The organism is Nostoc sp. DedQUE04 (assembly GCF_034530995.1).
Classification (GTDB): domain Bacteria; phylum Cyanobacteriota; class Cyanobacteriia; order Cyanobacteriales; family Nostocaceae; genus Nostoc.
The window spans coordinates 1-57,671 of record NZ_JAVRCA010000036.1; the positions used below are offsets into that span (position 1 = coordinate 1).

General features: G+C 40.7%; 46 protein-coding genes and 1 pseudogene (1 of these 47 running past the window's edge). 25 read left to right on the forward strand and 22 right to left on the reverse strand.

Annotated features, from left to right (window positions below):
* The 7 genes and pseudogenes from RM049_RS22545 to RM049_RS22575 form a co-directional block, all read left to right on the forward strand.
* Positions 1-86, forward strand: a pseudogene (locus RM049_RS22545) (photosystem II protein D2); the annotation flags it as partial.
* 777 nt (positions 87-863) lie between these two features.
* A complete protein-coding gene (locus tag RM049_RS22550) occupies positions 864-1,145 on the forward strand; it encodes a 4a-hydroxytetrahydrobiopterin dehydratase (protein WP_322674022.1) in 282 nt (93 codons plus the stop codon).
* 488 nt (positions 1,146-1,633) lie between these two features.
* A complete protein-coding gene (locus RM049_RS22555) occupies positions 1,634-3,364 on the forward strand; it encodes an iron uptake porin (RefSeq protein WP_322705751.1) in 1,731 nt (576 codons plus the stop codon).
* A gap of 312 nt (positions 3,365-3,676) precedes the next feature.
* Positions 3,677-4,114 (forward strand): Rrf2 family transcriptional regulator, encoded by a 438-nt coding sequence (locus RM049_RS22560; protein WP_322685871.1) that lies wholly within the window; start codon positions 3,677-3,679, stop codon positions 4,112-4,114.
* A gap of 84 nt (positions 4,115-4,198) precedes the next feature.
* On the forward strand, positions 4,199-5,161 hold the full coding sequence (cysK, locus tag RM049_RS22565) for a cysteine synthase A (RefSeq protein WP_322705752.1): 963 nt from the start codon (positions 4,199-4,201) through the stop codon (positions 5,159-5,161).
* Between the two features lie 15 nt (positions 5,162-5,176).
* Positions 5,177-5,878: a J domain-containing protein gene (locus RM049_RS22570; protein WP_322705753.1), complete on the forward strand. Its 702-nt coding sequence runs from the start codon at positions 5,177-5,179 to the stop codon at positions 5,876-5,878.
* 163 nt (positions 5,879-6,041) lie between these two features.
* Entirely contained in the window at positions 6,042-6,914 is an 873-nt protein-coding gene (locus RM049_RS22575; RefSeq protein WP_322705754.1) for a 6-carboxytetrahydropterin synthase, read from the forward strand.
* A gap of 104 nt (positions 6,915-7,018) precedes the next feature.
* On the opposite strand, the gene RM049_RS22580 is transcribed toward RM049_RS22575, so the two are convergent.
* Genes RM049_RS22580 through RM049_RS22590 form a run of 3 tightly spaced genes read right to left on the reverse strand, consistent with a single transcriptional unit; the run spans position 7,019 to position 9,493 of the window.
* Positions 7,019-7,576 carry a Uma2 family endonuclease gene (locus tag RM049_RS22580; protein ID WP_322705755.1) on the reverse strand — a complete coding sequence of 186 codons (558 nt, stop codon included), beginning with the start codon at positions 7,574-7,576 and terminating at the stop codon, positions 7,019-7,021.
* A gap of 32 nt (positions 7,577-7,608) precedes the next feature.
* A complete protein-coding gene (locus tag RM049_RS22585) occupies positions 7,609-8,577 on the reverse strand; it encodes a PrsW family intramembrane metalloprotease (protein WP_322705756.1) in 969 nt (322 codons plus the stop codon).
* Entirely contained in the window at positions 8,570-9,493 is a 924-nt protein-coding gene (locus tag RM049_RS22590) for a class I SAM-dependent methyltransferase (RefSeq protein WP_322685866.1), read from the reverse strand. Before RM049_RS22590 ends, RM049_RS22585 begins: the two co-directional genes overlap by 8 nt.
* 328 nt (positions 9,494-9,821) lie before the next feature.
* Between RM049_RS22590 and mscL the strand changes: the two genes are divergently transcribed.
* A complete protein-coding gene (mscL, locus tag RM049_RS22595) occupies positions 9,822-10,253 on the forward strand; it encodes a large conductance mechanosensitive channel protein MscL (protein WP_322705757.1) in 432 nt (143 codons plus the stop codon).
* Positions 10,254-10,346: 93 nt separating this feature from the next.
* Here mscL and RM049_RS22600 read toward each other — a convergent pair whose 3' ends face one another.
* Complete coding sequence (locus RM049_RS22600) at positions 10,347-12,023, reverse strand: DUF3352 domain-containing protein (protein ID WP_322705758.1); 1,677 nt, start codon at positions 12,021-12,023, stop codon at positions 10,347-10,349.
* 378 nt (positions 12,024-12,401) lie between these two features.
* Here RM049_RS22600 and RM049_RS22605 point away from each other — a divergent pair, with 378 nt between their 5' ends.
* From RM049_RS22605 to RM049_RS22620, 4 genes are all read left to right on the forward strand, one after another.
* The gene (locus tag RM049_RS22605; protein ID WP_322691238.1) at positions 12,402-12,695 is read left to right on the forward strand and encodes a hypothetical protein; all 294 of its coding nucleotides are present in this window, start codon (positions 12,402-12,404) and stop codon (positions 12,693-12,695) included.
* A gap of 412 nt (positions 12,696-13,107) precedes the next feature.
* The gene (locus RM049_RS22610) at positions 13,108-15,750 is read left to right on the forward strand and encodes a M1 family metallopeptidase (protein WP_322705759.1); all 2,643 of its coding nucleotides are present in this window, start codon (positions 13,108-13,110) and stop codon (positions 15,748-15,750) included.
* Between the two features lie 476 nt (positions 15,751-16,226).
* Positions 16,227-17,951, forward strand: a complete 1,725-nt coding sequence (locus tag RM049_RS22615; RefSeq protein ID WP_322705760.1) for an AarF/ABC1/UbiB kinase family protein — start codon at positions 16,227-16,229, stop codon at positions 17,949-17,951.
* Between the two features lie 29 nt (positions 17,952-17,980).
* Complete coding sequence (locus tag RM049_RS22620; protein WP_322674009.1) at positions 17,981-18,355, forward strand: hypothetical protein; 375 nt, start codon at positions 17,981-17,983, stop codon at positions 18,353-18,355.
* A gap of 224 nt (positions 18,356-18,579) precedes the next feature.
* On the opposite strand, the gene RM049_RS22625 is transcribed toward RM049_RS22620, so the two are convergent.
* The 8 genes from RM049_RS22625 to RM049_RS22660 form a co-directional block, all read right to left on the reverse strand.
* Complete coding sequence (locus RM049_RS22625) at positions 18,580-19,614, reverse strand: Npun_R2821/Npun_R2822 family protein (protein ID WP_322705761.1); 1,035 nt, start codon at positions 19,612-19,614, stop codon at positions 18,580-18,582.
* A 16-nt stretch (positions 19,615-19,630) separates the two neighbouring features.
* On the reverse strand, positions 19,631-20,521 hold the full coding sequence (locus tag RM049_RS22630; protein WP_322705762.1) for an Npun_R2821/Npun_R2822 family protein: 891 nt from the start codon (positions 20,519-20,521) through the stop codon (positions 19,631-19,633).
* Between the two features lie 3 nt (positions 20,522-20,524).
* Entirely contained in the window at positions 20,525-21,505 is a 981-nt protein-coding gene (locus RM049_RS22635; RefSeq protein ID WP_322705763.1) for an Npun_R2821/Npun_R2822 family protein, read from the reverse strand.
* Positions 21,506-21,508: 3 nt separating this feature from the next.
* Positions 21,509-22,468 carry a glycosyltransferase family 10 domain-containing protein gene (locus RM049_RS22640; protein ID WP_322674005.1) on the reverse strand — a complete coding sequence of 320 codons (960 nt, stop codon included), beginning with the start codon at positions 22,466-22,468 and terminating at the stop codon, positions 21,509-21,511.
* A 31-nt stretch (positions 22,469-22,499) separates the two neighbouring features.
* Complete coding sequence (locus RM049_RS22645; protein ID WP_322705764.1) at positions 22,500-23,717, reverse strand: glycosyltransferase; 1,218 nt, start codon at positions 23,715-23,717, stop codon at positions 22,500-22,502.
* Between the two features lie 68 nt (positions 23,718-23,785).
* Positions 23,786-26,026: an ATP-binding cassette domain-containing protein gene (locus tag RM049_RS22650; protein WP_322705765.1), complete on the reverse strand. Its 2,241-nt coding sequence runs from the start codon at positions 26,024-26,026 to the stop codon at positions 23,786-23,788.
* A gap of 41 nt (positions 26,027-26,067) precedes the next feature.
* Positions 26,068-27,231 (reverse strand): glycosyltransferase family 4 protein, encoded by a 1,164-nt coding sequence (locus RM049_RS22655; RefSeq protein WP_322705766.1) that lies wholly within the window; start codon positions 27,229-27,231, stop codon positions 26,068-26,070.
* 122 nt (positions 27,232-27,353) lie between these two features.
* Positions 27,354-28,718: a glycosyltransferase gene (locus tag RM049_RS22660; RefSeq protein ID WP_322705767.1), complete on the reverse strand. Its 1,365-nt coding sequence runs from the start codon at positions 28,716-28,718 to the stop codon at positions 27,354-27,356.
* 432 nt (positions 28,719-29,150) lie between these two features.
* On the opposite strand from RM049_RS22660, the gene gloB reads away from it, so the two are divergent.
* The 4 genes from gloB (at position 29,151) to RM049_RS22680 (ending at position 34,092) form a co-directional block, all read left to right on the forward strand.
* Positions 29,151-29,924: a hydroxyacylglutathione hydrolase gene (gloB, locus tag RM049_RS22665; RefSeq protein ID WP_322705794.1), complete on the forward strand. Its 774-nt coding sequence runs from the start codon at positions 29,151-29,153 to the stop codon at positions 29,922-29,924.
* 406 nt (positions 29,925-30,330) lie between these two features.
* Positions 30,331-30,789 (forward strand): 50S ribosomal protein L9, encoded by a 459-nt coding sequence (gene rplI, locus RM049_RS22670; protein WP_322674026.1) that lies wholly within the window; start codon positions 30,331-30,333, stop codon positions 30,787-30,789.
* Between the two features lie 144 nt (positions 30,790-30,933).
* Positions 30,934-33,549, forward strand: coding sequence for a replicative DNA helicase (gene dnaB / locus RM049_RS22675; RefSeq protein ID WP_322705768.1), 2,616 nt, complete (start codon positions 30,934-30,936; stop codon positions 33,547-33,549).
* Positions 33,550-33,573: 24 nt separating this feature from the next.
* Positions 33,574-34,092, forward strand: coding sequence for an alpha-ketoglutarate-dependent dioxygenase AlkB (locus RM049_RS22680; protein ID WP_322705769.1), 519 nt, complete (start codon positions 33,574-33,576; stop codon positions 34,090-34,092).
* A gap of 185 nt (positions 34,093-34,277) precedes the next feature.
* Here the strand turns inward: RM049_RS22680 and RM049_RS22685 are convergent, their stop codons facing one another.
* From RM049_RS22685 to RM049_RS22695, 3 genes are all read right to left on the reverse strand, one after another.
* The gene (locus RM049_RS22685; RefSeq protein WP_322673998.1) at positions 34,278-34,799 is read right to left on the reverse strand and encodes an FKBP-type peptidyl-prolyl cis-trans isomerase; all 522 of its coding nucleotides are present in this window, start codon (positions 34,797-34,799) and stop codon (positions 34,278-34,280) included.
* Positions 34,800-34,877: 78 nt separating this feature from the next.
* Positions 34,878-35,204: a phasin family protein gene (locus RM049_RS22690; protein WP_190941652.1), complete on the reverse strand. Its 327-nt coding sequence runs from the start codon at positions 35,202-35,204 to the stop codon at positions 34,878-34,880.
* A gap of 340 nt (positions 35,205-35,544) precedes the next feature.
* Complete coding sequence (locus RM049_RS22695) at positions 35,545-35,955, reverse strand: 2TM domain-containing protein (RefSeq protein ID WP_322705770.1); 411 nt, start codon at positions 35,953-35,955, stop codon at positions 35,545-35,547.
* 538 nt (positions 35,956-36,493) lie between these two features.
* On the opposite strand from RM049_RS22695, the gene RM049_RS22700 reads away from it, so the two are divergent.
* Both RM049_RS22700 and RM049_RS22705 read left to right on the forward strand, forming a co-directional pair.
* The gene (locus tag RM049_RS22700) at positions 36,494-37,378 is read left to right on the forward strand and encodes a ParA family protein (protein WP_322673996.1); all 885 of its coding nucleotides are present in this window, start codon (positions 36,494-36,496) and stop codon (positions 37,376-37,378) included.
* 421 nt (positions 37,379-37,799) lie between these two features.
* Positions 37,800-41,183 carry an EAL domain-containing protein gene (locus RM049_RS22705; protein ID WP_322705771.1) on the forward strand — a complete coding sequence of 1,128 codons (3,384 nt, stop codon included), beginning with the start codon at positions 37,800-37,802 and terminating at the stop codon, positions 41,181-41,183.
* 74 nt (positions 41,184-41,257) lie between these two features.
* On the opposite strand, the gene RM049_RS22710 is transcribed toward RM049_RS22705, so the two are convergent.
* The gene (locus tag RM049_RS22710) at positions 41,258-42,409 is read right to left on the reverse strand and encodes a histidine decarboxylase (protein ID WP_322705772.1); all 1,152 of its coding nucleotides are present in this window, start codon (positions 42,407-42,409) and stop codon (positions 41,258-41,260) included.
* Between the two features lie 785 nt (positions 42,410-43,194).
* On the reverse strand, positions 43,195-46,125 hold the full coding sequence (ileS, locus tag RM049_RS22715; protein WP_322705773.1) for an isoleucine--tRNA ligase: 2,931 nt from the start codon (positions 46,123-46,125) through the stop codon (positions 43,195-43,197).
* Positions 46,126-46,766: 641 nt separating this feature from the next.
* Here ileS and RM049_RS22720 point away from each other — a divergent pair.
* The 4 genes from RM049_RS22720 to RM049_RS22735 all read left to right on the forward strand — a co-directional run bounded on the left by RM049_RS22720 (position 46,767) and on the right by RM049_RS22735 (position 49,778).
* Positions 46,767-47,132: a Lin0512 family protein gene (locus RM049_RS22720; protein ID WP_322685873.1), complete on the forward strand. Its 366-nt coding sequence runs from the start codon at positions 46,767-46,769 to the stop codon at positions 47,130-47,132.
* 319 nt (positions 47,133-47,451) lie between these two features.
* Entirely contained in the window at positions 47,452-48,042 is a 591-nt protein-coding gene (locus RM049_RS22725) for a hypothetical protein (RefSeq protein WP_322705774.1), read from the forward strand.
* 460 nt (positions 48,043-48,502) lie between these two features.
* Positions 48,503-48,841, forward strand: a complete 339-nt coding sequence (locus RM049_RS22730) for a hypothetical protein (RefSeq protein ID WP_322705775.1) — start codon at positions 48,503-48,505, stop codon at positions 48,839-48,841.
* A 214-nt stretch (positions 48,842-49,055) separates the two neighbouring features.
* Positions 49,056-49,778: a hypothetical protein gene (locus RM049_RS22735; protein WP_322705776.1), complete on the forward strand. Its 723-nt coding sequence runs from the start codon at positions 49,056-49,058 to the stop codon at positions 49,776-49,778.
* Between the two features lie 70 nt (positions 49,779-49,848).
* Here RM049_RS22735 and RM049_RS22740 read toward each other — a convergent pair whose 3' ends face one another.
* The 3 genes from RM049_RS22740 to psbA form a co-directional block, all read right to left on the reverse strand.
* Entirely contained in the window at positions 49,849-50,736 is an 888-nt protein-coding gene (locus RM049_RS22740; protein WP_322673989.1) for a hypothetical protein, read from the reverse strand.
* A 48-nt stretch (positions 50,737-50,784) separates the two neighbouring features.
* Positions 50,785-51,294 (reverse strand): hypothetical protein, encoded by a 510-nt coding sequence (locus tag RM049_RS22745; RefSeq protein WP_322685842.1) that lies wholly within the window; start codon positions 51,292-51,294, stop codon positions 50,785-50,787.
* Positions 51,295-51,577: 283 nt separating this feature from the next.
* Positions 51,578-52,660, reverse strand: a complete 1,083-nt coding sequence (psbA, locus tag RM049_RS22750) for a photosystem II q(b) protein (RefSeq protein ID WP_322674025.1) — start codon at positions 52,658-52,660, stop codon at positions 51,578-51,580.
* 310 nt (positions 52,661-52,970) lie between these two features.
* On the opposite strand from psbA, the gene RM049_RS22755 reads away from it, so the two are divergent.
* Positions 52,971-53,336 (forward strand): VOC family protein, encoded by a 366-nt coding sequence (locus tag RM049_RS22755; protein ID WP_322705777.1) that lies wholly within the window; start codon positions 52,971-52,973, stop codon positions 53,334-53,336.
* Between the two features lie 192 nt (positions 53,337-53,528).
* On the opposite strand, the gene RM049_RS22760 is transcribed toward RM049_RS22755, so the two are convergent.
* Together RM049_RS22760 and murG are read right to left on the reverse strand one after the other, a co-directional pair.
* On the reverse strand, positions 53,529-54,803 hold the full coding sequence (locus RM049_RS22760; protein ID WP_322705778.1) for a hypothetical protein: 1,275 nt from the start codon (positions 54,801-54,803) through the stop codon (positions 53,529-53,531).
* A gap of 25 nt (positions 54,804-54,828) precedes the next feature.
* Positions 54,829-55,902 (reverse strand): undecaprenyldiphospho-muramoylpentapeptide beta-N-acetylglucosaminyltransferase, encoded by a 1,074-nt coding sequence (gene murG / locus RM049_RS22765; RefSeq protein ID WP_322705779.1) that lies wholly within the window; start codon positions 55,900-55,902, stop codon positions 54,829-54,831.
* 84 nt (positions 55,903-55,986) lie between these two features.
* On the opposite strand from murG, the gene RM049_RS22770 reads away from it, so the two are divergent.
* Both RM049_RS22770 and RM049_RS22775 read left to right on the forward strand, forming a co-directional pair.
* A complete protein-coding gene (locus RM049_RS22770) occupies positions 55,987-56,826 on the forward strand; it encodes a nuclear transport factor 2 family protein (protein WP_322705780.1) in 840 nt (279 codons plus the stop codon).
* Between the two features lie 152 nt (positions 56,827-56,978).
* Positions 56,979-57,671: the 5' portion of an SDR family oxidoreductase gene (locus RM049_RS22775; RefSeq protein WP_322685425.1), read on the forward strand. Its footprint extends 81 nt past the window's final position; 693 of the gene's 774 nt are visible here — the first part of the coding sequence; its start codon is at positions 56,979-56,981; its stop codon lies off the right edge, out of view.

A 57,671-nucleotide genomic window follows, 5' to 3' on the forward strand; every position in this document is an offset into this window, starting at 1 on the left:
TCCGCGCTTGGATGGCTCCTCAAGATCAACCCCACGAACAATTTGTATTCCCTGAAGAAGTTCTACCTCGCGGTAACGCTCTCTAAGAATTCAAATTTGACCATGACCTCAGTTAGGGTTGTGGTTGGCGAAAATTGGCACACCCAGATAAAATAATCTCCTTGTAATCAACCAATAAAGTGTCAATTTTCACTATCTCTAGTAATCTCCCATCAAAAAGGTGGGAGATTTTTTATATATTGGTTAATATCTCTAAATTTATGTGTTATGTTAGATGAAGGTTATAAACCCAGAGTAAATTCTCTGCCCTTTTGAAACTAAGACCGCTTAGGCAACAAGGAGGTGATGCCCATGATAGAAAGTAGTATACGCATGGGTCATCAGGTTGCAGTTAGCCGGCTGCGCGCCGGGGCTGTTCTCTAAAAGTTAGCCTTAGTTATCTTTGAGATACTAAGTTAGCTCAAGTAGCTAGGCAAGCTCGGAGTTCCTTCCGGCAGTCTGGTTGCAACCTGAAGACCCGCTAGACCGCTCTGACTTAGATCATCCGATCTAAATCAGGGCGGATAGTTTTTTATAAGTGATTTTTGTTTTATCAATGCTTACTTTTAAAAGAGAGATAGGGATGGCTGCCACGAACAAAGCCAACCTATTTAAGTTTTCTTAAAAAGCATAAATATCTTGGTTAAACCTTGGAGTTTGACCAAATATGAGAAATAGCGTCTATCTGCCAAGTCTGATTGAAATCTAGACACACGAATTCTGACTGAATTTATTCTCCCATATTTTCTGTGTGGAGAATAAAGGAGTTTGTCTTTGTCAGATCCAAAATGTTGTAACAAATATAAAAGTAGGAATTTCTTGATATGGCACAACTACTCACCGAAGCCCAAATTCAAGAACAGGCAAAGATTTTGTCAGATTGGACTATTCAAGATTCCAAGTTGCAGATTACCCGTACATTTAAAGATTTTATTGAAGCAATGGAGTTTGTCAATAAACTAGTTGAACCGGCTGAGTCAGCCCGACATCATCCAGATATAGAGATTTCCTACAATAAAGTAAAGATTACACTTACAACACATGATGTAGGCGGATTGACGCAGCCAGACTTTGATGTAGCACGGGTGATTTCCCAGATTAACTAAGTGATTTCTTTTAATATCTTGTACCAAACTATAAGAAGTCACTACAATATACGGTTTATATAGCCGAGCCAGTATGTTTTAACTGGGGTGAGATTTCTACTAGGAGCGAGTGGAAGAAGCGATTTTCGCTCGCAAACTCTAAGTGTCTAAAACTTCAGTAATTTAGCTTGTGTAGAGAGCGAATGACCCAAACTCTACTCCCTGCTTAGATATTTAGATAAGCATGTGTGACAGTTATTAAGGCGATCGCTCCAATATTGCCATCTAGATCGGATGTTTTATAATGTTATGATATAAAGATATGTTTTTGCATAAGTTAATCACATCAGTTTTTAACCCAAAGTTAATCGTTTATTAGCTTTGCAAAAACTAGAATTGTAGTAGAGACAACTATGCCTCATCCATAGGTTTCAATGAGATGTCGCATTTTCGAGAATTAGGTGTAACGAAACCAATTATCTAAACAAGGTGTGAGGAGTAAAGGAAAAATGTCTAATCTATTATGGAAATCCTTAGTGGTTAGCCCAGCAGTTTTGGGAGCAACATTGTTAGTTTCGGCAACAGCAATGGCGGCCCCAAGCAAAACCACAGAAGTATCACCAGCCAAGCAACTAGGTGTAACTGAAGTTGCCCAACAGCCAGAAATACTAGCTCAAACAACCATAGATCAAGTTAATCGCTACAGCAACGAAGGTAATCAAGGCGATTCTCAGTCTCAAGTAACATCGGTTTCTCAATTTTCCGATGTACAACCTACTGACTGGGCATTCCAAGCATTGCAGTCCTTGGTTGAGCGCTATGGTTGTATTGCAGGTTATCCGAATTCCACATATCGCGGTAATCGTGCTTTGACCCGTTATGAATTTGCTGCTGGTTTGAATGCCTGTTTGGATCGGGTTAACGAATTGATTGCCACAGCAACAGCTGACTTGGTGACAAAACAAGATTTAGCTACCTTACAACGGTTACAAGAAGAATTTTCCGCAGAATTGGCAACCCTACGCGGTCGCGTAGATTCTCTAGAAGCGCGGACTGCTGAATTGGAAGCTAATCAGTTTTCCACTACCACAAAACTAGTCGGTGAAGCCGTTTTCGCCGTTAGTGATGTATTTGGAGGTAACACTGGTGACGCTAACAATACTGTCTTCCAAGATCGGGTACGTTTAGACTTGCAAACCAGCTTCACTGGTAGAGATGTTTTGCATACACGTCTGGCAGCAGGTAATGCACAAGCCTTTTCAATAAGGGATGACGTTAATAATCCGATCGGTACTGCTGAAGGCACACAAACATATCAAGTTGGTATAGGCAATGGTAACAACAGTGTCAGAATTGACCGCTTGACTTATGAAGCTCCCATAGGCCCAGCCCAAGTTTACCTCGCAGCTAGTGGCGGTCGTCATAGCCAGTATGCTGCTGTCAACAATCCTTACTTTTTTGACAACACTGACGACGGTGGTAACGGCGCTTTATCTACCTTTGCTTCTGAAAGTCCCATCTATCGGATTGGTGGCGGTGCTGGTATAGCACTCAATGTACCCCTTGGTAAAGGTGGCGGTATCCTGGGAAATAGCTCAATCACTGCGGGTTACTTGGCATCACAAGCTAATAATCCTGGTCTTAGTACAGGCCTGACCAACGGTGACTATGCAGCTCTCGGACAGTTGAACTTTAGTGTTGGCGATCGCTTGGCTTTAGCTGCTACCTACGTCCACGCATATAGTGCCAGTGGTGCTTTATTTGACTCTGGTACAGACGGAACAACTGGAGCTTTTGATGTAGGTACTGGACAAGCTAACTTTTTAGGTAATGCAGCAGGTGTAACCCGATCTAACAGCAACTCCTACGGTGTGTCGGCTGCGTTTAGACCTAGCGACAAACTGTCCGTTAGTGGATTCGTCTCTTACCATGATGTTACAGGTGCAGGTGCAGGTGATGATTATCAAGCTTGGAGCTACGGTTTAGGGGTAGCGTTACCTGATTTCGGTAAAAAAGGTAACGTTTTAGGTGTTTTTGCTGGTGCAGAACCCTATTCCTTTAACCGCCCAGGTTTTGGTGGCAACAATGATATACCCTACCACTTTGAAGGCTTCTACAAGTATCGTGTGTCGGATAACATCTCTGTAACCCCTGGTGTAATCTGGTTGACCTCTCCTGGTCAAAATAGCGATAACGATGATGCTATTATCGGTACGCTCAGAACAACTTTCACCTTCTAGAGTGTTGATTATCTGCTGACAAATTTGAACTCTATTTATCCCCGCCATTAGGCGGGGTTTTTTGTTTTCGGTAATAATAATGGATAAACCCCAGTAATTAACCGGAGTATAATAGAAAAGTTAGGAGTTAGAAGTTATGAGTTATGGCGGGTTTGATATGAATAGACCAGAGTAATCCCCACTCTACAAGTGACCGAAGAGGCAAAGGGGCAGGGGGCAGGGGGAGCAATCCCTGCGCCGAAGCCGTGAAGCAAAGCGGAACATGCGTCTAACTTCTAACTTCTAATTTTTACCCCTAACTTATTGCTGCTTGTGGAACTATCCTGTAAATCAGAATACGCAATTCTCGCCTTATTAGAGATGGCCGCTCATTACGAAAGCGGCGAACCGCTGCAAATTCGACAAATTGCAGCACAACAAAACATACCCGATCGCTATCTCGAACAGCTACTAGCAACCTTGAGGCGTGGCGGTATAGTTAAAAGTCAGCGTGGGTCAAAAGGTGGCTATCTGTTAACGCGAGAACCCCGAAAAATCATCCTTTTTGAGATTTTGGAATGTTTAGAAGGCTTAGAGGCGCGGGCTGGTGAAGAAAACGTTAATTCCAAAAGCATAGACAGTTCAGTTATAGAAGAAATTTGGCAAGAAGCAAGTCGCGCGGCAAATTCAGTCTTGCAAAAATATACGCTCCAGGATCTTTGTGAAAAACGAGATTCGCGGCAGCAATTAGATATCATGTACTACATTTAGTCAAGAGTCATTTGTCATTAGTCATTGGTCATTTGTTGATGACTAATGACCAATAACAAATAATTAATAATCAAGGACTAATTTATGCGAATAGCTCGTAACATTACAGAACTTGTCGGTCGTACACCCCTAGTGCAGTTGAACCGGATTCCTCAAACAGAAGGATGTGTTGCAGAAATTGTGGTGAAACTGGAAAGTATGAACCCATCGGCATCAGTTAAAGACCGGATTGGGGTAAGTATGATTAACGCTGCCCAAGAGGAGGGGCTAATTGCTCCTGGGAAGACAGTATTGGTAGAACCCACTTCTGGAAACACCGGTATTGCCCTAGCAATGGCAGCAGCAGCAAAGGGTTATCGATTAATTTTGACAATGCCAGAGACCATGAGTGGAGAGCGTCGGGCAATGTTGCGAGCTTATGGAGCAGAACTGGAACTAACACCAGGAATGGAAGGTATGAGTGGGGCAATTCAACGAGCGCAGCAAATAGTTAATACTACACCAAATACCTATATGTTGCAGCAGTTCCGCAATCCAGCTAATGCAAAAGTGCATCGGGAAACTACGGCGCTTGAAATCTGGGAAGATACCGATGGACAAGTCGATATCATTGTGGCAGGAGTGGGTACAGGTGGTACGATCACTGGTGTAGCAGAAGTGATTAAAGCACGTAAGCCTAATTCTAAGGCGATCGCAGTTGAACCAGCCAATAGCCCAGTTTTATCTGGGGGACGACCAGGCCCCCACAAAATTCAGGGAATTGGTGCTGGGTTTATTCCCCAAGTACTCAAGATAAAATTAATTGATGAAGTGATTACCGTCACCGATGAAGATGCGATCGCCTACAGTTGGCGTTTGGCAAAAGAAGAAGGGCTACTATCTGGTATTTCCAGTGGAGCAGCTTTATGTGCAGCAATTCGCGTTGCTCAACGTCAAGAAAATCAGGGACGTTTAATTGTAATGATTCAGCCCAGTTTTGGTGAGAGGTATTTGAGTACACCGTTGTTCCAAGACCTAGAGGCAAGATTGGCCGCTAGCGTAAGTTAACGATACATTGAATCAATGGTCAATTATAACCGCGTTTCTAACCATTACGAAACTCTCAAAGTTAGTCCAAGTGCAAGCCTTGCGGAGATTAAGCAAGCTTATCGCCGCTTGGTTAAGTTGTTTCATCCTGACAGTAATCAGGAAAGTGCCGATCGCGAGCAAATTATCCGCATCAATGCAGCTTATGAAGTCTTAGGCGACAACCAAAATCGCCGCAATTATGACCAAGAACTGCAAAATGACTCCCAAAAATTAAATAGCGATCGCCAACAGCGTACAGCATCAGCCCAAAAGCATTACCAGACAACACGAAAAACTGGACGCGATGTTGACGAGCAAGTTGAAGAATGGCTGCGCCAAGTTTATCAACCAGTAAATCGCTTGCTTTGTACGATTCTTTATTCGTTAGAAGAACAAATGGAGCAATTAGCTGCCGATCCCTTTGATGATGAGTTGTTAGATGAATTTCAGGAATACTTAAAAACTTGTCGAGATGACCTCAAGCAGGCACAAACTACTTTTCGCTCCCTGCCAAATCCCCCTAGTTTAGCAAGAACAGCGGCTCACCTCTACTACAGCCTCGATCAAGTAGGAGATGGACTTGATGAATTAGGTTACTTTCCTTTGAACTACGATGAGCGTTATTTACACACAGGTCATGAACTATTCCGCATAGCTTCGAGATTACACTGTGAAGCACAAGCTTCTGTTACATAATTATTGGGCACTGGGCATTGGGCATTAGGTATAAGTCAATATCGCTAGATGTCAAAGGACAGATGACAAATGACTAATGACTAATGACATATAACTTAGGAATTAGTTTATGCTGGAAACAGAAAAAGATTAAGAAATTTTAAATTCTGCTGATAGTGTACTCATGCAATGCATTGTTAATCGCCGCGCCCAGTTTGCAGCAAGTCATCGTTATTGGTTGCCAGAACTGAGTGAAGCCGAGAATATTGAGAAATTTGGTGCTGGTACTAGATTTCCAGGACACGGGCATAATTATGTCTTATTCATCTCCCTAGCCGGGGAATTAGATGAATATGGTATGGTGCTGAACTTGTCTGATGTGAAACACGTAATTAAACGGGAAGTTACCAGTCAATTGGACTTCTCTTATCTCAATGATGTGTGGGCAGAATTTCAACAAACTCTGCCTACCACTGAGAATATTGCACGGATTATCTGGCAACGGCTAGCACCTCATTTGCCTCTAGTCCGCGTGCAGTTATCTGAACATCCTGAACTTTGGGCAGATTATATGGGAAACGCAATGGAAGCCTACCTCACCATCAGTACTCACTTTAGCGCCGCCCATCGGCTAGCTCATCCTAAACTCAGTAACGAAGAAAACACGCTTGTTTATGGTAAGTGCGCTCGTCCCAACGGTCACGGACACAACTACCATCTAGAAGTTACCGTCAAAGGGGAAATTGATCCACGTACTGGCATGATTATTGATTTAGGTGCCCTGAATCAAGTGGTAGAAGATTATGTGGTAGAGCCATTCGATCACACCTTTTTAAACAAAGATATTCCCTACTTTGCCGAAGTTGTGCCGACTGCTGAAAATATCGCACTTTACATTAGTAATTTACTGCGATCGCCTATTCAAGAATTGGGAGCTAAACTTTACAAAGTGAAACTGATTGAAAGTCCCAATAACTCCTGCGAAATCTACTGTACTGAATCTGAATCAAATTCAGTCAGCGCAGCCGCGAGTCAGCCAGTATTAGCAAGCGTTTAGGTAATTGAAAATTTAGTTAGGCATAGGACATAGGGAACTGATATCATCCCAATGCCCAATGCCCAATACTTCGACTACGCTCAGTACAAGTGCCCAATGCCCACTTAAAAAAGTTTACTTACTAAGCAGTTAAAACCAGGTAGCAAAGGACTTGTCAATTCATCTTGATTAAATAAAGTAGCTGCTAACTTTAATACAGCCTGTTCGCGTCGATAAACCTCAACTTTTTTCTGTATAGAATCGCAAATCCAATATTCCTGAACTCCTTGCACCGAGTACAGCTTTAGCTTTGTTTCCTTGTCGCGTTTCTCGTTTTTTTCGCCGGGAGATAAAACTTCTACTACTAACTCTGGTGCGCCCGTGAGATGTCCAGCTTCATCTAGTAAGTTTTTTAAGCGTTCATGACTTGCCCATACCACATCAGGGATCACATTGTCCGAATCTGAGAAAATAATTCCAGGTGCGATCGCAGGTTTACCCAGACCAGTTTCATCTGACCAATTGTTAAGATCTGTAACAATATTGCCACAACTTGATTGATGATCCCAACTAGGTGATTTGGTCACAAAGAGTTCTCCATCTATAATCTCATAGCGATTTCTGCGATCGCTAGCAAATAGCTCTAGGTCAGCAGTCGTCCAACGCACTGGAGTTGTTTGCATAGAAACCCCCTAGCCTTTTCCTAAATCATATTTTAAAAATACCGACGGCGGGCGGAATGTCGCAAATAGCGATAAATGCCCCAAGCTAAAACTCCAAAAAAGAGATTTAGTAAAAAGCGACTAAATATAAACCACAAAATATCAGTGTCAAAAAGCTTTGACGGACTCAAAGGACTAATTTTCCTGACTAAGAGAAACACCCCAAAAATAGCATTTCCACCCAGCACGAGGGCAAACAGCACTAAACTCCTCTGCCAGTAACGGCGCTGGATTGTACGATCTGAAATTAGGGTAATTACAGGTTTACCTTGCACTTTTCGCAGTAATTGTTCCAGCCGCCAAAACATCCACAACAGAAACGGAAATAAACCATAGCTTAGGAAACGTAGGGGTAATGAGTAACCCCAAGCAGTAGATAAGACATTTACTAGGGCATGACAGTTGACAGAATTTAGCCAAGCCCTAAAAATAAACTTTTTGTCGCGATTTAACCGATTTTTAGAGGAAATATAGGTTCCTAATGCATATCCCCAAGGTGCAGAGAACATAGCATGGACTGGCGTGCCGATAGTACGTTCAAAAACTGATGCTGTACCGTGGAAAAAGTAAATCCAGTTCTCTTCAGCAGTGAATCCCAAGGAAACGGCGATCGCGAAGAGGAAAACTGTAGAGTTAAATAATCGATACTTGCGTTGCAGATAGGAGATTGGGATAACAACCGCAGCCAACTTGCAGCCTTCTTCAATTGGGCCTATTTCCACAAGCTGCCGCAAGGCTGTACCAGGAAGCCAACGTTCCATCTGCTGCCAGTCTACAAACCAGTTGGCTATAATTTCAAAAACCCATTCGAGGCTAAGGGCTAAAAAACCAGATATTGCCCCAATGATAAAGAACATGAGTAACTTTAACAGAGGTGGGGCAAATGGCACTCGACAGTAGTAGTAGCCAAGCAGCAGTAAGGGTGGTATTGCTGCCCACAACAATAGAGATAAATCAACCACTCACCTGAGCAATTACTGTACGGTGACGGTGGGTATTGTTGGTAATAGTGGGAGCTTGGAAACCCGCCTCAACAATAGCTTGCTCAATGTCCAAAGCAAAATATTCATCTAAATACGGTTCAGTACTTTTGAGCAAAGTCAAAATGTAGGCTGGCATTTTCTTGTAAACTTCAGATTTGGGATTCATATCCATAATTGCCAAGTAGCCACCCGGACGCAACACACGCCGCATTTCAGTTAAAATCTGTCGGGTTGCTGATTGGGGTAATTCGTGGCACATCAGGAAAATGGAAACTAAATCAAACGAGGCATCAGGTAGCCCGGTAGATTCAGCTTGGGCATGAAGCCAGTTAATTTTAGCTTGACGTTGCCCAGCCCGGTAATTGGCAACGGCTAAAAAGTAGGGAGATAAGTCTAAGCCTGTAATTTTGGTATGGGGATAAATTTCTTGTAGGGCAAAACTACTCAAGCCCACACTACATCCTACATCTAAGATGTCTTGCGGCTCATTGGGGATTTGACTTTTCAGGATATTGTGGTAACTTTGGCGCAGCATTGGATCGCCTTGCGCTTCTTCAGCACTCTGCCAAATCTTAGCGTGGACAGCGTAAGCAGCAGGTTCTACCTCAAAAGCCGCTTGCCAACTGAGATTTCCGGTTTCGTAGGCATGGAATGAGGTGACGTAGTAATCGGGGTAGGAAAGCTGAGGATTTTGTACTTGAGCGAGATCGTTCTTCCAATCACGCGCTTGTAGTGTTTCGACTTCTTGCGTCCAAGGCACACCAATTCTCTCGGCACGTTTAATCATCATTTGTCTAGCTTGATGCTTGGCTAAGTTAGCTAAAGGCTGAATTGCCAGTATGCCATTCACCAAGCGGGAAGCTAAACCAGGATTAGTGTTTACAGCAGCAGTCATAAATTAGTTTGGATTTAACAGCCTTTTCTACTTATGACATACTTGCTAGACAGCAGTCTAGAAATGAATTGAATTGTATAACGGTAGTCTTCCTCCTTTGGCTTGCCCCAAGCAACAAATATTATAGAAAGTTTACATTTGGAGAACAGCAAAGTTCCGAGAAACTGTGAATTACGCCAGTTTAGAATTTATATTTTTATTCAGAGAATTTTATTCAAGACTGGTAAAATTTTGATTCTTAGCAACATCTGTCTCAACAGAGATGGCAAAAAACTGAGTGGCATTTATGAAGAAAATTACAAAAATTTCAGCTTATTGAGAGTCAAGTATGGCCAGAGCAAGAAGAAGAGCAAGTGGCTTTTTAAAAGATTTTCAAGAATTTGCCCTTAAAGGCAATGTAGTTGACTTGGCGATCGCTGTGATCGTTGGTGGTGCTTTTGGCAAGATTGTCACTTCCTTTGTTGAAGATGTAATCATGCCATTGATTAATCCCTTGGTTAGTTTTGCTGGCACAGACTGGAGAACAATCGCCATTGGCCCGGGAATCAAGATTGGTCACTTTCTTGGCGCAATAGTTGACTTTGTAATCATTGCCTTAGTCTTATTTGTAGCAATTCGAGCCTTACAAAAATTCAAGAGACAAGAAGAAGTCGCCGATGAACCCCTAGCAGACCCTAACCTTGTAGCCCAAGAAAGATTGACTGGCGCGTTGGATAGACTCAACCAAACCTTGGAAACTCGGAATAATCAAGTTTTGTAGTGGGGAGTGGGAGAGCAGGGGAGCAGGAAAGAATAATCAATACGCAATACCCAATGCCCAATGCCCCATGCCCAATGCCCCATACCCAATGCCCTACTTTGCAGCAGGCTTAAGAGCTAATAACATTTCTAATTCACTAGTAGATTTATCAGGGCTAATAGCGGTAAAACCAACACCGCGAATGGAATTCAAAATGGTGATGGTATCGGCGTTAGATGATACCAAACTATTGATCAGGGGCACAGTTTTAGTTTTGTCCATATCTAGGTAGAAATAGCCACCGTTGGGCTTTTGCAAAGAACCAGTCACGGCTTTGAAAGCGTCGCTAGTGTCAAGAGATGGATTTTTGCGATCGCTAACTGCGTCAGCAATGGGGCCACCAAGAGCTACAAATACAGTATCTTGGTCTAGCCAACCATGTGCTAATAAAGCTCCTTGTCGGGGAATTTGCCACTCAGTTACGTCTTTACCACCAATATTTCTATTGGCGACGTTGATTTGTTGGGTTTTGGCAAGGGTATCCAATTTTGTTAAAGTGGCTTCGGCAGTTTTGCGATCGCTAGTATCAAATACTAAAGCACCTCCAAAACCAACACTCGCTAATACTCCTTGATTTGATGGAATCGCACCAAAGGCGAATTCCCCATTCATCCAACCAAAAACATCCTTATCCAGGTCTATATTGACAGTTTTCAACTGTCCTCGCGCTTGTTCCAGAGCTTGCTTCATTTCTGGATAATCTTTTGACTGCTCTACTAGCACTTCCCAACCACGGCTGATGCCATTTCCGCTAATCAGAGCAAAGGTATCGGCAGGAAATTGCCCGACTATATTCCCAGGACTTGATTGATACTGAAATTTATTTAATTGTGGATCTAAATTAGCGATCGCTTTTACCCGCACTCCCGCATCATCAACTCCAACACCCGCTACCACAGATTTTATCTGCTTCAGTTGTGTCAGGGTTTGTGGCGGTAACTGCTTTGCCTGCGGATTTCCAGCAGTTAATTGCTGTATCATCTCGGCATAGTCTGGTACATAAATTTGGGCGAGGCTGTTTTTAACATCCACTCCTTTAAGAATGCTGCTAGCACCTTCTTTACTGGCAAAAGAAGACTGTCCCTTAAAGGTGTCAATTGCTTTTTCTACAGCTTGCTTTTCAGGGGCTAATACCAACTGACTATCATTTAAAACTACGCTATACGTCGGCTTGCCATTTTGTGTAGTTTCGACAATTTTTTGACCTTGATAGTCAGATTCCTGTAATTTCACTCCTTTTTGTGACTTCAATTTGTTAGCAAAATTCAAGGCGCTGAGTTTGTCCTTGATTCCCACCACTATCAGGATATTTGATTCCTGCTGTAAATTTGTTGGTACATTAGGTGCCCCAGAGGGTACCTTTAACTGTGCTGGTTTGACGGGATTTGGTGGCAATACAGCAATCATCACACCACCAGCCCAAGGCTTTATGTCTTGTTCATAAGAAACGTTACTGTCACTGAACATTTGCTTATTGAAATCTTCCAGACCTTTTGCCACTAACTTTTGTGCTTCTGGAGTGCCAAACTGCTGTAATTTTGCCCAGGCTTGAGAGTCAGTAGTAATATAAGTTGCCATCAGTGCTGTTGAAGGTACTACTTTAGCACTGCCTAGAGCGTCTGATGTACCTACTGGTGAGCCTTTAAAGTACGTATAAGCCGCTATACTTCCTACGACAACGACGGCAGCACCAACAGCAGGAATGAGAAATTTTGATTTACTTTCAGGCATTTTGTTATCCTCTTTTGCTCAGATTGTCACCGAGATTTATACAAGTGTCACTGTAGAGTTTTCGGATTTATAATAATTTCCGCTAATCCATCGCTAGACTAACCCATGACAAAAGGATTCAGCAGCACGCTGATTGACAAGCTGCACATCTATCTCCTACTTGCAGACAATTATTGCTTTTGACATCCATTATTAATCGGATATTAATTATAAAGATTCTCAGTTAAACGTGACGTCTCAATCAGCAAACATCCAACTTAAAAGTGATTTTTCACTACAAATGGGTTTTTGCAAATTAAATACATAGCAATCCTATCTGATTTGTAAAAATTGCAAGGGTAAGATTCCCGACAACTCTTATGAAGTTGAGAATCTCAATTGTTTACGAATGATTTCAGATTGCGATCGCACTTGGATCTCACAGTTCATCTATGCAGCAAACAAGCTAGCGATGTCTACGACGGGCTATTCGGCGTCGCCAATTTGTTAAAGAGGTTAACAGGATTTGGGAAGCGCAACGTCAATCTACAAGCGTTCTCTCTGAGCGACTTTTACGGGCACTCGCCAATACAAGAGTTTTTACGGAGACAGAAATCGGTTATTGTACTCTCGCACAACTGGTATCCTGCATTTATGGTATTTACTGATAAAATTAGTAATCCTACAAATTAGCGGTCTAAAATTACTCTCAAAAATACTTCAACCAGATGAGGAGCGAATCTGCAAATGATATGCTGTTCATTTTAAACAAAATAGCGTGTTTAGCAGCAAGCTATCCTAAAGTTATAAAAATAATTAGGAGTATTTGTACTTAATGAGAATCTATCGAGGTGCAAGAGACTCTTGACTCAATACCAAATGCAGAACATCAGCAAAAGTAAATGCGGCAGGGATATGGAAAAAATTCCACGATCGGTTGCCGATCTTTGGAAATTCGGGTGAGATTAATTTCAATCTTCCAATCCCAAGGTGAGAAGTCACCTCCATAATGCCCTGTTGAGGGAAATACATCAGATACCGCTATTTTACTTAACTACATCCAACCAAGCCAGACTTTTCAGGATTACAAGGTCAGTAAGCATCAATGTCGCAGTCTTATTTTGATACAGATAATAACGGACACAAACCTTTTGAGTTACCGGGAGCAAGACCACACTACAACCCCGATCGCCCCGGACAGGTAGAGCATATTTTTCTCGATCTCAGCCTGGATATCCCCAAGCAAAGCTATCAGGGCAGTTGTAGCATTCGCCTCTTGCCAATCCGTAATGGTATTGATCGTTTGACATTGGATGCTGTCAATCTAAATATCGAGTCTGTGCAGGTGGACGAAGTGCCACAAAATTTTGACCATGACGGGGAACAGCTTTCTATTCAACTTTCTCAGGCAACCCAAATTGGTCAAGGCTTGCTGATTGCGATCGCTTACTCGGTGACAAAACCGCAACGCGGTATTTATTTTATTCAACCAGATAAGCACTACCCTAACAAACCTACTCAAGTGTGGACTCAAGGGGAAGACGAAGACTCTCGCTTTTGGTTCCCCTGCTTTGACTATCCAGGACAACTGTCTACTTCGGAAATTCGTGTCCGCGTTCCCAACCCTCTCGTGGCGATTTCCAACGGCGAATTGATTAACACCACAGAAGATGGCGATCATAAAATCTACCATTGGTTACAGCAACAAGTTCATCCTACCTACTTGATGACTTTAGCAGTAGGTGATTTTGCTGAAATTCGAGATGAGTGGAACGGTAAAGCTGTCACCTACTATGTAGAAAAGGGACGGGAGGAAGATGCTAAACGCAGCATGGAAAAAACTCCCCGAATGATCGAATTTTTGAGCCAAAAGTATGGTTATCCATATCCTTTTCCGAAATACGCCCAAGTTTGCGTTGACGACTTCATCTTTGGCGGCATGGAAAACACTTCCACAACACTGTTAACAGACAGATGTTTGCTAGATGAACGTGCCGCCTTAGATAACCGCAACACTGAAAGTTTAGTCGTCCACGAACTCGCGCACCAGTGGTTTGGCGATCTGGTGGTGATTAAGCATTGGTCTCATGCTTGGATTAAAGAAGGGATGGCTTCTTACTCTGAGGTGATGTGGACAGAACAGGAATATAGTTTAGAAGAAGCAGCTTACTATCGTTTATTGGAAGCTCGTCGTTACTTAAGCGAAGATAGCAGTCGTTATCGCCGTCCAATGGTAACGCACGTTTACCGAGAAGCTATTGAACTTTACGATCGCCACATCTACGAAAAAGGATCTTGTGTCTATCACATGATTCGGGCCCAATTGGGAGATGAGTTGTTTTGGCAGGCAATTCAAACATTTGTCCGAGATAATGCCCACAAAACTGTAGAAACAGTAGACTTACTTAGGGCGATTGAAAAGGCAACCGGACGTAATCTTTTGTTTCTGTTTGACCAATACGTTTATCGTGGTGGTCATCCTGATTTTAAAGTAGCTTACTCTTGGGATGGAGATGCTCATTTAGCAAAAATTACAGTCACTCAAACCCAAGCTGATGAAGGTAAAAATGGCAGTAAGGATTTATTTGATTTAAAAATACCTATTGGTTTTGGCTATACCCAACAAGAAAAAGTGAGGAGTGAGGAGTTAGGAGTTAAAAATAATTCCAAACTCATAACTCCTAACTCACAACTCAAAATTTTTACTGTCCGGGTGAATGAACGCGAACAAAGCTTCTACTTTCCTCTAGAAAATAAGCCCCAATTTATCAGCTTTGATGTTGGAAATAATTACCTAAAAACAGTAGCTTTGGAATATCCAATCGCGGAGTTAAAAGCACAGTTAGAATTCGATCCCGACTCAATTTCGCGTAGTTATGCAGCAGCAGCTTTGGCAAAAAAAGGTGGGTTAGAAGCGATCGTTGCACTGTCTGCATCGCTAAAAAATGACCCATTGTGGGGTGTGCGCGTGGAAGTGGCGAAACAACTAGCCCAAATCAATTTAGATCAAGCCTTTGATGGTTTAATTCCTGGGTTAAAAGATAAAAATGCTTACGTGCGACGAGCTGTAGTGGAAGCACTTACTCAATTCAAAACTGCTGAAAGCTATAAAGTTGTTAGAGGGTTAGTGCAAAAGGGCGATCCCAGTTATTACGTGGAAGCAGCAGCTTCTCGTGTTATCGGGGCGATCGCCTCATCAAACTTGGAAGAAAAACCCAAGGAAGACAAGGTGTTAAAGCTGCTGAAAGGCATTTTAGAAGAAAAGGCGGGTTGGAATGAAGTCGTGCGGAGTGGGGCGATCGCTGGTTTAGCTGAATTCAAAACTTCGGAAGCAGCTTTAAATCTGCTGCTAGAATACACCAAACTCGGTGTGCCACAACCCCTACGTTTAGCTGCAATTCGCGCTTTAGGAAAGATTTCTGTAGGTCAAAGTCCGGTTAATTTGGAACGGATTTTAGAAAAATTAACAGAACTAGCCAAAGAAAGCTTCTTCTTAACGCAAGTGTCGGTAGCAGCAGCATTAGGACAAATGGAAACACCTAAAGCAGCGGGGATTTTGCGATCGCTAGCTGAACAAACAGCTGATGGGCGTGTACGTCGCTCTGCTGAGGAAGAAATTTCCAAGGTGCAAAAGAACATTGGTTCAGAAAAAACCCTGCGTCAACTGCGTGAAGATTTCGACCAACTCAAACAACAAAATCAGGAATTGAGGAGCCGTTTAGAAAACTTGGAGGCCAAATCTAAATAGCATTACATGATAATTAAAAGTCGGTAATTGGTAATTGTGGCAAAACTACTACCAATTACCAATGTTTTAGTTGATGCTGTAATTTTATTTTCCACTTAAATCATAGGTATAAATAAACATAGTACTAAGATCCCCGACTTATGTTAAAAGTCGGGGATCTTTATATTGTAAGCGGTTACTGAGTTTCAATTTGCATATATAGGTACATATTTATATTTATATAAATTAAAGTTAAGAAAAGATAAAATCATCTCAAACTTGGATAAGTAGTTGTAGTTTTATAAAGTATAATTAAGAAAAAGATAAACAAATCTAGGCAGTAACAGATGCTAAAATCGCCTCGATCGCTACCCCAAAGGGTAGAGTTCTAGTTATTTTAGACAGAAGACTACCGCTATCCTGAACTTACAACTAACTTGTAAGTCAGGAGAAAAACAATAATTGTAAATTTTTCAGTTGAAGAGGCAAAAAAAGGCGTGGGTCAGTATCAACCTGCTCAACTAAAACTCTATAATCCAGATGCGATCGCTCGCTACTATAGCTCCCGTCCTTGGCTAGCCTGGGGGCGACTGCTGAGAATTATCTCCTCTTTTGCAGGATTTATATTCAATCTGAAGTGGGACGAGTGGCAAGATAAAGTTGAGCAAAACAAGGGTAAACGAGCTATCCAGTTGCGAGAACTGCTCACCCGCCTCGGCCCGACTTTTATTAAAGTTGGTCAAGCCCTCTCTACCAGACCTGACCTGATACGCAAAGACTTCTTAGAAGAACTGATCAAGTTACAAGACCAGTTACCACCTTTCGATAATGCGATCGCTTACCAGATTATCGAAACAGAACTAGGTCGTCCAATTCACGAAAGTTTTAGCGAACTGTCACCTCACCCAGTCGCTGCTGCTAGCTTGGGTCAGGTGTACCGGGGTCGTCTGGTTAGTGGCGAAGAAGTCGCCGTAAAGGTGCAACGCCCTAACTTACATCCGGTAATTACACGCGACCTATATCTAATGCGTTGGGCAGCAGGTTGGCTAGCTCCTTGGTTGCCTTTAAATCTCGGTCACGACCTAACTTTAATTGTGGATGAGTTTGGCACAAAGTTATTTGAGGAAATTGACTATATTAATGAAGGCCGCAACGCCGAAAAATTTGCTAGCAACTTCCACAATGACCCACAAGTAAAAGTTCCAGGAATTTATTGGCGTTATACTAATACCCACGTTTTAACCTTGGAATGGATTAACGGCTTCAAGCTAACGGATACTCAACACATCCGCGAAGCAGGTTTAGACCCAGAAGCAATCATCCAAATTGGCGTTACATCAGGATTGCAACAGCTTTTAGAATATGGCTTCTTCCATGCTGACCCTCATCCTGGCAATTTATTTGCTGTACCCGATGGTCGTATGGCTTATATTGACTTCGGCATGATGGATCAGTTGGAAGAAAGCACCAAAGAAACGCTGGTCGATGCACTAGTGCATTTGGTTAATAAAGACTATACCGACTTAGCCGAAGACTTTGTAAAATTAGGGTTTCTGACTCCAGACACGAATATTTGCCCGATAGTGCCAGCATTAGAAGCGGTGCTAGGAAACGCTATTGGTAAAAATGTCAAGGATTTTAACTTTAAAACTATTACTGATGAATTTTCGGAACTGATGTACGAATATCCTTTCCGAGTTCCGGCAAAGTTTGCTTTGATTATTCGTTCTCTAGTTACCCAAGAAGGTATTGCCCTTAGCCTTAACCCCGATTTCAAAATTGTGGAAGTGGGTTATCCCTATATAGCGCGGCGGTTGCTGACAGGGGAATCGCCGGAATTACGACGACGATTATTGAATGTGTTGTTCAAAGATGGTAAATTTCAGTGGCAGCGGTTAGAGAATTTAATTGCGATCGCTCGTACCGATAACAACTTTGATGTATTGCCCACAGCGCAGATGGGGTTCCAATACTTAATGTCGGCAGAAGGCAAGTTTCTAAGGCGACAGTTGGTGCTTGCTCTCACCGAAGATGACCGCCTCCATACCGAAGATGTCCAACGCCTGTGGAATCTGGTTAAAGATGACTTAAAACCGGATCGTTTATTAAATGTAGCGATCGGGATTTTAACAGAATTATCCAGAGAAGGTGCAGCCGCTATTCTGCCAAAAGCGACATTACTTGGGTCTTTTGCTGAGAACCAGTCAACAAATAAAAAGTAAAAAGTCTTTAATATAAATTAGGAGTTTTCATGTATTATTTTCCTGAGCAACCGCCTTACTTTCTCTTAGTTGTTGGCTTTTTGATAGCATTAACATCTGGTTTGGCATTATCTGGCACTTTGAAAGTAATTGTGCAGAACTGGCCAAGCGAACGAGCAGAAAATACTCAGCCACGTTCCTCACTGAAACAATTACTTGTACCATTTATCGGCATAACAGGCGGTACTTGTCTATTTATGTCTTCAGGTTTAGAAATATTTGGCTTTCCCTCATCCTTGGCTTTAGGAGTCGGTTTACCAATTAGTCTATTTACTTGTTTGCTAGTTTGGTTGCAGTTGGGAAGTATGATGACCTTCATACAACGCGAAGGGATGCAATCTTTAGATTTAGATTCTTTTTCTTAGAAGAGGGTTAAATAGTAGGAAGCCTCACAAATATCTAAATTACCGTAAATACTCACCGCCAGCAATGATGCTCTACTAAAAATGAGATCGTTAACTAGTGGTGAATAATTATTTTTTACTGAAATTTCATCATTCCAATATTTAATTGCGTTAAAATTACCTTCCTAATTAGTGAGCAATAGATAAGCTAGAAAATAAAAAACATTTTGTCCACTTTTGCTTAATTAGTTAGTCATTTTATCCTTTAAATTACGATAATTAAGCTTAATATTGTTGACTTTTCGATTGAAAAAACTTGTAGTAGTCTTTTGCAAACGCATTAGCGGACTCTCACGCCTAAAGCTTTTGGGTCTTTGTTCTGGTGAGTTTAAATATCTATAATGCAAAAATATATCTCGATATGGAATATCGATATCTTCACCAGCGCAAAGTTGAGTAAAGTGTGGTGAACTTATACTCATATAGTGCAGATATGTCAGCCGCCGTCCTTGGTCGTAAAGGATGTTATCTACCACATCAAATTGAGAACTCCAATGGTTGCCAGTTGCCTGTTCGCAGTCATGAAAAGCAAAATTATAATAGGAAATTCCACTTCTCAATACCATGTAGTTAAATAAAGATTGGTCAGGGCCTCCAAGAGCCATGACATCAGCTTCACTAACCTGTAATTTGTCGAGTAGGTTTGCTAATGTAGCTTGAGAAAAAATATGTTTTTTAGTGGCAAACCAACCTGCACAAAATATATAAGAATGCAATTTTTCTTGGTCAAAAATTTGCTGTATAAGTTCTGGTGAACCATCAAAAATATATTTCAATTCAGATTTATATTGAAAATCATTTGTTACCCAATCATATTTATCTAATTTTTCATATATATAGTCTATAGGCCCCATAAGGAGCGTATCTGCATCAAAATAAATAAATTTATCAAAGGGACCATCTAAACCACAAAGCTTACGATGCATTGGTAGACGATAAAGTTCTGGAAGCCCCCATTTTCGCCAAGTTTTTTGTGCCCTTGAGTGATTTTGCCAGACCTGGGTTGCAAAGTTATCCCAATAAGCTATAGAATCAGAATCTTCAAATAAAGTAACATTATCTCTAGATGCAATCTCTGCCTTTACTTTGTCTAACTGCTCATTATATGGAATTATACAAATAGGAATTTTCCTACCAGCATTAGCTTCCATACTATTGAGTAACGCCACTAATTGGTCATAGACAACATCATTGGCTAGGATATAAATACCATCAATCATTGGGATACTCCTAATATTAAGTACGCGCAGAAACAAAGGGAAATAAACGGCGAGTCAGTTTGGGAATGAAGGCAAATTTACCCTCATGCAGATAACGATAGTGTTCCCACAATTGCCAATAGGGACTACCAGTTTTCATCCGCGTACCAGCCCAGTGAAGATATTTGAGTCGTTGTCCTCGGTCATACAAGGCGTAATCTTGCTGTTGGAAATTTCGCGAACCAGCCCAACTACCAGGCCCTCCCCCAGGAATTTTTACGAGATTTCCACGTTTGGAAATTAATTTAAGAACAAGATAATTTAAAATTGGTTGGTCTGTAACTCCTTCAGAAAAATCGAAATATTCACGATGTGCGGCACACTCGCGCAAAGCTTCATCCATTTGTTGTTCGGTAATAGCTCCTTTTCTCGAAGCCCAAAAACCGCTATTGAAAACATCTTGAAGTTGGGCATCGGAAAAAATTTGCTGCTCTTTCACAAATGGGGAAAAAATATTTCGCAGCTTTTCATTAGCATGATGGTAATCACAGCAGAAGAAATCGACTTCTGAAAGTTTGTCTAAATTGTCGGCAATTTTTTCAAAAACGACAATATCCGTATCAATATAAATAAATTCATCTAAAGGCCCAAACCACGCCACCAATTTACGCATTTTGTTGGGTAAGGCAAGGAAATCTCGGTCAAAAATTTCGCCGATGCGTTTGGTAAATGTATCAATAAGTTCTAAATCTGGGAAAATTTGGACGTTGTGTAAGGTAGCAAGCTGTTCTGCTACCTTGTGATAATTGTCATTAAAAGGTATGAGATAAATGGTAACTTCTGGGTCAGAGTAACGAATGCTATTGAGTAAAGCAATAGCATTATCGATAACGCGGTCATTGGCAACTATATAAATGCCCCTACTCATAAATTATCCTTGTTTAATTAACTTAAATTTTTGCAAAGCTCTGGTAAGTAAATTTGGTACTGGAGCGTCATTATAATTTTTAGGTGGACTGGTAAATACTGGACGCTTTTCTGGTTCGTGTAAGTAACGATAATAGAGAAATAACTCTCGATAGGGAAACTCAATATTTTCTCCCGCACAGACTGCTTGATTAATATTAGGAGGAATCCCAATGTAATGGAGATAAGTTAGTTGATTAGCGCGATCGTAAAGAATATGTTCTCGTTCCTCGAAGTGTTTGGAGCTAGCAGAGCATCCTGTTTTTTCATTATCTGGCAATTGGCGAGCAAAGTTATAAATAGAAAGATTAGACCTCATTACCATGTAGTTGATTAATGGTTGTTCGCCAGCACCACCATACAAAATTTCTGACTCGCCATTTTGTAAATGTGATATTAGCCAATCTCTTTTTTCTGAGTCAAATAGCCCTTGTTTTGCACCATAAAAGCCTGAGCAAAATATTTCGGAATCAATGCGTTTTTGCTCAAAAACTTTTAGTAATTTGGGAGAATTAACATTATATATTTTACTAACGTCTGTAAATTGGAAATCGTAGACGACAAAATCATAACTATCTAGCTTTTCAAACACTGCTGCAAGTGACTTCATTACCAATGTGTCTGCATCTAAATAGATAAACTTCTCAAATGGCCCATCAAAAGCGCAGAAACGACGATGAGCGCCATAAAGACGGGATTTACTTCGATTCAATCGTTCTGGGGCTGCTGCGAGCATAAATTGATCCCAGCGGTTGATTGATTCTCGGTCGTCGTAAAGAAATACATTGGGGCGTTTCGCTATTTCATCAGCAATTCGTTGTGTCCGATCGTCAAAAGGATAGATACAAACAGGAGTTTCTGGGCCTAAGATAACATCAATACTGTTGAGCAAAGCCACCAGTTGATCGAAAACATAATCATTGCCAAGGGTACAAATACCATTCATAATTTATGAGTGTTGATCGACAAAGTTTGATAACCAGTTAAGCAGGTTTAACTTGTGTAAAATGATTTGACGCGCTTCTGCGATCGCATCCTTGGCAGCATACCAAGCATCAGGTGTAGCTGTCACTTCTTGGATGTAGGCAATGCCTTTTTCATCTAAACTGGGCAACCGCAAAAAACTACCAGGCGGCAATAACTTATCAGCAGCCGGGCCGCCATAGTAAATTGGTAAACACCAAGCAAGTAAACTATCCCAAAGTTTCTCACTCACATACCAATTATTATCAGCATAATTTTCAATTGCCAGATTGTAATAGTATGGTGCCATGCCATACCATTTGTTACCTAGTTCTCCCGAACTGTTCGCCCATTCTGGTAAGTTACGCCCATACAAATCAAATTTCATGCCACTAGATTGCAAAGATTGTAAAAAATCTAAACGCTGGCGATGATTGGCTGTGCGGCTAATTCCCGAAGTAATCCAACTACATGGGGCAACTTTTGGGGGCGGCGGCATTTCATTTAAATCTTGAAATGAATTTGAGTGATACCAAATAGCAGGCATATAGTCAGGAATGGGAGCAAAATCATCGGGGCCAGAAACGTAGCCACAATACTTCTGGGCTTCTTGATAATTATGATTAGTTATTTTTAGAACTTCATCTAAAGGCGGTTCTCTAAGCAAATAAATAATCCGCTCTTTGTTAACGCCACGCAGTAGAGATTCAACATTTACTACTGGTTTTTGCTGCTGTTTGCGAAAACTATCTAACCAAGATTTTTGTGGCGGTGCTTGAGGAAAATCAAATTGATATAGCAGCATAAAGTCTGGCTTTTCTGCCATTTTCAACATTTGAATATTGTTCCAAACACCAAAGTAGTGCGGAGTTTGTTGCCATAACCAATCTTTATTTTTAGCAAGGCCTGAATAGCTGCTAATCATGCCAACAGTTTTAATAGTCATAAATCGTATTTATTCAGTTATTTTTGTACCGTTACCCTAAAATTGGTGGACGTTGATCCTCTTCTACATAGCTTAATATTTTGGTAATTCTATTCTCCCAAGAAAATTGCTGGGCAAAATCTATACTAGCTGCATAACCCTCTATTTTTCTGGGATAAGTTTCTAAAGTATGTTGAATGGATTGGGCAAGTTTTTGCGGGTTATCTGGTGTACACCAACTGGCAATCAAAGGTGATGTTTTGAATTCCATTAAAGGTGGAATTTCAGTTGCAACTATAGGAGTGCCAGCAGCCATGTACTGAAAAAACTTAACTGGATTCGTGAAATCTGCTGATTTTCCAGCGCAGTGAGGATGAACCAAAATATCAGCTGCTTGAAACAAGCTGACTAATCGTTCTCGTGGAAGTATCCAGCCTAAGAATTTAACGTTTTCGACATTTTTATCTCTGGCTATTTGTTGATATGCTTGTACTTGTGCTTCTGTTCCTCCTGTGATGACAAACTGAATTTCTGGTAATTCTTTGGCGGAATCAATTAAGAGATCGACTCCTTTGAAAGGATACAAAGCGCCTGAATAGACAACTAAATGCTTACGTCCATTTATAAGCAATTCTTGCCGCCACCTTTCGGCTGATTCGGGCTGTCTGATCGAAAATGATTGATTGAATCCGTTATGTAGCCAAACTACTTTTTCCGGTGGCATTCCATTTTCTATTAGGCTTTGCCGGATGGGTTCTGACTGAGTTATAGCTATTTTAAAATAGGGACTGTGAACAATTTCTTGCTCAAATTTTCGGTCTTGAAAGTAGTGACGTTCATAAATTGTCGGAACTTTATTTTTGACTGCGGCTTTGACAAAGTTCCAATCTCGCGTGTGGACAACTTTAGTATGAGGTAGGATATGAACTGGTAAATAATATTTAGTTACGACTGTACTAGAATTAGTAAATTTACCACCGATTCGATCGATAGGCCAAGGCATTGGCAATGCTGCAATTTTGAGTTTTTCTTGAACATCGTAAAATTCGATAAATTCTTTTCCGGGTCTTTTGGGCTTATAAGGATAAATTAACGATAGTAGATTAACATAAGAATTTTTTTTATCTTGATAAATTAAAACTGACGAGTAGCCTAAGTTAGCTGCGGCGTTGGCACAAAGAACATCATGAATTTCGTGTGCTGTGTCCGGCTTGAATGATAGCTCTCCGGTGTAGAAAATATATTGATTTTTCTTGGAAGAATTTACCATTTTTTTTGGGGATGATAAGTTTTTTAAGATTGGGGTATAAGTACTTTTGTTCCTGACATTAATTAAAATTAAACTTTATTTTCAAAAAGCTTTAATACATCTAATAGGTAAATAGCAGATTGATAAGATTCTGCAATTAATAAATTTTGTTTTTGGGGTTCGGATTCTAATTTATCGGCTAGCAAGTGCAGAGAGCTAATTAGAGGATAGAGACGCGTGCGAAACTCATCCGAGATATGACTAAAGTTTTGATATTGGTTATGTTCATCTTGATTTTGGTCTATATCTGACGATGACTGCCAGTTAATTTTCAGGTTAACTACATCGCTGAAAAGATCGATAGCGTTGAGAACTCTTAAGGCTGAGTTGTATGATTGGTCAATTAATTCCTGGCGTTCTTGAGAATTGTCTACTAGATCGTCAACTAATAGTCCGAGGAAACCAATCATTGAGTTAAGCCTTGTACGCAGTTCGTGAGAAACGCGATTAAAGCTGGGATTAGTTTTGGTGGAAATTTCAGTCTGATCGGCAAATTGCATTGAGTAGAGGCGTGAGTAGTAACCCCCTTTTTGTAAAAGTGTTTCATGGGTTCCTACTTCTACCACCTGTCCTCGATCTAAAACGGCAATTTGATCGGCTTTTTGGACTGTGGAAAGGCGGTGAGCAATGACAAGGGTTGTCCGATCGCGACTTAAGTCGTCGAGTGCAGCTTGTACTAAGCGTTCGGAAACGGTATCTAAAGCGCTGGTGGCTTCATCTAAAATCAAAATTTCTGGATTTTGCAGGAGGGCGCGAGCGATCGCTAATCTTTGCCTTTGTCCACCAGACAACATCACACCGCGATCGCCAATTTGACTGTCAAATCCTTGAGGTAATTTATCAATAAATTCATAAGCATTTGCTCGTTTGGCTGCTGAGATAATTTCATCTTCAGTAGCTTCCGGTCTTCCATAAGCAATGTTATTTCGCACCGAGTCATTAAAGAGAAATGTATCTTGACTGACAATTCCCATGTGCGATCTGAGAGATTTAATATCAAAATCACGCAGGTCTGTGCCATCGATAGAGATACTGCCAGATGTCGGATCGTAAAATCTGGGTAAGAGGTCAGCCAAGGTGGACTTACCTGCACCAGAACCACCTACCAAAGCGAGAGTTGTCGCACGGGGTAAAAATAAATTTACATCTTTGAGTACTAACTTTTCATGACTGGGGTAGGCAAAGGAAAGTAAATTAAAACCTATTCCTTCTTTTAGTTCTGTGTAGATTAGATTACCGTTTTTCATAAACGGCTTGCGATCGCGACTTAAAAACTCACTCACTATTTCTACGCTAGTAGCACTATTGGCAAAGCTACTACGAAGACTATTTAACTGAGAGACCAAAGGTAGCAGTCGCAGTAATACTAATAAATATGTCAGTAGTACCGTTGAAAGGAAAGAAATCTGGTTGGCAAAGAAAGTTTTACTCAAGAATACAATCAAAAGTAAAGCTATAACTCCCATCACCTCACTTATCGGCCCGATCGCTTGTGAGTTTACCTGAGATTGAAAATCTGCTTTTTCGCGATCGCGGATTAATTTAGTAATTTTTTGATATTCTCTGTCTTCATTGGCAGTTGACTTTACTAAACGAATTCCATTCAATGTTTCTAAAACACTGATGGAATAAGATGTAGACATTTCTGATAGTTGTTGACCAAATTTTTTCGCTCTACTAATTGTGTATTGATTGATTAATGTTATAAAACCCAATAAAATTGTTGCTGCGATGGTTAGCTGCCAAGAAATTGCTAATAATAAACCAACGAAAACTAAAATTGTAATTATTAAAATAATTAAATTGATAATACTCCCGATAGCGCTAGAAGTGCGGGCAGTTTCCGAACCAAGGCGATTAATAATATCGCCTACTTTCGTTTTTGAATAATAGTCTATATCAATATCTAGCAATAGCTCTAAGCTAGCTTCGCGAATATCCGCATTTAATCTCCGAGTGAAAACACTCGATGTTAAAATACTAAAATAACTAGATAAGTTTTTTAAGAAAATTATTAATATAATTATTCCAGCCATTCCCAAATTCCGAGAATTTTCGGGAAGATTATCAAATGGAAACATTACAGCTTTGAGAATCGGAGGAAAACCAGTTAAATCTACTGGTTGTCCGACAATTCTCAAAATTACTGGCACAATCAAAGTTACACCGACACCATTAAATAAAGCACCAGAAAATCCCAACAGCATTGTTAGGATAATTAAACCTGGATAGGGTTTGGCGAATCTTAGTATTAGTTTTCTGGTAGACATTGGGTATTTTTATGCAAATTTAACTTAATTAATAATATTATTCACAACTGAGCAATTACTGATTTGAGCACAGAAGCCATAGCCTCGATGCTATAGTGTTCCACACATCTTTCTCTTGCCTTGATACCTTTCTGGTTTGCTGACTCTAAATTCTGAAAAATCAATTGAATTTGTTCAGCAATTTGCTCAGGACAACCAGGCTCGACTAAATAACCAGTATCACCTAAAAGTTGGGGAATATCTCCAACGCGTGTTGATAATACAGGTTTAGCCATTGCCATCCCATCTGTCAACTTCAATGGAAATTGAGCGCGAGTTTCTGGAGTATCTCGCTGGGGAACAACTACAATGTGAGCAGCTGCTACCAAGTCAGGCATAACGTCGGCTGGATACTTAGGTAATTTGATAATCCAACGTCCCCACTTTTGTTGAAGTTGTTTATCATAATCATCATAAGGACTACCACCTACAATTACTAGTCTCAAGTCTGGTTGATTAAGTTTATCGAGCGCGATCAGAACATCTTCTAAACCTTTATAAGGTCTTGGCGCACCAGGAAACATTAAAATCCGATATTCAGATAAACCATAACGATTTCTACTAGACTCAGCATCATATTGAGCGGGATCGAATAAGGAAACATCTTTGCCATTCGGAACAAATGTACCACCAAAACGCTGCTGCAAAAATTTAGTATGCACTGTCACAGCATCAGCGTGACTTACCAAACCTTCCATCCATTTCACATATAAAGTATGATGAGGATTTTTGAGTGCGCCCTGTGGTTTCAACAAATCCCTAGCTAATTCTTTGGGTGTAGGATGATAATGCCAGTTATCACCGCCATGCCAGCTAAGTTCCCAATCATCTATATCTAAAATTAATGGCTTTCTAGTAAATATTTTCCTTAATAGTCCAACTCCAAAACTTGCTATTTGTGGTTTGATAGCATAAATTATATCGCCATTTATTTTTGGTAAAAATTTTTGAATTTCGCCAAAAAACTCTGGAAAGTCTTTGCCTGGTAAATTATAAACGTTGAATTCGGATGATAAATTTAAATAAAAGTTATTTCCAAATAAAAAACCCATAATTTCAACTTCATATCCTAACTGATTAAGAGCTTTTGCTATCAAGTATGCACGCAGAATTGCTGCACTTGATAAATCGGAAACCAACAAGGATATTTTAGAAAAATTTTTCACTATTTTTATACTTATTTTTATTTAATTTTCCCAATATTTGTCAGATGTTGCTAAATCTGCAAATATTAATTTAATTTGTTTTGTCGGAGTTGAAGCAACTAAAGAAATTCGGTGTCAATCCATCAAGATATAAAGTTTTTCTGAGGAATTTTTAAGATTTCATGGTAAAGTGCCAACATCTCTGAAGCAACAGTATCCATTGTACGTACTGGCTGGATACCTTGACGTAACTTAGCTAGTAAATCAGCGTCTTTGGCTAAAGTTGCGATCGCTTGTGCCCATGCTTGGACATCTTTAGCTGGAACTAACCAACCATCGATGCCGTGACTGACTAACTCAGCAATCCCTCCTAAATTTGAACCTAGTACGGGAATGCCCATAGCTTGTGCTTCTAAGGCAACTATGGGGCCAGTTTCTAACCACTGCGACGGTATTGCTAGTATATCGAAACCTGCTAATGCGTCTGGTACTGCTTCGCGTGAAAGTGGTTCAGCAATCCGAATTCGGGGATCGCGAGCCGCGATCGCCATAACTTTTTCCCGATTGGCGGCACCGTATTTTCCCGGATGAGTAGCATGAAGAATTAACTCTACAGGTATATCATTTGGTAGACTATGTACCGCTTCTACTAAAACTTGTACCCCTTTAGTTTCTTGCCAGCGACCCAAAAAGCCGATTTTTAATGTAGAGTTTTGTAATTTGTTTGGTGTTACTTCACGTTTAAAAGTGTTAGCAACACCTTGCCGAGAGACAGTAAGTTTTTCGGGAGGAACCTTGTTTGCAACAAAAGCATTGTATTGCCAATTACTCGTTACAACAATGCGATCGGCTAGTTTTGCTAGTTGCATCAAATTGCGTCTATGTTGAGACACTAGGGTAGGAATACCAAGAGTTTTACCAAGCAGGCGTAGCTTGAAATTTTTAGAAGTAAGTAATTTTGTTTCTGCTGCGATGCCAACATCCAAGGGAACTTCACCTAAAGCCTTAAGCATCCAAGGCGATACTTGTTTTGCTACTCCCAAACATTGACTACAATTAACAGAGTCAATCAGCCCATTGCAAGGTTCTTCACCCCAGCGCATCATCGTACCACGCAGACATATAGGTTCAGGTATGTGGACGGTGACTACAGTAGCCATCCCTAACTGGCGGGCGAGAGCAAGATGATGTAAACCGCAGTCAAATCGCCATGAATGTTGATGGTATATATCGGCTCGATTGTTTTCTAGCCAATTAGCAAAAGTTTTAAAGCCGCCGTGGGGTAGCTGCTTGTGTACTTGTATCTTGCTGGGGTTAGGAAAAACAGGATAACGATAAACTGAAATGCCATTGTATTCGTAAGTATCTTCCTCTGTACCTTGTTTAGGAGCAGCGACAATACTTTCGAGTCCATGTACTTGTAAGCCATGCAGTAGTGAATCTAAGTATACTTCAGCACCGGCTGATGAATCTGGAAAATACCAGCTAGTTGTATGGATTAGCTTCATTTATGAACCTGCAAATGAAAAATTGGAAAGCTCATCTTTTTTTCACCACGATTGATTGCTCTATTTAGTTGTTATTAACATCTATCTTTTATAAATAATCCAAGGTGAATCTATAAAATTCCGTATTATCCGTATTAATAGTTAATATGTACAAATAAAAATTTTTCGATGACTGATTTGGTGTTTTTGAGTAAAAAAGACAATTTAGGACAAAAAGAACAGAATAAATCTAACTTAGCTTTTACACTTCCTCCCAGAGAAATTTTACTGATATACCCAAATCATAATTTATAGTTAATTAGCATAGTTTTAAGTATTATTACGGTTGTGTACTATCATAGTATTTATGGACTTTCTCAACCTTTTCTGATTGAGATATTTAAGATTGTTGAAAAGTTCCAAAGTATTTACTGGAAAGGGAGATATTGAGTGATGGAAGTAATCAGGCTTGAGGCACTCTCAGATAACTACATATTTTTGCTGGTGGATCGCCAGAAACAAATTGCTGCGGTTGTCGATCCAGCAGAGGCTGAACCAGTACTAAAGCAACTTGCACAGTTAAAAGCTGAGTTGGTGGCGATTTTCAACACACACCACCACAATGACCATGTAGGTGGCAATCAGAAATTAATAGAACACTTCCCGCAACTAACAGTCTACGGTGGCGTCGAAGATCGCGGGCGAATTCCCGGACAGCAGGTGTTTTTGCAACAAGGCGATCGCGTCCAGTTTGCAGATCGCACAGCTGAAGTTATTTTTGTTCCCGGACATACCCGCGCTCACATCGCTTACTACTTTCCCCCCGAAAAATCTGGTGAGACAGGCGATTTATTTTGTGGCGATACCTTATTTTCTGGCGGTTGCGGTCGCTTATTTGAAGGAACACCAACCCAAATGGTAGATTCTTTAACCAAACTACGCTCTTTACCAGATGATACGCGTATTTGGTGTGCCCACGAATACACTTTAGGAAATCTGCAATTTGCCCTCACTGTGGATGGCGACAATGCCGACTTACAAAAACGCTTCAATGAAGTGAAAACTTTCCGTAGTCGAGGAGAAGCTACCATACCCTCGCTGCTGGGAATGGAGAAGCAAACCAATCCCTTTTTACGTTGGGATCAACCATCATTACAATCAACCGTTAAGGGTAGCGATGGAGTGGAAACCTTTGCGCGGATACGGGAAATGAAAAATAACTTTTAGGTATTGGGCATTGGACGTTAGGAGTGCTGAGTGCTGAGTGCTGAGTGCTGAGTTAGGAGTTAAGAGTTAAGAGTTTTGTTTATCTCCTTGTCCCTTTGTCTCCCTTGTCTCCCTTGTCTCCCCTGCTCCTCTGCTCCCCTGCCTCCACTCCTCAACTTTCTAGCGCTAATAGTTGCGATCGCCCCCTTCCTTTCGCTAGGATCTGTAAGCTTTAGGGTATGGGCAAAGCTACTTGGGACAATATACTCATTTCAGGAGTTCTAAGTTCTGAAAAAACACTCGTTATTTAGGACTGTTTACTCAGCACTGGCTCAACGCCCTGCTACAGCTAACAGCACTGTTTTAGTGAGCTATGCTGCTCAAACCCACCCAAATTAATCATATTTTACCGGAAAAACGAAAAACGATGGCGAAACGCGTGCAGTTAGTTTTAAATCAGGATATCAGCAAGCTGGGAAAATCTGGCGACTTAGTGGAAGTAGCTCCTGGCTACGCTCGTAACTATCTGATTCCCCAGAAATTGGCAACCAATGCCACTCCTGGTATTCTCAAGCAAGTAGAACGCCGTCGCGAGCAAGAGCGTCAACGGCAATTAGAACTCAGACAACAAGCTCTTGAGCAAAAAGAATCTTTAGAAAAAGTTGGCAGCTTGACAATTGCTAAACAAGTTGGTGAAAACGAAGCAATTTTCGGTACTATCACCACCCAAGATGTTGTAGATGCAATTAAGGCAGCCACCGGTCAAGAAATCGATCGACGTGGAATTACCATCCCCGATATTAACCACCTTGGTACCTATCAAGCCGAAATTAAGCTGCATTCGGAAGTAGCGGCGCAAGTCGATATTCAAGTAGTAGCTAGTTAATCTCAAAAGAGGGACAAAGGGATAAGGGGGATGAAGGAGCAAGAGAAACTCCTAACTCTTGTACAGACGCGATTAATCGCGTCTCTAATCCTACACAGACGCGATTAATCGCGTCTCTAGCAAAATCTCAAAATAAAATCGTTTATGGCTGAAGAATTGAGTTTTCAAGGGCTAGGTAGCGATGCCAACGGCGGTCAACTACGCCTTCCACCACAAAATATTGAGGCGGAAGAAGCGATTTTGGGGGGTATTTTGCTAGATCCAGAAGCGATTAGTCGAGTTAGCGATCGCCTTCTTCCCGAAGCTTTTTACATTAGCGCTCACAAAGATATTTATCAAGCAGCTGTGAGGCTCCACACTCAAGGTAAACCCACAGACTTACTCTCTGTGACAAGTTGGCTGACCGACCATGAAATGCTAGCCCGGATAGGTGGTAGAAATAAATTAGCAACTCTGGTAGACCGTACAGTGTCAGCAGTTAACATCGACGCCTTAGCAGGGTTAGTCATGGAAAAATACCTGCGGCGACAATTAATTAAAGCTGGCAATGAAATTGTACATCTTGGTTACGAAACAGAAACCGAGTTACCACAAGTTTTAGATCGGGCAGAACAGAAAGTTTTCGGTGTTACTCAAGAGCGTCCCCAATCGGGTTTAGTTCACATTTCTGATACTCTAATTAATAATTTCCAGGATATTGAAGATAGAAATCAAGGCATCGCTTTACCTGGAATTCCCTGCGGATTTTACGATTTAGATGCCATGACTAGCGGCTTTCAGCGTTCTGATTTGATTATTATCGCGGGTCGTCCATCGATGGGGAAATGTTTGCATGAAAATGTGGAAATACTTTTGAGTGACGGGAGTATCTCAACTATTAAAGAAATATATCATCGTCGGCAAGCTGAGTTAATAACTTTAGGAAATGATTGGAAGTTTCATTTAACTCAAGCTTCAGCCTTTGTTAATGACGGCATTAAACCAGTTTTTAGTGTTACTACTCGCTTAGGACGATATATTGAAAGTACTATCACCCATCCTTATTTAACCATCAATGGATGGCGACAACTTTCAGAATTAAGAGTAGGGGATAAAATTGCTGTAGCTCGTAAACTTAATGTATTTGGTACAGAAACTATCCGCGAGTGTGAAGTTAAATTATTGGCATATTTCATAGGTGATGGGTGCTTAACAGATTCAACACCAGAATTTACTAATATTAACTCTCGCATCCAAAATGATTTCACATACGCTGTTATCAGCTTTTCACCCAAGTTGAAAGTTACGATAGAAATTAGGAGTGAACGCACCCCAATACTCTATGCAGCTATGTCTCAAGGGCAAAAGAATCCTTTAACAACATGGTTGGAAAACATAGGACTATGGGGCAAAAAAGCTGATACCAAAATCATTCCGCAAGCTATTTTTAAATTGGAGCGATCGCAACTTTCCTTATTCCTCAATCGTTTATTTGCAACCGATGGATGGGCTACAGTACTTACAAGCGGTCAATCGCAGTTAGGCTACTGTACTGTCAGCGAAAAATTAGCTAGACAAATACAACATTTGTTATTGCGATTTGGAATTATTGCCAGTCTGAAAAAACGCTCTGTGAAATATAAAGACACTCGCAGACAAGCTTGGCAATTAGATATTACTGATGCCCAGAGCATCAAAAATTTTATCTCAGAAATTGGTATTTTTGGCAAAGAAGAGGCATTAACTAAGGTCGCAGATGCAATAGCTAAAAAGAGATATCAAACAAATCGTGACCTCATTCCAATAGAAATTTGGGAACAGATAACAACAGCTAAAGGTAATGAACCTTGGACTCTTTTAGCTCAACGTGCCGGAATTCAAGGGTATTCAAATATCCATGTTGGGAAACGTGCTTTAACACGAGAAAGGCTTTGGATATTAGCAAGTACTTTAGAAAATTCGCCACTTCAACAGTTAGCAGCGAGTGATGTGTACTGGGATGAAATAGTTTCGATTGAATCGATGGGATGCAAACAAGTTTATGACTTAACAATCCCAGAAACACACAATTTTGTTGCCAATGATATCTGTGTTCACAATACCGCGTTCTGTCTGAATCTAGCTCATAATATCGCTGCTTCTTATAAGTTACCAGTTGCTTTTTTCAGCTTGGAAATGTCCAAAGAGCAACTGACGCAACGTCTATTAGCTAGTGAAGCGCAAATTGAAAGTAGTTATTTGCGAACTGGGCGGCTGAGTCAAACACAGTGGGAACCTTTAAGCCGTGCTATTGGTATACTTTCCGAGATGCCAATTTATATTGATGACACGCCGAATATCACAGTTACACAAATGCGTAGTCAATCAAGAAGACTGCAAGCTGAAATTGGAACTGAATTAGGATTAATTGTAATAGATTACTTGCAATTGATGGAAGGAGCAGGTGATAATCGCGTACAAGAATTATCAAAAATTACGCGACAACTCAAAGGTTTAGCGCGGGAATTATCTGTTCCAGTTATTGCCTTATCTCAGTTGAGTCGAGGAGTGGAAGCACGTACTAACAAACGCCCTATGTTATCTGATTTGAGAGAATCAGGTTCGATCGAACAAGACGCCGATTTAGTAATAATGTTATACCGCGATGAATATTACTCTCCTGATACTCCCGATCGCGGCATTGCAGAAGTAATTATAGCTAAACATCGCAACGGGCCTACAGGTACTGCGAAACTTTTGTTTAATCCACAGTTTACAAAGTTTCAAAATTTAAAAATTTAGCCAGAAAAAATAATCATTTGAGCAATGAATGAGCCTGATTTACTCATTAGTGATCTATTTTTGCCGAATAGTCATTCTCTATTTAATAGTCTTGTATCCATAATTAACTGGGATGAGCGTATACAGGCACGAAAAACAGCTAGCTTTGGTTCACCATATAATTACTCAAACATTTCTTACGACTCATGCCCGATGCTGAATGAGTTAATTCCTATTATTGATAGGCTTGAAAAACACTTTGGGTTTCGACCAAACAATTGTTTAGTCAATTATTACACAAATGGTAACTCAACAATGGGATTTCACTCCGATTCAATTGATGAACTCATGGACGATACTGGTATCTCTATTATTTCGTTAGGGGCTGAAAGAATAATTACATTTCAAAATAAACTAGACAAAACCATTGAACATAGTTACTTACTCAAAAGTGGTTCTCTACTTTTTATGTCTCAAAAGACGCAGCAATACTGGAAGCATGGAATTCTCAAGCAACCAGAAACATTCGGGCGTATCAGTCTGACTTTTAGGTTGTTGGTATAGTTGCGGCAGTCCGATTAAAGTTACAGATACTTTTTCTCATCTTTTCTAGCTATACTTCTGTCCCATCTGTAGTTTGAAATACCTAATTTATCTGATAGGGTATTGGGCATTCAGAACACAGAGAATAGAAACTTATGTTAATAACTCCTCCTTGTTCCCAGTACCCAATCCCTAGTCCCCAATCCCTATTTAACTCCCAGCAATTCCACTTCAAAAATTAGAGTGGCATTGGGTGGAATCACGCCACCAGCACCACGAGCGCCATAGCCTAACTCAGAGGGGATGATTAACTGACGAAGACCGCCTACTTTCATAGTGCTAAGTCCTTCATCCCAACCTTTGATTACCTGTCCAGCACCAATTTTAAAGCTGAACGGTTGACCGCGATCGCGTGAACTATCAAACTTAGTACCATTTTCTAAAGTGCCGACATAGTGAACTTCAACCGTTTGTCCCGGTTTAGGAGTCGCCCCAGTCCCCTCTTTTAACTCCACATACTTTAATCCAGAGGGAGTGGTTACGGCATTAGCATCAGACATAGGATTACTCGCTATTAAGATATTGTTTTCAGTTACAGTTGTGGAGGCTGGCGGCGTTTGGGTTAACTCGGCAGCAATTGCAGTATTCTGTTTACTACTTACTTGCCCCACAATCAAAAGCGCAACACATACCAGCATGAAGGCCACGCTGAGGAAAATTGGTTTCAAAATCAGTTCTCCTTACTTAGGTATCCTGGCAAAAAGATTACCAACAGGACACATTTAGTTTAAATCAGAAAGGGCATTCTAACGCCAAAGCTTATTTTCTAAATCGCGTAATTGACGCTCTAAACGGTCAATTCTACCCCTCAGTTCGTCCACTTCTGACTGACGAGCCACCCCCAAATCCTGCATCATGTTTCGCATTTGCCGTTGCATTTGCACATCGAAGTTTCCCTGTTCCGACTTTAACTGCTGGGCAATATCATCTATTACCGCCTTGGCTTGCTCAGGATTGAGCTTACCGTCTTTGACTAAATCATCGCTGACTTGCCGCAGTTTTTCTGCGACTATAGACGTTGTACCAAGACCCACCATCATTAGCTGTTGCAACCAGTTGTTGTTGTTGTCCATACTCCCTTCCTCTTATCTTATTAACCAGCCGACCCTTGCTCCTGAGTTTAGGCAATCAAGCTTCTTAAAGCGTAGTTATTCTAGCCTACAGCTCTATTTTGGCAAATTGGCAAGCACAAAGATAAGGATCAAAGGTCGTGATTATACAACTCCTCAAGTTTAAGGTTGCCCAGATTTATATATTTTGCAATGTCACAGGCAATTCCCTATAAATTACAAAGCTCACACTCACCCCTGGCGGTGAATGTGAGTAGTTCATGAGAAGATTTTATTTAGAAGGACGCACAAATTTGGATAACAGCGATCGCTAAATATCTAAGATTGATCGTTAAAGGAGAAGTTAAATTTGTGTACGCCATTTCTGAAAAGCGATCTCGTAATCCTCTGATTTACTCTGATAAACACTCCACCAATGAAAAAATAATCCTAACCCCCATCCTAATACTGGGAAAATAGCCCAAAAATAACTAGGACTAGTGATTAAATTTAAAAGAATGAGGAATAAATTCACCGCTACGAAAGAAACAAAGTGTGTCCAAAAGGCTCTGCGTCGGAAAGTATTAAATGTGTGTCGCGAACGTTCCTCTTCTTGTTGAACCAGCCACTTTTTTTCAGTTGCTTCCAAAATATTAGAAGAAATACCTAACTCAGATGCCATTTCTAAAAGCTGTTCTGGTGAAAATTCACCTTTGTCTTTACGAGTGAGTGCTTTTTGCAGGATTTGTTCTACATCTTCTGAATCGTAAGTCATTTTAATTACCTTATAAGTTTGTGTGTAAATGCGCCTTTGATTTCACGAAATTATCGATCGGCTTCGTTCAATTCAATTAGCAAATGTATCCACATTTGGCACTCAATACTTAGTGATATTCACAACACTATTATTTTCTCACAATTGATTTAGGGCTACTGTATTTGTCAATACCTCTATAATTGCTTTGGAGAGCGAGCTGTTACAGGATTAAGCCAAACTATTGTCATTATGGAGTAAAGGAGGCTGATAGCTCGATTCCAGGTAAAGAGCCAACTACATGTTACTGCCTCAATGAGTAGAAATCGCTGAAATCACTCTTTTGAATTTCTGAAAATATTAAATTTAATGGAAGATTTAAAATATCAGCAGAGGTGTACGCTACCTAGTAGTCTGTCCCATTAGTTACGAGGGGTGAATAAATTCGTAATAAGGACTTTAGTCCTGGATTTTTAAGCACGCTTTGTGCTTACTACAAACCCATAATATTTAATGGGACAGACCACTAATGGGAATGCGTCAATAGAGGACTCAATCAATGGGATATGTAATTGCTACTGCCAATATGAAAGGTGGTGTTGGTAAAACCACCCTCACTGTCAACTTAGCTACTTGTTTAGCTAAAAATCATGGCAAGCGGGTGCTTGTCCTTGATTTAGACAGCCAAATTAGTGCCACACTCAGTTTGATGTCGCCTTTAGATTTTGCCAAGCTTCGTAAACAAAGTAAGACATTTAGGTATCTGATAGACGAAGTTATCAATCCAGACCCCCAAGCAAAGTTTACAATTCAGGATATCATTCAATCCCAGGTTTGTAATCTTCCCGGACTAGATTTATTGCCGGGAGATATCGATTTATATGATGAATTTGTTGTTTCAGAAATGCTGCATCAGCAAGCAACTGCTTTGGGCGAACAAGACTTTGAAACGATTTGGAATCGTTTTGAAAGGGTCTTAATTAATAATATTTTAAAACCAGTACATCAAGAATATGATTTTATCCTTCTCGATTGCGCACCAGGCTATAATCTCTTGACTCGTAGCGCTTTAGCTGCCAGTGATTTCTACATACTTCCTGCAAAACCAGAACCATTATCTGTAGTGGGTATTCAACTCTTAGAAAGACGGATTGCCCAATTAAAAGATAGTCACGGACATGAAACCAAGATAGATATAAAAATGTTGGGAATTGTATTTAGTATGTCCAGTGCTAACCTGCTTACTGGCAGATACTATAAACAAGTAATGCACCGCGTTGTCGAGGATTTTGGTGTCGAAAAAATCTGTAAGGTACAAATACCAGTTGATGTCAATGTTGCTAAGGCTGTTGATAGTTTTATGCCAGCTGTTTTAATTGCTCCCCAATCAGCAGGTTCAAAAGCTTTCTTGCAATTAACTCAGGAGTTGTTGCAAAAGCTATAGCTCTAGTTAATTATTGATGAACAACACGATTTCCGATTTATTAAATTAGAGATATCAATGTAAAGACGTAGTAATGCTACGTCTTTACAAGGGTTTCAGGCAATGAATAATTGATTGTTGGAGATGTCTATGTCTATTAAGTAGGTCACAAATCTGAACCTTTCAATTTTTTAACGGTCTAAAGAAAGAGAATTTATACTTACTCAGTGAGAAACAAGCTATATGGAATAAATCTCAAATAACCAATTGAAAATTCTCTATTCAAGAAAGCTCTTTAGGCATAAGGTCAATCTAAAATCTAAAATCCCCAATTCAGTAACAAATAAGTTATCCTTTTTTAAAGTTCAGCAGTTATACGGAAGCTATAATTGGTGAGATTCAGCTATTGAGTGAAAAGGTCAGTAAATCTCACTAAGAAACAATGGTTAGTAACGATTCTGCACGGGCACAGAACAATGAGCACTTGCTAATGCGCCTACCACGGACTCTAAGTTATCTCGAAACCTGGGGCTTTGGGTTAACTGGTCATGTTGGATGGATTGGTACTGCCCCTATCATTCATGCAGCGTTAGGGCCGAAAGCTATCTTAGTTTGGTTTTTTGGCACGATTATCTCCTTTTTGCTTAACTTGCAGGTACAAAGTCTAGGTAGGCATTGGTCAGATGTTGCCGGAGGAACACCAAACTATACCACAAGGCTATTAAAGAAGTTTCCTGGCTTAGGCCGTTACGTAGCATTAGGATACTTTTTTAGCTGGGCAGCAGCACCTGCACTGTATGCAATTATTCTCACCAACTTAATTAAAGTCAATTTTGAAACATTAGGTATTTCTTGTCCAGAAACTTTCTTAAAAGTTTTATTTACAGCGATTCCATTTGTTTTAGCGTTCAGTGGCACCCGTGCTTTGGCGCTTCTACATTTATTTTTTGTATTTCCAGCGATTTTATTACTGTTATTGTTTTGTGTTCAAGGCGTATTATGGTTAGCCTTCTCATCTGCTAATTTTAATTTTCTCCCAACTAGCACCCATAGCCTGAGCTTTCAAGAATGGGCAAAATGGTTTTTTCTAGCTAGCTATTCAATTTATGCTTGTGAAACCACTTCTTCTTTTGTTGCTGATAGCCGCCACCCATATAAAACTTTAAAGTTTTTAACCGTAGCTGCTTGGTTAATTCCTCCGGTGTTTCTAGGTGGTTCTTGGGTATTAATGCGTTCGGTTCCAAATTCAACAATAGGTGAGGATGCGTTCTTAAATCTAGTAGCGGCTTCTAAGCCTTTTTGGGGTGAATCTGCCCCTTTTCTAGTAACACTTCTGATTACTATATCTTGCCTTCTAAGTTCTGCTACAGCAGTTTCTAACTCTCCTCGGATATTATACCAGCTCGCCTTAGACAGACAGCTTTCTCCTATATTTGCGTTAGTTTCCCGTCAAGGTGTCCTTATTCCTGCTATTTTAGTTACCTTTCTACTGAGTTTGCTTTGTCTAAATTTGGGAAATATATCTCAACTTGTCACAGTAGCAGGCACCTGTTATCTCATGTCTATTATGGGGCTACATCTGGGATTATGGATGTGTCGTGGTAAACCACACGTATTATGGCCTTGGTGGTCGCTTGGTTTTTTCATGGTCGAAACGGTAGTTCTAATAGTGGGAGGTTTAGCTTGGAACTGGAGAGATTTCTTAGTGGGATTATTATTACCCATTATTTTGACAATTGGAGATTTAGTTCTAAGGCAGTTAAGATTTGCGCCATTACATCCAAATTGGTGGACACAGCGTTACGATACTAAGCCTAGTAGAAATAATCCAGATTTTGTAGTATTACAAGTGATTGTTTTAGTATCATTAATTTGTATTACTGCCACAATCAGTTGGGTTATTCGCGATTTTTTAGATAGATTTTCTAATCATCCTCAAAATTCCTTTCTAGCGATTTTATTAGTGACGCTTTCTTTTACAGGGGTTGCGATCGCTTGTTGGACAACCTTACCACAAATCATTGCTATTGATGAAGCACGCAAACAAGCAAGAAACCTATTTATCACTACTCTCGATACTGTTCCAGATACTGTTTTAGTATTAGATGAAGATGGGACAATTTCTCAGACAAATGCCGCTGCTGAAGAATTATTTCAAACAAGTGTTCAGCAGCTACTTGGGCGAAACTTAAATCAACTTCTAATATGCTATCGCGGCAAACCGGAGCAATGGTCTACTAGAAGCGAGCAAAGCTTGAAAATTAACCAAGGTTTGCGAATTGTTGAATCAACGATTTCCCAGCCATTTAATTCTTTGCTGCGGGAGTATATTGTTATTGTCCGTGATATCACTAAGCGGAAGCTAGCAGAGAAAGAATTAATCCAGTATCGTTATCAACTTGAGCAGTTGGTACTAGAACGCACTATTGAACTTATTAGGGTTAATAAACAACTTCAACAAGACATTGTTAAACGTCAAGAAGCACAAGAACAATTACTGCACAATAGTCTTCATGATGGGCTAACTGGATTACCTAATCAACGGTTATTTATGGAGCGGGTGCAGCAGGCAATAGAACAGTCTAAACAGCAAAATAATTATTTATTTGCCGTACTATTCTTAGACCTAGACCGCTTTAAAGTTGTTAATGACAGCCTTGGACATCTACTAGGAAATCAACTTCTGATTGCAATTTCTCATCGGCTCAAGTCAGTTCTGCGAGGCGGAGACATAGTAGCTCGTTTTGGCGGAGATGAGTTCACAATCTTAATTGAGGAAATTGAGGATATCAACACCGCAATACAGGTAGCCGAGCGAATTAAAAAGGTGCTAGCTTTGCCATTTCAATTAAATGAGCATCGGGTGTTTACTAATGTTAGTATTGGCATCGCTTTGAGTAGAGCAGATTATGAGCAAGCAGCACAGATTGTACGCGATGCTGATGTGGCAATGTATTGTGCCAAATCACTTGGTAAGGCACGTTATGAGGTTTTTGATCCAAAGATGCACGAGGGTGCAGCTTTGCTTTTAGAGTTAGAAACTGCTCTGCGAAATGCGCTGCTCAAGCAAGAAGAATTTCGCCTTAATTACCAGCCAATTGTTTCTCTGACAACTGGCAAAATTATTGGATTTGAAGCACTGATACGTTGGTATCATCCAGAACGAGGACTTATTTCCCCTCAAGATTTTATTCCCCTAGCTGAGGAAACTGGAATGATTGTTAGTATCGGGCAATGGGTGCTTTATGAAGCCTGTCACCAAATGCAGAAATGGCATAAACAATTTCCTACCTCACAACCTTTGACGATGAGCGTAAATTTTTCTGGTAAACAAATCACACAACCCGATGTGTTTAAACAAGTTAAACATATTTTGCAGCAAACTGGACTAGAGCCATGCTGTTTGAAATTGGAGATTACTGAAAGCTTGTTGATGGATAATTTTGAATTAGCTACCACTGTGCTTTCCCAATTAACAGCACTGAATGTTGAAATGCACATGGATGATTTTGGGACTGGCTATTCATCCTTGAGTTATCTACATCGCCTACCAATCAAAACCATTAAGATTGACCGCTCTTTTGTTAGCAGTATAGGTAGTCGAGGAGAAAATTTAGAAATTATTCGAGCGATTGTGACATTAGCCCATAATTTAAATATGTCTGTAACAGCAGAAGGCATAGAAACTGTAGACCAATTAACACAATTGAAGGCTTTAGAATGTGATTATGGGCAAGGGTATTTTTTCTTACCACCTATGGAACGGTCTGAAGTAGAAATACTCCTTGCTGCTAACTTGTGCGGAAAAAACTTTTTAAAAAGATAAAATCTTGGGAGCAAATTCTTTTTAAAGAAACACTTTGTTAAACTGGGTGATTAATTTCACTTGGGAATCTATTCTTAGTGTAGTGTTGATTGTAGGTGGAAATTATCTACGTTATCAACTAATCCTTCTTCTAACAAAAGTTCGTTAACAAAAGTATCTATTTTGTGCCGATCGATATTTTGCATGACTATAATGTGTACCCAATTTTCATAAATCGCTAGCTGCCACTTTTTAATTAATCTTTGAGAAGGTTTTTGAAACACTACGGTATTGGAAAATTTATTGAGCATACATGGATATTCTCTGATTTTAAGTTGTTGGAAAAGATATTGAGCATTATCTATACAAGTCTTTGCTTCTTTGGCTAATCCATCATAACCTCTTGTTTTCATTGCATACCAAAGAATCAGAGGGGTATGACCGTTTCTAGAACCCAGAATGGTTGTATCTGATGAACCAATATATTCAATTGCTGTTTCAACTTTTTCTACCCATTTTTTCTTGGTTAAAACTACACCGCAAGGCAAGGGCGAACCAATGAATTTAGCAGAAATAGCTATACTATCTATCGGTTTTTGAAAGTTAACTTGTGGAGCGCCATCTAGAAAGGGTAATATTAATCCTGAAAGGGCGGCATCACAATGAATGTAGTAATCTTTAATTTGATTGCGCTCTAAAATTTCGAGAACTTTGTCTAAGTTATCAATTGCGCCTTTGACAGTAGTCCCAATATTCAAATTTACGATCGCAGGATAATTGCGATTTTCGCTAATCAGTTTTTCAAAATGTTCATAATTCATTTCTCCATTAATTTGTGAGTTAACAATATTGTGTTGAATGCGGAATAATTTTGCTGCTTTTGGTATGGAGTAATGAGAGTCTTGTGATGAGTAAAGAATACCATCAGGGTAGATTTCTCTTGCTAAGAACATTCCATATAAATTACCTTCAGTTCCGCCAGCAGTAACATAACCCCAAAACTGATTTTCTGGTATTTTATAAAGTTGGGCAAAAAAAGATAATACTTCTTGCTCAAACTTACGAGAATGGAGACCAAAATCTGGTTCAATATATGGATCTCCAGCATTATTTAATAGAAGATTGAAAAATTTACCGATCGCACTGTAATCACAACTTAAATTATATGGATAGCCTGTATGAAACTGCGATCGCTGTTCTATTTGTACCAGAAAATCAGCCAATTCCTTAGCAATTTTGTTTGACATATCTCTCTATCTCTTAAATTTTGATTGAGTTAATGGATGTTTTAAACCAGATTACACGTATTAATCCATACCTTTATTTTTTTTTAATAATAACCTATTTTATCGATTTAAGAGAAGATAATACAGTGAAAATACTGATAAATATTCAGTAATAATACCCAAATTTTTTTTGCTATAGTATATTACACTTGAAACTTCTGCATAATACGAAATAACTATAATACGTATTACGTAAAATATTCTTTCACTCGCTGACTGCAACCTGATTTAATTACATATTTAACTTTGTACCAGTTGCGTAATCTCTCGGTACGAATAGGCTATACAACGAAGTCCGCTTATGCGGACTTCATCGTGTTAAAAAGAGATTTCTATAAATTAAATATCGGTTATATAGAACGCTAAAAGGTTGTTTGAAAAGTAGTTACCTATGATTTTAGGCACTTGTTGATCCCCCCTAACCCCTCGATAAATTGGGGGGAACCGGAATTAAAGTCCCCTAATTTATCAGGGGATTTAGGGGGATCTGGAACGTTTTGCTACCAACAAGAGGACTTTTCAAACATCCTCTAATAGAGACTTAGCACTGCTCGTCTCTATATTCTTGCAGTTTTCCAGTAGATGAGGCACAAAATGCAGGACTCAGGTATCAAACATCAAGAGTTTCTACTTGCTTGTTTCTGTCTTTTGCCTCAAATCCTGTAGTTTTGTACTTCATGTAAAAGAAAACTGCTGTCAGTGCATTTAGCCATTTGTAGTTTGCTAGTGCTGTGGAATTTTTGCTTTTAAAACTCTCCAGCTAAGGCTGCAACACACCGTTCGCAAATTAAGGGATGTTCTGCTGATTCTCCCACATGAATAGAGTAGTTCCAACAGCGATCGCATTTTTGCCCGTCTGCATTCGTTACTCCAATTCCCCAGTCTTCCGTCTGCGCTGTATATTTCAATCCTTGCAATCCTTCAGCAGAATCTAATAATTCCACCTGGGAAGTCAGCAATAAATACCGCAGTTCGTCAATCCCGTTACCCTTAACCGGGTTAAAGGCTTTGATAGCATCGCCTAATTGTTTGTTAGGTATATGAATCAAAGCTTTCGCCTCCAGAGAAGAACCAATGAGTTTTTCTATCCTGGCTTGTTCCAACACTTTATTCACATCGGTGCGGAGTTGTCGCAGCGTTTCCCAAAATTCTGCTAACTCTGGATTACGCCATTTTTCCTCAACCTGCACCCAACCGGCTTCAAATACCGATTTGTAAGGTGTTTTGTATGGGAGATATTGCCAGATATCTTCGGCAGTGTGAGATAACACTGGTGCGATCGCTCGTGCTAAATTATCTATTGCTATCTTCAGCACCGTTTGACAACTGCGACGGCGGAAAGCATTCTTAGCACTGATGTACAGCCTGTCTTTGGCCACATCTAAATAAAAGTTGGATAAATCCACCACGCAGAAATTCTGCACTGTTTGGAAGAAGCGGAAAAATTGGAAACTTTCAAAGGCAACGGTTACTTCTTCAAACACTTCGGTGATGCGGTGCAGCATATAACGGTCAAGTTCTGGCAATTCTTCAAAGGGAACTGCATCTTTTTCTGGGTCAAAATCATCCAAGCTACCCAACAAAAACCGCGCTGTATTGCGAATTTTACCTCTAACATCATTCATCTGCTTAATGATGTTTTTGCCAATGCGAACATCGCCGGAGTAGTCAACCGATGATACCCACAATCGCAATACATCTGCACCGTAAGGCGGTTCTACTTTTTGATTTTTTCCGCCTTCAATGATTGTATTTGGATCGACTACATTTCCTTCAGACTTACTCATCTTTCGCCCTTGTTCGTCCAAAGCGAAGCCGTGAGTTAGTACAGTTTTATAAGGCGCAATATCATTTACCGCTACACTGGTGAGCAAGCTGGATTGAAACCAACCGCGATGTTGGTCAGAACCTTCCAAATATATATCAGCAGGGTAGCGTAATGGACGCTGTTGGACAACAGCTGCCCAAGATGACCCAGAATCAAACCATACATCCATTGTGTCTGTACCCCGGCGGTACGACTTGCCATTATTACGATAAGATTCTGGTAATAATTCCTCAACTGAAAGTTCCCACCAAGCATCGGAACCTTTTTCTGCGATGATTCCTTGGACATGGTTGATTGTTTCTTCGTTCAGCAGTGGTTCTCCCGTGGCTTCGTCGTAGAAAACGGGAATGGGTACACCCCAAACGCGTTGACGAGAGATACACCAATCGGAACGTTCTGCCACCATTGGCGTGATGCGATTTTCACCTTGGGCTGGAATCCATTTTACCGTGGCGATCGCCTTTAATGCTTCTTCCCGAAATCCTTCCACAGAGGCAAACCATTGTTCCGTGGCGCGGAAAATCGTTGGCTTCTTCGTCCGCCAATCATAAGGATATTTATGGGGATATGGTTCTTCCTTCAACAAAGAACCAGCCGCAGCCAGTGCATCAATTACCGCTTGATTTCCATCACCCAGAACATTCAACCCTGCAAATTCTCCCGCTTCTTCGGTAAAATTGCCATTGTCATCCACTGGTGCAAGGATGGGCAAACCGTAACGCTGACCAACAATGTAGTCTTCTTGACCATGACCGGGAGCAGTATGTACCAACCCCGTACCCGATTCAGTTGTGATGTAATCGCCGCCGACAACAATCGGACTTTCGCGGTCATATAGAGGATGACGATAAGTAGTATGTTCTAAATCATTCCCCTTGAAGGTGGCTTTTACAGTTAACTCAACTCCTAAGGTTGAAGATAAACGTTCGACTAAATCAGCAGCAACGATAAGATAACGGAACCTCACTGTTAACGGAGAGAGGGAAGAAACTTCCTCACTCCCCCTCCCTGCTTGCGGGGAGGGGGTTGGGGGGTGGGGTTCCACTTCCACCACTGCATAATTCAAATCTGCATTCACCGCCACAGCCAAATTCCCTGGAATTGTCCAAGGTGTAGTCGTCCAGATAGCCACACCCAAATCTGACTGATATTCCGCCAACAGTGGTTTTACAGTTTCCGCCAAACTTGTGATTGCAAAAGCTGCATAGATACTGCGGGAAACGTGACCTTCAGGATATTCCAACTCAGCTTCCGCCAAAGCGGTATGAGAACTCGGACTCCAGTGAACCGGCTTTAAACCGCGATAGATGTAGCCTTTTAAGAACATCTGACCAAACACGCCAATTTGAGCCGCTTCATATTCCGGCTTCAGAGTTAGATAAGGGTTATCCCAATCACCCCAAATACCGTAACGTTTAAAATTTTGGCGCTGGTCGTTTACCGTCGCTAGACCAAATTCCTTCGCTTTCTGCCGCAGTTGTAAAGATGTTAAGTTTTGCCGTTCTGCTGACTTCATGTTCTGCAAAACTTTTAACTCAATTGGCAATCCGTGACAATCCCAACCTGGAACGTAGCGAACTTTACGCCCTTGTAACATTTGGTAGCGGTTAATAATATCTTTGAGAATTTTATTTAAGGCATGACCTATATGGAGCGAGCCATTAGCGTAGGGAGGCCCATCGTGGAGTATAAATAATTCGCCGGGGTTATTTTCAAAGAGGCGATCGTAAATTTTATTTTCTTCCCAAAATTTTTGGATTTCAGGCTCACGCTTGATCGCGTTTGCCCGCATATCAAAATTAGTCTTGGGTAGGTTTACAGTATCTTTGTAACTTCCTGATTCGGTCACAGTCTCATGCCTAAAATTAGGTGTGCAGGTTTTATTAATTATAGAAGATGGCATGAAAACCAAAATTCGCTATTTTAACCTGAGTTTGATAAGTATTATTTGACCTTCCCCCAGCCCCTCTCAGCTTCGGCTACCGTGCATACACAAGTCGAATTACCCCCCTTAATCCCCCCTTGGAAAGGCTACGGTGTACACACAAGTCGAATTACCCCCTTAATCCCCCCTTGTAAAGGGGGGAAATAGAAAATTTAGTTCCCTCCCCTTTATAAGGGGAGGGTTAGGGTGGGGTAAAACTGTCTCTTTGACGAACGAGAGGGACGGTTTTGGGTAGTAAAACCAGGGAGAAGTTTCTAGGCGATAAGGAGACTAATCAGGAATTTTGCGGAGATTGAGAGTTAACCAACAGAAAGTAGTATACTTTTCTGGGTTCGCCTAAAGCTATCAAAAAGTTTCGTCTTCAGGAAACACCTGTGTTTGCGCTACAGGTGATGAAAAGTTACTCAGAGCGTCTGAGTCGCTTGCAACGTATGGTGTGAGGCAGAGGGCAGGAGGATGCAGTAAGTAGCAAAGTGTTTTTCCAAGTAGCTTCTTTAACTTCTGCCTTTTTTAGTGTCAAGATGCAAGATTTACCGGAGTTAGCAATGGCGCGTAAACGCTTGATTATCGAAATGGGGATGGGAATCGATCAACACGGACAAGAACCAACAGTAGCAGCATCTAGGGCAGTACGTAATGCGATCGCTCACAATGCCTTACCTGGTGTTTGGGAAGTCGCAGGTTTAAATCATCCCAATCAAATGATTATAGAAGTTCAGGTGGCAGTACCATATCCCGAACAAGTTAGAGAAGAAGAAGTACTCGCTGTATTACCATTTGGGCGAAAAACCCTCACCGTAGAATCTGGGGGGATGATCGTTCAAGGGCGGGCGATTCCCGAACTCAACGATAAAAATGACGAAATGTTGATTGCGATCGCTGCTGTTACAGTTCTAATCGAAGATGAGTAGCTGAGGCAATCCTTCTATAAATCAGAAACTTATAAAAAAGTTATTAAGTGATTTGAGCGCCTACTTTATTTGTGCTGGCGCTATTTTTCATTGTCAAGTATATTTGCTGATTACTTTATCAAAAAGCCTTATTTCTTGCTAAAAATACCCGTTTACTTGCTCAAAATACTTAAATACTTTCTCAAAATGATCTTTGACTTACTCAAAATGCTTGAATGCTTTCTCATTTCGGTATTTTCAGCAAGCAAAATGACCTTTGACTTACTCAAAATGCTTGAATGCTTTCTCATTTCGGTATTTTCAGCAAGCAAAATGACCTTTGACTTACTCAAAATGCTTGAATGCTTTCTCATTTCGGTATTTTCAGCAAGCAAAAGGTTATCATAATTTCATGACTTGGGGAGTCAAGCTGAGGCCGCGCTGGCTCGATCACTTGAATACGAACAAAATATTGGAGCAGGATTTGCCTCTGATTGCGGGACAACAAGCAGAAATTGAACGCTTGGGAAGAAGTCTCAAAGAATTATATTTGCCGCTGAAAACATCTGACACATTAGTGATTGAGTTCCGTAAGTGGCTAGATAAATTTGGCTCATCTTTGCCTTTTTATCAAGGCTATTCTACATTTAAAAATGTTGAGAATAACGAGTTGAATTCAAAACCAATTTTGCTAGACAGATTTTCACGACACACACTTATTTGTAATTCTTGCAATCGAGCTTATAAGCTGACAAATAGGGTCAAACAAGGTTGTATTGGGGTAGCGATCGCTCTAGCTGCTGTAGCAATACTTGCAGATGATTCTAGAATCAAAATCGCAGCAATATCGGTTTCTATAGCAGCAATTGTCATCTCTGTTATGGCTCATACACTCAAAACTCACTTTGAGCATTCCTACACTCGTCACTAAAGTAGGTACTAGGAACAGTTCGTAGTAAAGATTTTAGTCGAACCACACTAAGAAAAGCCCAAAGGCATATTGTATCCTCGTTCCCAGCCTGGAGGCTGGGAACGAGTTCCGAGAGGCTCTGCCTCTTGTCAAGCTATGGAGGCGGAGCCTCCGAGAATGGTTTCCCAGCCTAGAGGCTCTTAACCAGTTGGGGCAAGGGCTGTATCTTAACTTAGTGCCATTCGACTTTAGTCCTTATTTTCTAAGCACTTTAGTGCTTACTACAAACTTTTCATTACTAGCTTAGACATTGTACTGCTATATGGGTGGTAAATTTTATCACCTTAAACGATTTACTTAAACCCCTTGTGTGGTTAAGTCGCGATCGAGTTAGTGGCTCTGCGCTAAAGTAAAAATATTGGGATAAAAATCTCTGGCAGTAAATTCAACTGAATCACTAATCTTTACCAGTGCGGCGATCATGTCTCAAGAGCATAACGAATCACTCCAAATTCAGGAAATTACCAAACTCAAACCGAAACACTTTGCTGATTTAATCAGATCGGCACAATTGGTTTTCGACCCCACAGCCGGAGTTTCGGGAAGACATATCACAGTTGACTGGGAACAATTTGGAATTCCCCGTGATGTAGCGGACAATCTTAAATCACTTGGTCAGCATTATCAATATGCATCTCCTCACATCCCGGTTGAAGACATTTGGAGTAAATTAACTCCAAAAACTCGTATTTGGTTCGTTGAAAATAAAGATCGGTTGTGGCAGCTTGAAGAAGCTTTCCCAGCCCTTGACGAAGATTAAACGGCTGAACCATTGAAAGCAATACAAATTATTTCTAGGAGTACAGTATTGCTTAATGTGTCAACTTAGGCAATAAACCATAAGATGTAATCTAAGAACAACTTGATTGATGTTCTTAGATATACATCATAGCCAGAAACTCTCCCGAAGTAGAGATCCATAAAGTATTGTAGATATCGTTAGTCTGCAATCCCTGGCTCTGGATATTGAAAAAATGTTACGACTTTATCATTTATTACTAGGTTCTATTTTGCTGGTGTCAATATCGGTGGGAGCCAAATTTTTTTTACCCCAATTTTCTTCACCCAAAGTAGTAAAACCTCCTACTGTTGCCAAACTTCCCAACTCTAATCAAGGAAATATTTGGCAGAAAATTCTGGGAAGTGCTGCTGCTCCAACTAACTGGCAAGTTGCTCCCTGTGAAGGAAATGCACCCCTGTTGTGTGTCTCCTCCAAAGGAAAACGTTTGGGTACAGTTGAGATTAATATTTACCCACTAGCAAACAATGAGGATTTCCGAAAGAAACTCTTGGCAGCTCGTATTCCAACTGCTTCTCTAGTAGACTACCAAAGTCCTAAGTACCAAACCCAGTTATTACCAGTACTTAAGACTTGGGTTGCAGATCGCTACACTGCGTTTGCCAAAGATCGACAGGGTAAATATGGAAAACAAATTATTTTCTCAGCCTACCCACCGCAACCAGTAACCATTGGTAAGCTTCAGGGAATTCGCTATGGGTTCGTCGGACTTAAGCAGCAAGGTGAAGTACAAGAGCAACATATCGGTCATGTTGCCTTTGATGGCACTCAACTTTACGTAATTACTACTGCATTTGACACAGGTACGCAAACAGGTAAATTTGATAAACTAGAAAACTTGGCTATTTTTCAACCTTACTTGTATGCGATCGCCGCAGATTTGCATTTACCCCAATAGGGACTGGGTATTGGGTATTAGGAAATCTTGCTTCCTAATCTTTAGTCCCCAGTCCCCAGTCCCCATTAACCTAAATCTCAGCTACCGCGCGTTCAATCAAGCGATGTGCTAAAGTTTGCGTGCCAGTGTGCTCATAATAATTTGTTGCTACATCCAGGAATGCTGCGAGGTAGTCCAACTTGTCATCAGCAATATCGGTAAAACTTTGCAAGTTGTGGACAACCTTTTGCGGCGTTAAATTATTGGCGCTAACTAACCCACTCATCCAACCTTTCACAGAGTCAAAGCTTTCACCGATAAAGTTAAGTTTACTGCCAGCATTGCTCCCTGGAATCACATCTTTGATATTTTGGAAAGTTGAGTTTTGTTCTAACTCCTGTGGATTTGTTTGATTCAGCCCAGATATCGCTTTGCTGATAAAATCTGGGCCCAAAGGTATCAAACCATCAACGCAAACTAATGCCACCATGCGGATCAGCGACTCACCACTGTACTCTCCTAAAGAGGCGACAAAATCCCCAATACTATCTCCCGGAATGCCGTTAATCTGACAGAAGGCTACTAACTCAGCCACTAATTTTAATGTCAGATCGATAGTTTGGGCTTTATCAGGTTTGGGAGTGACAGAGTTTAAAAAACCCAACAAAGGAATTTTTTCGCCGACTTTGTTAGCTAAAGCTGCTGCACCAAGCGCTTTATCTGTATTATCAACAGTTTGATATAACCACAAGGCTGTTTGGTATCCTTGGGATTTATCATTGAATAGATAAATCGCTCGTTCGCCAATTTGCTGAATTAAATCTTCGTCGTCTTCGCCAGTGACTTTCTTGATAGTGTTAACAAAGCCAACGGTATTTTGCCACTCTCCAGGAGCAACAAAATCGAGAGACTTCAACATAGAAACAGTCAAGCCGCCAGTTGGCAATTGATCGACTAACTCAACAATCGATTTACTCACAAAAATCTCCTTATTTAGGTTTTATTATCTGAATGTTAGGAGTGCAAATCATTTCAGTCTAGCCAAACCATTAAGATTAAACTTCTCTAGCCAATCTTCGCGATCGCTAGCTGTAAATGACGAATCGCGAGAAAGTGCTTTTACTTGGTACTTACCAACCAAAATTGCAGTTTGCGTTTTACCAACTTCTATTGCGGGATAACCGCCAATTTTTTTAGTGCTTTTCGAGAACTTTGCTGCTGCATTGGGTGTGCTAGTGGTATCAGAAATAGACAGCAACGCTATATCTTTACCGCCTTTTTTCAACTTCGCTTCCGCAAAGCCTTTTTTCTCTTGGGTATAGACGCGTTGGTAGCCATCACCAGCTTTTGGAAAAAGTTGATTAAATTCGCTACCCTGAGTTGCGGTTTTAGCTACCGATTGACCGCTTTTTTGTTGAGTGCTTTCTTTTTGTGCCTGGTCAAAACGTCCCGGTGTTTTTGGACTACAGGCTGTTGTCAGTAGTACCACCGACAGCAACAAAGCGGCTACTACCCTATGCCCACGGTGTAAAATCATTTTTGGCTTCTCCTTATACTTTAGCTTTCAGGCAATTATCTGCGCTGCTAGCAATTATTACCCGTAAAATTTACTTTTTGATAATTATTTCCTAAGTTCTCACCGATAAAGGCGATTTTGCACTTCAAAAAAGTAGGGGCGCAAGGCTTGCACCCCTACCGCGTTGTCTATTTATCTGAAAATAGCTGTAACGTAGCAATTAACCCAATGCAAAAACGCCCCCCCTTTCGGGAGAGCGTCTTTTATTTATAGAGAATCGTGAAGAGCGTATCTCAGATTATAATTAACCGTTGATAGCAGGAGCGGTAAGAGCTACAGGAGCAGAATCGCCAGCAGCCAAATCAAGAGGGAAGTTGTGAGCATTGCGCTCGTGCATTACTTCCATACCCAGGTTAGCGCGGTTGATTACATCTGCCCAAGTTGAAATCACACGACCTTCAGAATCAATGATTGACTGGTTGAAGTTGAAACCGTTCAAGTTGAACGCCATTGTGCTTACACCCAAGGCGGTGAACCAGATTCCGATTACAGGCCATGCTGCGAGGAAGAAGTGCAGCGAACGGCTGTTGTTGAAGGAAGCGTATTGGAAGATTAACCGACCGAAGTAGCCGTGAGCCGCAACGATGTTGTAGGTTTCTTCTTCTTGACCGAACTTGTAACCGTAGTTTTGAGATTCGGTTTCGGTGGTTTCACGAACCAAGGAGGAAGTTACCAAAGATCCGTGCATTGCAGAGAACAAACTTCCGCCGAATACACCAGCTACACCTAATTGGTGGAAGGGGTGCATCAAGATGTTGTGTTCTGCTTGGAACACGATCATGAAGTTGAAGGTTCCGCTGATTCCCAAAGGCATACCATCAGAGAATGAACCTTGTCCGATGGGGTATACCAAGAATACTGCACTTGCTGCTGCAACTGGTGCTGAATATGCTATAGCAATCCAAGGACGCATTCCTAAGCGGTAGGATAGTTCCCATTCACGACCCATGTAGCAGAATACGCCAATCAGGAAGTGGAAAATTACCAACTGGTAAGGACCGCCGTTGTACAACCACTCGTCAAGAGATGCTGCTTCCCAAATTGGGTAGAAGTGCAAACCGATGGCGTTGGAGGAAGGTACTACTGCACCGGAGATGATGTTGTTTCCGTAGATCAAAGAACCTGCTACTGGTTCGCGGATACCATCGATGTCTACTGGAGGAGCAGCGATGAAGGCGATTACGAAGCAAGCGGTGGCGGCTAGCAAGGTGGGGATCATGACTACGCCGAACCAACCGATGTAGATCCGGTTATTGGTGCTGGTGATCCATTCGCAGAATCGATCCCATACATTGGCGCTTTGGCGCTGTTGTAAGGTTGTTGTCATTGTTTTATGATTGCGGTTATTTATGAATCAGGCGGTTTTCTCTTTGCCTGTGAAACTACTTTACACTGCTTTACAAAATTTAATCAAGTTTTATTACTTCAGTAAAACTGATACGAGTTATCAGGTTTGCTTATTTAAGCTTGAGCTTTAGTGTTTGCAGTTGTTCACAATACTGTTGAACCCAGGATTTAGATATATTTACTCTGGTGTTAGCGCCCAAAAGATAAAATAGAAAGGAACATTATTGTTATCGACTCTGAAATTGAGAGTTGATATGGATTAGTACCAAAATTAGGAGGGAAGGTGTGACATGACAATTACTCTAAATCACACCATAGTGCCCGCACATGACAAAGAAGCAGCGGCGAGGTTCTTTGCAAAAATTTTCGGTTTAGAGGTCGAGCATCCCATTGGTCACTTTGCTGTTGTACATATAAATGATGCATTAACGCTTGACTTCGCCGACGCTGAAGCGTTCGAGCCACATCATTATGCGTTCCACGTTAATGATGAAGAATTTGATGCAATTTTTGCACGCATTAAAGAGGCAGGTATTGAATACAGTAGCGACCCCATGCATCACAAGAAAGGACAAATTAACCACAGAAAGGAAGGTCGTGGCTTCTATTTCTATGACTCCGATGGCCACAACTTAGAATTGTTAACCCGTGCATAAATTTTTGAGATTAGGTCAAGCTCTTCGGGCAAGGATGCATCTTTATTGGGAAAGGGGAAAGGGAACCCCATAACTAAAGTTAGGGGCTTGATATGAGGCGAGGACGCTGTATTTCTCGTACTACGTATCTCGAAATACATCTTTTTCCTTTCCCTTTAACCTTTTCCCTTTCCCCCCTCTTTGGTCAATGCATTACTTCTTGACTAAAAAATATGCCGTAGCATATTCCGGTAATTGGCTGATATTCTGCCCAAATTCTGTTTTATTCTTGAAAATACCTGCCAAAAAATCGAGCTGATAAAGATTGGGTAAAAATGCCCCGCCTGTATCGGCGATGACTCCCATTTGCAGATGTTTGCGACCACCTTGAGTATGCTCAATCACAATCACTTTACCTAAACCGATATTTAAAACATCTCCAGCAAAAGTAACTCCGGGTTTGATAGAAATTTTTGCATCTATTTTGTATCCATAGCCTTTAATAGCATCAACTTCTCGAAAATACCAATAACGCTTTTGTGCTGTTGCTTTTAATCCCCGGATATAAGCCATTCCATTGTTTCTATCTACATTAAAAAATGCCTTATAACCATCTGTAAAATTAATCAGGATTGTTCCTTCCATAATTGCTTCTTCTAAGCCATTTCTGGTTAGATAAGCAAGAGTATTAACTTTTCCAAATTCTCGACCACCTGGTTCATAAATACCAGATAAAACATCTTGCTTTGTGTATCGAGTGTAAAACTTATCATCGTTATTAGAGTTGTTTTTTAAGCTATAAATTGGTATATTAAAAGTAGAGGTTTTCTTGCGGGAACCAGGGTGAGTAAATACAGCATATTTGGTAATTCGTAATTGTTTTTGCTGTTTAGCTTTGGGATTGTAGGCAGACCATTTAATGACTCGAAAATTGGTATTAATAAATTGAGAGTCTTGTAAACGAGTAGCCCGATTATTAGCAATATCCTCCTTCAAAACAGCAATCATGAAATCCAAAGTCTTAAGGACATCTGCTACAGTAACTCCTTGAGTTGCAAGCACTCCTGTACGCATAATATCTGGATCTTCTGAAGCATAATCTTGAAAATATTTTCTAGTATTAACGAGAACAGTTAATAAATCTCTTTGATTGAATTTAACCTTACTATTTGGTAGTTTTCCTGAAGTAGCAATCTGGCTGCCATTAATGTTAAATTTATATTTTTTGAACTCATCAACAACTGGATAGGGTGTAGATGCTGTTAACAAATTCTGTCGAGATGTAAAAGCATTTTGAAACTTAGAGTTAAGTCTATCGCTATCTTTATTTGAGGTCAGAGAAATCTGCGATTGAAGTAGGGCAGAATTTTCTTGTTGAGTAAATGACTGTTTAGTTTTTGAGTTGGTATATAGATAACTACTTGCTAAACTGACAAGTAATAAGGCAGCACAACCTACTGTAAAGCGAAGTTTTTTGCTAAATAACATATTCTTTAATGCGAAATAATCAACGTTATGTTTCTATCACCTCACGCACTAACTGCGCCAATTTTTCGGCACTATCAGGAACTGCGATCGCCTTTGCTTTTTCCCCCATCTTTGCTAACTCTTGCGGTGACTGCAATAAATTCAACACACTACTTTGCAATACTTCAGTCGTCAACTCAGATTGCTTCAACGTTAACGCTGCACCCGATGAAGTAAATACGTCTGCATTGTAAGATTGATGGTCTTCTGCGGCAAAGGGGTAAGGAATCAAAATCGCTGGCGTTCCACACACTGCTAATTCTGTTAAGCTACCTGCGCCAGAACGACTAATGGCTAAAGTAGCTCTTTGCAATAACGCTGCCATATTGTTGTAAAAAGGCAAGGCTATGTACTGTGGATGTTTGAGACTATCTGCTTGGGGATCGCGATCGCCAGTTAAATGTACTACATAAACACCAGCATCAAACCAAGCTTTTGCAGATTCGCGCACCAATTTATTTACTGCAACTGCACCCTGGCTACCACCAAAAACAACAATTAAAGGCACACCATCAGGAATAGCTAAATCTAGTGGCGCATTAATTGCCCCATCAAGAAATTGCGATCTTACCGGAGTACCAACATAGACATTTTTGGCACGAGGTAAATACTTAGCAGCGACTTCAAATCCCAAAGCTACCGCACTACACCAAGGGCCAAAAAAGCGAGTTACTTTACCTGGTAAGGCGTTAGATTCGTGGAAAACCACGGGTAAACCGAGAGAACGCGCCGCAATCACGGCTGGCCCGGCAATGTAACCGCCAGTGGTAAACACCCCTTGAAAATTTCCCTGTTTGAGAATTCGTCTGACTTCTAAAATCGAAAGGGCGAGTTTACCCAAAATGCGAATCGAGGAAACTCCAAACCCTTGCTGAAACCCTTCAACTGCAATAGTATTCAAGGGATACTGTTTCGGGACAAGTTGAGTTTCTAGGCGATCGGGTACTCCCAGCCATTCTATTTGATAATCTGGAAGTTTTTGTGCCAGGGCGATCGCTGGAAACAAATGTCCACCAGTCCCACTGGCAGCTATTAATAATCGTATCGGTGCGTTTGCCATCAAACCTCTACCGTTTAGCGTCTAGCTTAACTAAGATAAAACAATTTGCTTGCTTTCTCTAATCAAATCAGTAAACTCTTACCAATGACTAACATTATTACCGCCTTAGTGAGACATCAACTCAAATTTCCAGCAAATATTTGGCTAGTTTCGTTTCTGCTGACTATTGGTTTAACAACTGGTTGGCAACGTACTCAGGCGACGACACCACAGCAATTATCCCAAGCCACAACAGCCCAAAATGCACCAGCTGCTTTGACAAACCTGTTGACACAAGTTGATACCGCCGCCAGCCGAGGCGATATCAGAGGGGTGTTGCAATTTTACAGTCCCAATTTCACTCATGGCGATGGATTAAACCTCCAAACCCTGGAAAAGTCCTTGACTTCACTTTGGCAACGATATCCGAAATTGCAATACAGCACGAAACTGCTATCTTCAAAACCTGAAGCTAATGGAATTATTGCTGAAACAGAAACAAAGATAACTGGCTTACCCACTGGTAACGGTAATAAGTTAGCTCTCAATGCCACAATTAAATCGCGTCAGCGCATTGAAGGCGGAAAAATAGTCCGCCAAGACATTTTGTCAGAACGCACCCTGCTTACTTCTGGTAGTAATCCGCCCCAAATTGATATTAAATTACCCCAGCAAGTGCAAGTCGGTCAGAAGTATAATTTTGATGCGATCGTTCAACAGCCACTTGGTGATGATTTTTTACTAGGAACGGCCTTAGAAGAATCTATCCAACCAGATAAATTTCTTAATCCTACACCCGTCGATTTGGAATTACTGACATCTGGCGGATTGTTTAAAGTAGGACAAGCACCATCTACCCCAGGTAGCCAATGGATTTCTGCTGTCATCCTGCGAGGTAATGGAATGACAATGGTAACTCAGCGCTTGCAAGTGGTGAAGAAGTAGTTAGGAGTTAGGAGTTAGGAGTTAGGAGTTAGGAGTTATAGACCGAATGATGATAAATTATGAACGGTGAAACTTGTGCTAATTCATAATTCATAACTGTTAACTCCTCACTTCTAACTATCCTTGTTTACTTTTCACTCCTAACTATCCTAATGACTTCCCTACAAAATCAAATCATTTTGATTACTGGTGCAAGTAGTGGTATTGGTACTGCTTGTGCAAAAATCTTTGCTGGTGCGGGTGCAAAACTGATTTTAGCAGCACGAAGGTTAGAACGTTTGCAGCAGCTAGCAGATACTCTGAGTAAAGATTTTAGTACTGAAATTCATTTATTACAGCTAGATGTGCGCGATCGCCATGCTGTTGAATCTGCTATTGCAAATCTACCCCCTGCCTGGTCTGACATCGACATTCTCATTAATAATGCTGGCTTGAGTCGTGGTTTAGACAAGTTACACGAAGGCAGCTTTCAAGACTGGGAAGACATGATTGATACTAACGTTAAAGGTTTACTTTATGTCTCCCGCTATGTCGTTCCGGGAATGGTAAGCCGCGATCGCGGTCATGTGGTAAATTTAGGTTCCATCGCCGGACATCAAACCTATCCCGGTGGCAATGTCTACTGTGCTACCAAAGCTGCTGTCAGAGCAATTTCTGAAGGTTTAAAACAAGATCTGTTGGGTACGCGAGTCCGTGTAACTTCTGTCGATCCTGGTATGGTAGAAACGGAATTTAGCGAGGTACGCTTTCACGGAAATACTGAACGCGCCAACAAAGTCTACCAGGGAGTTACACCCCTAACAGCAGATGATGTGGCTGATGTGATATTTTTCTGTGTGACGCGA

Excerpts from the sequence above, each read along its gene's own strand:
- RM049_RS22635 (WP_322705763.1), bottom strand. The coding sequence starts at position 21,505 with ATGAATGGTATTTGTACCCTTGGCAATGATTATGTTTTCGATCAACTG.
- RM049_RS22555 (WP_322705751.1), top strand. The coding sequence starts at position 1,634 with ATGTCTAATCTATTATGGAAATCCTTAGTGGTTAGCCCAGCAGTTTTG.
- RM049_RS22680 (WP_322705769.1), top strand. The coding sequence starts at position 33,574 with ATGAATGAGCCTGATTTACTCATTAGTGATCTATTTTTGCCGAATAGT.
- RM049_RS22570 (WP_322705753.1), top strand. The coding sequence starts at position 5,177 with ATGGTCAATTATAACCGCGTTTCTAACCATTACGAAACTCTCAAAGTT.
- RM049_RS22760 (WP_322705778.1), bottom strand. The coding sequence starts at position 54,803 with ATGTTATTTAGCAAAAAACTTCGCTTTACAGTAGGTTGTGCTGCCTTA.
- RM049_RS22690 (WP_190941652.1), bottom strand. The coding sequence starts at position 35,204 with ATGGACAACAACAACAACTGGTTGCAACAGCTAATGATGGTGGGTCTT.
- RM049_RS22625 (WP_322705761.1), bottom strand. The coding sequence starts at position 19,614 with ATGATTGATGGTATTTATATCCTAGCCAATGATGTTGTCTATGACCAA.
- RM049_RS22705 (WP_322705771.1), top strand. The coding sequence starts at position 37,800 with ATGGTTAGTAACGATTCTGCACGGGCACAGAACAATGAGCACTTGCTA.
- RM049_RS22745 (WP_322685842.1), bottom strand. The coding sequence starts at position 51,294 with ATGATTTTACACCGTGGGCATAGGGTAGTAGCCGCTTTGTTGCTGTCG.
- mscL (WP_322705757.1), top strand. The coding sequence starts at position 9,822 with ATGGCCAGAGCAAGAAGAAGAGCAAGTGGCTTTTTAAAAGATTTTCAA.
- RM049_RS22645 (WP_322705764.1), bottom strand. The coding sequence starts at position 23,717 with ATGGTAAATTCTTCCAAGAAAAATCAATATATTTTCTACACCGGAGAG.
- RM049_RS22770 (WP_322705780.1), top strand. The coding sequence starts at position 55,987 with ATGACTAACATTATTACCGCCTTAGTGAGACATCAACTCAAATTTCCA.
- RM049_RS22710 (WP_322705772.1), bottom strand. The coding sequence starts at position 42,409 with ATGTCAAACAAAATTGCTAAGGAATTGGCTGATTTTCTGGTACAAATA.
- RM049_RS22720 (WP_322685873.1), top strand. The coding sequence starts at position 46,767 with ATGGCGCGTAAACGCTTGATTATCGAAATGGGGATGGGAATCGATCAA.
- RM049_RS22550 (WP_322674022.1), top strand. The coding sequence starts at position 864 with ATGGCACAACTACTCACCGAAGCCCAAATTCAAGAACAGGCAAAGATT.
- RM049_RS22755 (WP_322705777.1), top strand. The coding sequence starts at position 52,971 with ATGACAATTACTCTAAATCACACCATAGTGCCCGCACATGACAAAGAA.
- RM049_RS22575 (WP_322705754.1), top strand. The coding sequence starts at position 6,042 with ATGCAATGCATTGTTAATCGCCGCGCCCAGTTTGCAGCAAGTCATCGT.
- psbA (WP_322674025.1), bottom strand. The coding sequence starts at position 52,660 with ATGACAACAACCTTACAACAGCGCCAAAGCGCCAATGTATGGGATCGA.
- RM049_RS22600 (WP_322705758.1), bottom strand. The coding sequence starts at position 12,023 with ATGCCTGAAAGTAAATCAAAATTTCTCATTCCTGCTGTTGGTGCTGCC.
- RM049_RS22695 (WP_322705770.1), bottom strand. The coding sequence starts at position 35,955 with ATGACTTACGATTCAGAAGATGTAGAACAAATCCTGCAAAAAGCACTC.
- RM049_RS22620 (WP_322674009.1), top strand. The coding sequence starts at position 17,981 with ATGTATTATTTTCCTGAGCAACCGCCTTACTTTCTCTTAGTTGTTGGC.
- dnaB (WP_322705768.1), top strand. The coding sequence starts at position 30,934 with ATGGCTGAAGAATTGAGTTTTCAAGGGCTAGGTAGCGATGCCAACGGC.
- RM049_RS22580 (WP_322705755.1), bottom strand. The coding sequence starts at position 7,576 with ATGCAAACAACTCCAGTGCGTTGGACGACTGCTGACCTAGAGCTATTT.
- RM049_RS22590 (WP_322685866.1), bottom strand. The coding sequence starts at position 9,493 with ATGACTGCTGCTGTAAACACTAATCCTGGTTTAGCTTCCCGCTTGGTG.
- RM049_RS22735 (WP_322705776.1), top strand. The coding sequence starts at position 49,056 with ATGTTACGACTTTATCATTTATTACTAGGTTCTATTTTGCTGGTGTCA.
- RM049_RS22650 (WP_322705765.1), bottom strand. The coding sequence starts at position 26,026 with ATGTCTACCAGAAAACTAATACTAAGATTCGCCAAACCCTATCCAGGT.
- RM049_RS22730 (WP_322705775.1), top strand. The coding sequence starts at position 48,503 with ATGTCTCAAGAGCATAACGAATCACTCCAAATTCAGGAAATTACCAAA.
- RM049_RS22610 (WP_322705759.1), top strand. The coding sequence starts at position 13,108 with ATGTCGCAGTCTTATTTTGATACAGATAATAACGGACACAAACCTTTT.
- cysK (WP_322705752.1), top strand. The coding sequence starts at position 4,199 with ATGCGAATAGCTCGTAACATTACAGAACTTGTCGGTCGTACACCCCTA.
- RM049_RS22630 (WP_322705762.1), bottom strand. The coding sequence starts at position 20,521 with ATGAGTAGGGGCATTTATATAGTTGCCAATGACCGCGTTATCGATAAT.
- murG (WP_322705779.1), bottom strand. The coding sequence starts at position 55,902 with ATGGCAAACGCACCGATACGATTATTAATAGCTGCCAGTGGGACTGGT.
- rplI (WP_322674026.1), top strand. The coding sequence starts at position 30,331 with ATGGCGAAACGCGTGCAGTTAGTTTTAAATCAGGATATCAGCAAGCTG.
- RM049_RS22640 (WP_322674005.1), bottom strand. The coding sequence starts at position 22,468 with ATGACTATTAAAACTGTTGGCATGATTAGCAGCTATTCAGGCCTTGCT.
- gloB (WP_322705794.1), top strand. The coding sequence starts at position 29,151 with ATGGAAGTAATCAGGCTTGAGGCACTCTCAGATAACTACATATTTTTG.
- RM049_RS22700 (WP_322673996.1), top strand. The coding sequence starts at position 36,494 with ATGGGATATGTAATTGCTACTGCCAATATGAAAGGTGGTGTTGGTAAA.
- RM049_RS22660 (WP_322705767.1), bottom strand. The coding sequence starts at position 28,718 with ATGAAGCTAATCCATACAACTAGCTGGTATTTTCCAGATTCATCAGCC.